Genomic DNA, 57,671 nt, shown 5'->3' on the forward strand with positions numbered 1-57,671 from the left:
CTTTTATAGTTTCTTATGAGCCTACTCAATTTAAAGGTGGATATATTACTAGGCATATGAAAAGATAGTATTTGTATATTCCGATTTTTACAGTTGATATTTTGATAATTTGTTATAATTTATAATAATTATATATAAATTCATTTCCACTTAATATATAATATTTATAAATTTATAAAAAGGGGCTGGGGCTATATGAAATATAAAATACTAAAAGTAAACATGATAAACTATAAACTATACTATGATGGAAAAGAAATTGATTCATACATTGACTTAATTAATATTCATTCAAAAGACGGATATTCTTTATCTCAAATTCTATCATTACCTAGTGAAGATACTTCTACTCAATTAACATTAGATATTATTTTGCAAAAATATGATAATGTATCTTCATATAATCAAGGATTCCCGTATTAATTATAAAAGGAAAGCTATGAAACAAATAGCTTTCCTTTTATTTTTCAAAATTATTAACTTTTTAATCACTCTTTTTAATAATTAAACGTTAAAAATTTCTTTATATTATCTATAACTATCCTATTTTGTTCTTCAGTTCCCATTGAAATTCTAACGAACCCGTCCATACCGATTAATTTTCCGTCTTTTACTATTATTCCATTCCTTTTTAGGAAATCTACTAACTCAGTTGCTTTTTCTCCTAATTTGAACATAATAAAAGATGCATATGATTTAATATATTCTATGTTAAGTTCTTTAAAGGTAGTTTCGTACATATCAAGAGCTTCTTTATTTTTAATCCTTACTTGTTCTACATACTCTTTTTCCTTTATAACTCTAACTGCTAAACTTTGTGCATATGAATTTAAGTCAAAAGGTCCAATAACAAACTTAAATTCATCAATTATGCTTGGTCTAGCAATTCCATATCCTACTCTCACTCCTGCTAACCCGTAGGCTTTGGAGAAGGTTCTTAATATTATCACATTAGAAAACTCTTTATAAATCTTTAAAGAATCTAATGGATCCTTTTCTAAGAATTCTATATATGCCTCATCTAAGACTACTTTAACATATGAAGGAACCTTCTGTAAAAATGATACTATTTCTTCGTCACTTAAAAGTGTTCCAGTTGGATTATGAGGATTAGATATCCAAATCAATCTTGTATTTTCATTTATTTCTTCTAAAGTAGTATTTAAATCAATACCATAGTTTTTTAATGGAACTTTAATATATTTACACTCTTTAATTTTAGCAGCAATCTCATATGTCGGAAATGCTATATCTGGCATTATTACTTCATGATTTCCCCTTACTAACCCAAAAGTCAAAGCTTTGATTAAATAATCTGAACCATGAGAACAGAATACTTCATCCTTTGTTACTCCAAAGTACTTAGCAATTTCTTCCTTGACTAAGTTATTTGTAACATCCGGATATAATTTAGGATCTATTTCTTTTATGATATTTACTATATCAAATAAATGTTTTATTTGGTTTTCATTTGAATCTAGCTTAATTATGTCATAGTTCAATTTCATCACCTATGCTAGTTTGTTTTTACAATCATTTTTTGTTTCAAAATCATATAGATTTTCTAATGTATATTCAACCATATTAGCTACAGCTTCATCTGTATAGAATCCATAGTGTGGAGTTACTATAACATTTGGAAATGATTTTAAAGTTAATAATGTTTCATCACTAATTACATTATTTTGGTGGTTACTATGGAAAATTCCATATTCATATTCATATACATCTGTTGCAACTCCACCAATTTTACCACTCTTTACACCTTCGATTAATGCCTTAGCATCCATTAATTGTCCTCTAGATGTATTTATTAAAATTACTCCATCCTTCATTTTAGCAATTGATTCATCATTTATTAAATGATAGTTATCAGTAGTTAATGGGCAATGAAGTGATATTATATCAGCTTGTTCAAACACTTCATCTAATGTTTTATATTCTATATATTTTGCTGCATTTTCATTTGGATATAAATCATATCCTATCATCTTACAACCAAAACCTGAAAATGCTTTAATAGCAATTTGTCCAATTCTTCCTGTTCCAATAAAACCTATTGTTTTGTTTCTTAATTCAAATCCTATTAATCCATCTAATGAGAAATCCTGAGATTCTACTCTCTTAAATGCTTTCTTAAAGTTTCTTGCTAAACATAAAGTAACTCCTACTGCAAATTCTCCTACTGAATTTGGTGAATATGCGGGTACATTTGCTACATTTACTCCAAATTCCTTTGCAGCTTCTAAATCAATATTGTTATATCCAGCTGAACGAGTTGCTAAATATTTAATGCCTAACTTTGAAATTATTTCTATTGCTTCTCTATTTGCAGTACAATTTCCTAATATACTTACAGCATCGTATCCTTCTGCTAAATTTGCATTTGAAGGTCCAAAAGATTCCTTTACAATTGTAACCTCATGGTTATACTTATTTGAAAATTTTTCAAAACTACTCATTTCATCTGGTCTTACACAATACGCTAATACTTTCATAACTATACTCCTTTTATTTATCTTTTTGTAAATTTATTAGATAAATATAGTAGGAGTTTCCTCCTACGTATATCCATTTCTATTCAAATGTTAATTTATAATCTTCTTCTGAAACTATTTTTACAATTTTAATGAATATGTAATTAAATAATATTCCTAATGCTATTGGAGCAACTACAAATATTATAGTAACAATTATTACATTCATTGCTGTATATCCACCCATTAAATTTAAAGCATTAATTGGTCCTATTAAACCTGATATACCAAATCCAGCACTCATAGGAGTTCCTTGAATATTAAATATTCCAGCTAATGCTCCTAATACAGCAGCATTACAAAGAATTGGTACCATCATTATAGGCTTCTTTACTAAATTCACCATTTGCATCTTAGGAGATCCTAAGAAATGTGCTATTGAAGTACCAAATGAATTTACTTTCCATCCACAAATAGCTAAACCAAAACCAGCTGCTACAACCCCTAAGTTTGCAGCTCCTGAGCCTATTCCTCCAAGAGCAATTGCTGTTGCAACTGCAACAGTAGAAAATGGTGATACTATTAAGAATGCAAAACATAAAGATATTAATATTCCCATTAATATAGGTTGTAAAGTTGTAAAGTTATTGATTATATCACCAACAAACAATGTTATTCCTTTAACATATGGTAGTATAAAAATACCAATTCCACCTGCAACTATTACTACTATTGCTGGAACTAGTAATATTGTATATGCCTTTAGCTTATTACCTAAAAGCATTACAATTCCAACTGCTATAGCTGCTGTAATTGCAACATTAATTACATCTCCTGTTCCTGCAAAGATAAATGCACCATTATCTCCAACACTTGCTACACCGGATCCAACTACCGCTGCCATCCCTACTGCTGTAATTTGAATTGGAGTTAACTTAAATTGCATTGCAATACAAACACCTATTACTACTGGTGAAAGTCTCATTGCAAGTAAAGTTATATCAAAAATTGTTTGCGCTGGGGCAAAGTGAGGAATTATTACTTTTAATAACTCGCCTAATAATGCATTGGGTATAAGAGCTACTACTATACCAACGCTTAACCCTGCTAACAGTTTGTCCATAAACTGTTTAGCTGTCATCTTTCCGTTACTCATAATTATACTCTCCTTTGATTTATATTATTTAAAAAAATCCATTTCTAATATACATTATTCCTTTTTACTTGTCAAATTTTAGTCACATTTTATATTTTTCACTTTTAATTCCATATAATTGAATAAAATGGTAATTAATAATAAAAATTTGTATTTTATATAGTTTTTTTGTAAAGTTTCCCATTGTATATTACGATATTTAAATATGGATAATAGGAGGGGAAATTAAAAAAATGAATAAAATAAAAAACTTAAACAAATCAATAAAAACAAAAATAATATTACTTTTTTCAACATTGTTAATAGCTTCACTTTTACTTCTTACTACTATGACAATGATATCTGTAAACAAACAAGTAAAAGATGATTCACTAAAAATGATGGCTGAATTAACAAAAAGAAGTGCCAGCGAATTAAATGAATATATAAATAAATATATTATGCTATCTGAAACAATAGCATCAACTGTATCAATGTCTTCATATGCGGATATACAAAAGATTTTAGAATCCCTTAATGGATATGTATCCCAATATAATTTAGACAGAATATTAATTGCAGATAAATCTGGAAATGGCTTAAATAGTGAAGGTCAAACTGTTAATATTTCTGATAGAGATTATTTTAAAACAGCTATCTCTGGTACTTCAACAGTTAGTAGCCCATTAACTGATAAAACTACTGGAAAAACAATAATGGTTTATTCTGCTCCAATAAAAAATAATAATCAAATAGTAGGGGTATTATCCTTTGCTAGAGATGCTAAAGAAGTATCTGATAAAATAAGTACTATAACATTTAGAAATACAGGAAAAACATGTTTAATAGATAGTACTGGTTCAACTATAGGGCATTATGAATATCAAAGAGTCCAAGATGGAGAAAAAATTATTGAAAACGCTAAAACTAACACTTCATTAGCTGAGCTTGCTAAAAGTATTGAAAAGATGAAATCTGGAGAAAGTGGTTTTGATGAATATAACTTTAATGGAACTAGAAGAGTGATTTCATATCAAAGTATTCCTGAGCTTAATTGGTCAGTGGGACTTATGGTTGATAATACTGATTTATTTACAGTCGTTTATACAATCTTAAAAATAGTTTTTTATGTTGGAATTATATCCCTAATTGTTTCAATGATAATAGCATATAGATTCTCCGATGTAATTAGCAAAAGATTAAAATTAGTTTCTAACATAGTTTCAAATTTTGCAAAAGGAGATTTTTCTCAAGTTTTACCTAATAAAGAATTAAAGAAAACAGATGAAATAGGTATAATACTTTCTTCAATCGATAAATCTCAAGATTCTTTAAAGGATATGATTTCTTCTATAAAAGATTCATCAAATACCTTACAAGAAGAATCATTAAATCTAAACAATATGTCTGATGATTATTTAACTTCATGTAAAAATATTATTGCTGCTACAAAGGAAAGTTCGCAAGGAACATATAGTCAAGCTAATCAACTATCTAATATTACAGCTGATATGGATACATTTGATAATAATTTAACTTCTATAATTTCATCTATTTCTAATATTAATACTATGATAACAAATATTAATAATAAATCTACTTCATCTAATGAAGATATAGGTGAACTAGTATTAACTATGAGATCCTTAGAAAAGAACTTCAAAACATTTAGTGATACTATTTCAAGCATGAAGGAAAATATAAATAGCATTACATCAATAACTGACGTAATAAACTCTCTTTCTGAACAAACTAACCTTCTTGCTTTAAATGCTGCTATTGAAGCTTCTAGAGCTGGGGAGGCTGGGAAAGGATTTGCTGTTGTTGCTGACGAAATAAGAAAACTAGCTGAAGAAAGTAAGACTTCATCAAGGGAAATTACTTCAATAGTACAAAATGTACTTACCCAAACTTCAGTTATTGTAAAAGAAAATGATACAATAAGTTCCTTATTCCAAAATCAAATAACTGAAACAACAAAAACTATGCTTAGTTTTGATGAAATTATATCTTTAGTTCTTGACGTATCTAAAGAAATAAACTCTTTAGATACTAATTCTGAAAGTATTTCTAAACGAAAGCAAAATATAATAGAAAATATAACTAATTCTTCTGCTATTTCTGAAGAGTTAAGTGCTGCTACAGAGGAAATATATGCATCATCAAGTGAACTATCTAATTCAAGTGAAAGAGTTTCTGATTCTGCTGAAAATTTAAGTATTCTAACTGAATCAATATTAGATAAACTTGGTAAATTTAAAATAGATTAATAAAAATTCCTTTTTGAATTTAGCAATAGATTAAAAATTTATTGCTAAATAAAAAGAGTCGTAATATTGAAGTGCATTCAAAATGTTAGATACAAATATCTACATTTGGTGTGCAAATCATATTTACGACTCCTTTTGATATTATAACTCTAAATTATCTCTACTTATAGCAGTTGCAATAAAAATTAATAAACTAGATAAAAATGATTTCCAAGCTCTAATTACAGCTCTTTTATCTTTCGTTTCTCTACTTGCTATTCTTGCATCCTCTAAGCCCTTGTAGTTAATATTTAAAAATACTCCTGTAGAATAAAGAAACATAGCATTAGTTATTCTCGGAAAATTCTTTGTATCAATAAAATTTTCAGATTCATTTGTATCAAATAATTGATCTGAAATTTCCGCTCTTAAACTATATAAATAATAAAGATTTAAAAATGTAGCTAATATTATAATATATAATGTATCTATAGATAAATTCAATGTACTTAATTGAGAAAATAATTCATCTCTATTAGGTACATTTGCATTATTGAGAGAATCGTTACTTTCTTCTTCATTATTATTCTTTACTTCTGCTTCTGTATTATTTTTAATTTCTTCTGCTCTTTCATCGGTATCTTTAGAACGTATTTTTTTATTACCTAATCTATCTTTAATGGTATGCTTATTAGGAATACCTTGTTTATTTTTATTTATTTTACTTCTTTTATTTCCTACTTCATAACTCTTTTTTGATTCTGAAGAATACTCTCTTTCAAAACCACTTCTCTCTCTCGAAGCGGAATACTGATTTTTATTCTTTTTACTATTGTAGGTCTTTTTAGATTTCAATATCCCACTCCTAAAGACATAATTATTTATAATATAAAATATGCACTTATTTATTATACGATACTAATAATTTCAAGTTATTAATTAGATGTTTCTTTATCTGCAAATTGACTGTTATATAATTTTTCATAGAAACCACCTTTTTTCATTAATTCATCATGTGTTCCTTGTTCAATTATGTTACCGTCATTTATTACTAATATTAAATCAGCACTTCTTATTGTTGATAATCTATGAGCTATTACAAAGCTAGTTCTTCCCTTCATTATATTTCTCATAGCTTTTTGAAGTAATAATTCTAACCTTGTATCTACAGAACTTGTTGCTTCATCTAGGATTAATATAGCTGGATCTTTAAGTATTGCTCTAGCTATTGTTAAAAGCTGCTTTTCTCCCTGTGAGATATTAGAAGCTTCTTCATTTAAGAACATATTATATCCATCAGGAAGAGTTTTTATAAAATGATGAACATTAGCTATCTTAGCTGCTTCTACTATTTCTTCTTTTGTTGCACCAAATCTTCCATATTCTATGTTATCATATATAGTACCGTTAAATAGCCAAGTATCTTGAAGTACCATTCCAAATATTGAACGTAAATCTTCACGTTTCATATCTCTTATATCTACACCATCTATTTTTATTGATCCACCTTTAATTTCATAGAACCTCATTAAAAGATTAATTAATGTAGTTTTACCAGCACCTGTTGGACCAACTATTGCAACCATTTGACCACTTTTAACTTCTGCACTTAAATCTTCAATTAGAATCTTATCGTCATTATATCCAAATCTTACATGATCAAAAGTTACATTTCCTTTTGGATTTTCAAGTTTCACAGTTTTTTCTATATCCTTTATTTCTTCTTCTTCATCTAAAAATTCAAATACTCTATGAGCTGCTGCTACTGCTGATTGAATTGCTGAAGATAATTGAGTTACTTGTGATAAAGGTTGATTTATTTGCCATATATAACGTATGAAAGCTTGAAGGTTACCTACTGTTATTCCTCCTGCTATTGCTGTTATAGCTCCTACAACTCCAACTGCTGCAATCCCTAAATAACTAACAAGTCCAACTAAAGGTGACATTATACTTGATATAAATTGTGCTTTAAATCCAGTAGCCCTAAGTTCTTCATTTACCTCCATAAACTCTTTTATGGCATCATCTTGCTTTCCATATAACTTAATTTCATTAAATCCAGTATACATCTCTTGTACTTTCCCATTAAGCTTTCCTAAAGCTCTTTGTTGTTTATTAAATAAGTTCTGTGATTTATTTACTATAATCTTTGTAATTAAAATACTTAATGGAATTATAATAGTTGCTAAAAGTGCAAGTTTTACATTTATTGAATACATCATTATAAGTGCTAAGCTTAAGGATAAAAATGCATTAACTACTTGAACAAAACTTTGTTGCAAAGCATTAGAAATAGTGTCTACATCATTTGTAATACGACTTAACACATCCCCATAACTATTACCATCAAAATACTTTATAGGTAGCTTACTTATTTTCTTTTGTACCGTATTTCTTATATCCTTCATTGTATTTTGGATTGCATTAGTTAATAAGAAGCTAGCTATAAATGTAGATCCTGCGCTACCTATATAAACAAGGAATAACAAAATTAAAATTTTTATAATATAGTTAAAATTTACTGAAGCTCCTTGAACTCCTTTAATAATATCTTCAAAATCCTTAGTTAATTGTGTAATAATTAAACCTTCTGTCCTTGGAGCTAATGCTGTAAATACTGCTGCTGACACTATAAATAATATAGATCCAAGGAATGACCATTTATATTTATTTACAAAAGGAGTAATTTTCTTTACTACTGCTTTAAATCTATTCATTATGCAAGTTCCTCCTCTGTAAGTTGTGATGATGCTATTTCATGATAAATTTCACAAGTCTTAAGCAATTCTCTATGAGTTCCAATACCTACTACTTCTCCTTCATTTAATACCACTATTTTATCAGCATCCATTATTGAACCTATTCTTTGTGCTACTATTAACACTACTGAATCCTTAGTTTCAGATTTAAGTCTCTTTCTTAAAATAGCATCTGTTTTGAAGTCTAAAGCTGAAAAACTATCATCAAATATATATATTTCTGGTTTTCTAACTATTGCTCTAGCTATTGAAAGCCTTTGTTTTTGTCCTCCTGATACGTTTGATCCACCTTCACTTATTACTTCATCAAACTTTTTAGGTTTGCGTGAAATAAAGTCATAAGCTTGCGCAACCTTTGCAGAATATTCAACTTCTCCAGTATCTGCATTTTTCTTACCAAATTTTATATTACTTGCTATACTACCAGTAAATAAGAGTGTCTTTTGAGGTATAAATCCAATCTTTTTACGTAATGCCTTTAAATCATAATCTCTTACATCCACTCCATCTATTTTAATACTACCTTTTGTGACATCATAAAACCTTGGAATAAGATTTATTAATGTACTTTTTCCGCTACCTGTACTTCCTATAAACGCAATTGTTTCACCCTTTTTAGCAGTAAAAGAAATATCTTTAAGTACTGCTTCTTCACTATGTGGATATACAAATGATACATTATCAAATTCTACTAATCCTTTAATTTCTGTATCTTTAACTCCATTTTGTGGACTCTTTATTATAGGCTCTTCATCTAATATTTCCTTAATTCTATTAGCTGAAACTTGTGCTTTAGGATACATTATAAATACCATTGAAAATAACATAATAGAAAACATAGCATGGAATAAATATTCTATAAAGGCAACTAATTGTCCAACTTGAAGCGTTCCTACATTTATCATTTTGCTTGATATCCAAAATATTGCTATGATAGCCAAATTTAATAGAAAGAAGAACATTGGCTGAGATATCGCCATAAGTTTATGAAGCTTTTTAGAAACTTGTGCATATAGCTCATTAGTTTCATCAAATCTTCTCCCTTCATAATTATCATTTCCAAATGCTCTTATAACTCTTATCCCTGTTAAGTTTTCTCTTGATATTCTATTTAGCTTATCTAGTCTCTTTTGCTGAGTTTCTGATAGTGGCTCAGATACCTTTGCTATAACTATAACTCCCAGCACTATGAATGGAATAGTTATAGCTAGTACTACGGATAATGAAGGACTTGTTCTAAGAATCATTATTAAACTTACTATAAACATTACTGGCGTTAATAATGCTGTTCTTAAAAGTGTATTGGTGAACTGTAAAAGGACAAATGCATCATTTGTAGTTCTCGTTATCATTGATGATACTCCAAATTTATCATATTCTGTATGTGAAAATTCTTGTGACTTTTTAAAAATGTCATTTCTAATATCTCTTGTTATCCCTGTGGAAATTCTTGATGAACAGAATCCTAAGAGTATCGTTCCAAGAACTCCAATAATTGAAATAATTGAAATAATTATCCCCATTCTTTTTACATAATTAATATCGCTATTTACTATTCCTTTATCTATAACTTTTGCCATTATAGTTGGTATTCCAAGTTCAACTAATGCAAAACCAAAAACAGATATAATATTTAGTATAAGAAGCGTCTTATAATTTTTTAAATACTTTAATAGTAATTTCATTGCTGCGTACTCACTCCTTTTTAATTCTTTTTAAATAAATAAAAATGAAATAATTAGACTACTACTATTATTTCATTCATTTAATACCCATATGCAATTTTTTTCAATATATTGTAACATATCTTATAATAAAAATCTACAGAAATTTCCACTAAATCATTAATTAATCCTAAAAAAAGCACAACAAATATTTTAATAGCTGTACTTTTTTAACTTTTTATATTATAGAATTAATGTTCTAACTACATTCTCAACTGTTTTTTCAAGATTAATCTCTCCATTTTTAAGGGCATCATCTAAAGAGCATACACCTCTCATAATTCCAAATATTGAATTTATTCCTACATTATAAAGATTTTCTGCTCCTTCCTCAACCTTACCAGCAAATGCAATTGTTTTTACTCCATTTTTTTTAGCTATAGCTGCTACTCCCATAGGTGTTTTCCCAAATATAGTTTGACTATCTATTGCACCCTCTCCAGTAAATACAATATCTGCTCCTTTAATTTTATTTTCTAAGTCAGTATGTTCTATAATTAAATCTATCCCTCTTTTAAGTTTTCCATTAAAAAATGCAAGTAAAGCTGCCCCAAGTCCTCCTGCTGCTCCAGCACCTTCAACATTGGCCACATCAATTCTAAAGTCTCTTTTGATTACTTCTGCATAATTAGTTAATGCCTTATCTAATTCTATAATCATTTCTTCTGTTGCACCCTTTTGAGGACCAAATATCCTTGAAGCACCATTTTCTCCTATAAGAGGATTATTTACATCGCAGGCAACCTCAAATGTAACATCATTTAGCCTACTATCAAAATTAGTTAAATCTATAGCATTTAATTTAATTAATTCACTACCACCAAAATTTAACTCATTACCTTCTTTATCTAATAAATGTCCACCTAATGCTTGAATCATTCCAGCACCACCATCATTAGTAGCGCTACCTCCAATACCAATTATTATATGCTTTACGCCTCTATTTATAGCATCTAATACTAACTCACCAGTACCATATGTAGTTGTAATTAATGGATTTCTCCTTTCTCTTTCAACAAGGTGAATTCCACTTGCACTTGCCATTTCAATAATTGCTTTTTCACCATTTCCCAATATTCCATACATAGCATTTACTTTTTTATATCCAAGCGGATCTGTAACTAATGTATTTACAATTCTTCCTCCTGTTGACTCAACTAAAGCTTCAACAGTTCCTTCTCCTCCATCTGCCATTGGGACCTTTATACATATAGCATCTTTAATTACTTTTTTAATCCCTCTTTCCATAGCATTACATGCATCTTTTGATGTCATACTTTCTTTAAATGAATCTGGTGCTAATATAAACTTCATGTAATTCATCTCCATCCAACTATCATTATAATATTATATCAAATATTACTGAAGAAATTAAAGTTATTATTAGTACAATTATTGATTCATATTGTATAGTTCCTACATCATTAACAATATTCTATAAGCAAATAAACTATTATTAATTCAAATCATCTAATATTAATTTATTAATAGCCTTAGCAACCCCACTATTATTATTATCATCTGTAATATAATCTGCTATAGCTTTTACCTCATCCATTCCATTTTTCATTACTACTGACACTCCCCCTCTCTTTAACATTTCTATATCATTTCCTCCATCACCAATACAAATAACACTTTTAATATCTATCCCTAATTCCTTTGCTAATTCCTCCACAGCCTTTCCTTTAGAAATGCCCTTACTATTTATTTCACAATACTGATTCTCTGCACTAGATACTTCAAATTCTTCTGTTTCTTCCAGAATTGTTCTCACTCTCTTTACTTCATCTAAATTCTCCTTATTTATGCAAATTGCCTTAACTATTTTATATTTATTATCTACAATTAAATTTTCAAAGGGATAATTTTCAATTATATCCACTTTATACTTATTTTCTAAACTGTCATTTATTTTTTTATAACTATATTCATTTGGTATGCTTTTTTCTGAAATTATTTCATTTTCAGTATTTAAATATATATCTACATCATAGTTTTTTACTAATTCTTTCAACTTTAAAATTTCATCGTAGCTTAATGTATTTAATTTCAACTTTCCATCCTCTGTTAAAATTATGCCTCCATTTGAAGCTATTACCTTAGTAGTAACCCCTAAGGCATCTTTTATATGATCTACAAACTTATAAATTCTTCCTGTAGCTATACATATATTTACTCCACTATTAATAGCTTTCTTTATTGCTTCTATATTTTCATTTGTAATTTTCTTATCATCTGTTAACAGAGTTCCATCTAAATCTATACATACAAGTTTATAATCACTTTTCTTCATTCCTATCTCTCCCTTATTTTTTTATATAAATAAAATGATCTGTATGATTTAAAAGTTTCATACAGATCATTTACTATTATTTTACCATTCAGCTATTGTTCCATCGTAGTTTTTCCAACTAGGATTTGTCCAGTATAATCCTTCTGCAGAAACTTTTTCTACAAGTTCTTCATCTATTTCTATACCTAAACCTGGCTTTGTTGGCAATTCTAAATATCCATCTTTATATTGGAATATTTCTTTATTTTTAACAAAGTCAAGTAAATCAAATCCTTTATTATAATGAATTCCTAAACTTTGCTCTTGTATAAATACGTTTGGTGTACAAACATCCAATTGTAGTGTTGCTGCTAAAGCAATTGGTCCATACGGTGCATGAGGCGCAACTGCAACATCAAATGCTTCTGCCATAGCTGCAATTTTTCTAGTTTCTAATATTCCACCACAAAGAGCTATATCTGGTTGAATTATATCAATAGCGCCTTCTTTTAATATATTCTTAAAATCCCATCTACTATATAATCTTTCTCCAGTTGCAAGTGGTGTAGTAGTATGATTAGCAACTTCTCTGAATGCTTCTTCATTTTCTGGAAGTACAACTTCTTCTAAAAACATTAATTTATATGGTTCTAATTCTTTTGCTAAAACTTTAGCCATTCCCTTATGAACACGTCCATGGAAGTCTACTCCTATACTTAAATCGAACCCAACAGCATCTCTTATAGATTTAACTCTATCAACTACAGCTTGGATCTTTTCAAATGAATCTATATAATGAAGTTCTTCTGTAGCATTCATTTTTATTGCTTTAAAGCCTCTATCTCTTCTATCTATAGCTTCCTTTGCAACATCATCTGGTCTATCTCCGCCTATCCATGAATAAACCATTATTCTATCTCTTGCTGCTCCACCTAATAATTCATATATAGGTACATTTAATGCTTTACCTTTAATATCCCATAAAGCCATTTCTATTCCTGAAATTATTGTTCCATTAATTGGACCACCTCTAAAGAATGATCTGTGCAGTTCTTGCCAAATTCTCTCTATTTCAAATGGATTTCTTCCTATTATTCTTTTTCCTAGTTCATAAGCACCTGCTACTACTGTATCTGTTTTAGTTCCAGATATCATTTCACCCCAACCTTCAATTCCTTCATCAGTTGAGATTTTTATGAATATCCATCTTGGCTTTACAGTATAAACTTTAATTTCTGTTATTTTCATTACAAAGTCTCCTTCTACTACTATATTTTAATTAAGCACTTTGCCTACTTCATTATTTTCTGGATTTTTCTTTGCATCTTTCTTAGGTTTAATAACATCCATGTAGTACCAAATCACTGCAAATCCTATTATTAATAATGGAATATTTATTATTGGATTACCTACAGTAAATGCCATGAATATTATAAAACTTTGAGTTAAGCTTGTTGCTGCAAATGATGATATTAATGCACCAGCTGCTAAGCTTAAATCAATTCCAACACTTGACGCTAAATCTGTTAAAACTGGAGCAGTAACTGTACCTGCTAATAATATAGCTGCTGTAGTAAATAATCCAATTACTACATTTTTAAATAAGTTACCTCTAGTTAATGCAACTACAAGAGCAACTCTAAAAGGTACTACTGCTAAATCTGCAAAAGGTAACATTCTGTTTCCTGGGAGTATTACTGCTAGTAATATTGTTAATGGTATTACTATTAATGAAGTTGTTATAACATCTGGATTACCTGAAACTACTGCTGCATCTAATCCTATAAATAAATCTCTTCCTTTGAATCTCTTCTTTGCAAACTTCTTTGCTCCTTCTGATATTGGCATTAAACCTTCCATAAATAATGCTGTCATCTTAGGTATAAGAACTAAAACAGCTGCCATATTTACTGCAACACTTGCTATGTTAGTAAAGTCATATCCTGCTAATGCACCAATAACTCCACCTAAAATTAATCCCATTATCATTGGTTCTCCAAAGAATCCTAAATATTTTTTAGCATCTTTTAATGAGAAGTTTATTTTATTTACTCCTGGTACCTTATCCAATAACCAGTTAAGTGGAACTGCTACTATTAATGAAGATAATGCTGAAACTGTTGGTAATGACACTCCTGGTAACCCAAAGTAATCTTCTACCATGCCTGCAGACCAGTCAGATAGCTTAAATGTTACTATTGCCATTGCTATACTTGCTCCAACACCAAAGAATATATTTCCAGTTACGAAATAAGTCATAACTCCAACTATAGCCATATGGTGATAGTTCCATATATCAACATCTAAAGTATTCGTTTTCTTAAGAATTAACATTATAATATTTATAGCTAAAATTGCGAATATTAAAATAGGTATGATAGGTGATGCCCAAGTTACCGCTGCTATTGTTCCCCAGCCTACATCTAGTACATCTAAACTGAATCCCCATCTTTCAACCATTGCTTTAGCGGCTGGTCCAAGGCTTCCAGATAAAAGGTTAATTACAAGTTTAATACCTGCAAATCCTATACCAACTGTTAACCCTGATCTAAACGCCTTAGCTGGTTTAACACCAAAAATAAGTCCTACTCCTAATATTATTAATGGTAAAAGTACAGTTGGACCTGCATTTAAAAATGTCTGGAATACGTTATAAATAAATTCCATAGTTAATCCTCCTCAATTATAAGTCACTCTTACTAATTATTTATTTTTTAGCATAGTTTACTATTTCTTCTAAAGTTTCTTCTTCGCCAATTCCTGTTAGTAAAGACATTGCTGATACTACTGGTATATTTGCACCATCTCCACCATATTTTCCTGTTGTAACTAATATATCAAAATCCTCTACTTTACTATCTATTTCTAATAGTTTACATTGAGTTACTGATACCGCAACTCCATTTTCTTCACATATTTCCCTAATTTTTGTTGCTACTACTGTTGATGTTGCAATTCCATTTCCACACGCTACTAATATTCTTTTCATTTTTTATTCCTCCAATTTTACTATAATTTCTTTTTTATTTAATTATTTTATTTATCTAGTCTAAATACTTTTTAATTACTTCTATTACATTATTATCACTATCAGCTTCTATAATTTTCTTTAAGTCTTCTGAATTTTGAATTAAACTAATTATTTTTTGTAGCATTTCAATATGACCATGAGGCTCATTTAATGCTAACATAATTACTATTTGAACATCCAATGTTACACTTGGATCATCCATTGCTTGAAAATCTACAGGATTATTAAGTATTCCCATTGCTATGGCAGATTCATTTACTAAAGTATGATCACAATGTGGTATTGCTATTTTTATAGTAGCCGGTAATCCTGTTGGATATTCTACTTCACGTTTTAATATAGCTTCTTTATACCCATCCTTAGCAAATCCTTCATCTTTTAACTTATCTGCTAAAAAACCTAAAATTTCACTACTACTATTAAACTCTAAATTTCTGTAAATTAAAGTACTGTGACTCATATTATTTCCTCCTACTGTATCTCTCTCTCTAATTCCTTTAATGTCTTTACTAATGCCTCAATATTTTTTGAGTTCACATCATCTTTATTAAAAAGACTTGATCCTATACCTAAATAGTCAGCTCCATTTTTCAAGAATTCTTTAGCATTTTCTGCAGATACTCCGCCAACAGCCATTACTTTTATATTTCCTAAAGGAGCCTTGATATCTTTTATATAGCTACTTCCACATGCTTTTGCTGGAAATACTTTTACTATATCTGCTCCATTTTCATAACACCACCAAATTTCTGTTGGGGTCATTGCACCTATTATTGATTTAACATTGTTTCTCTTACACTCATCAATAACTTCTTTTTCAACTACTATTGGCGTTAATATAAATTGCGCACCTGCTTTTATTGCATTTTTTGCATCTTCTATATTTTTTACTGTACCTGCACCTACGCTAACTCTATCTCCATATTCTTCTGATATCTTTTCAATAGTTTCAAGTGCACCTTCAGTGTTTAATGTTATTTCTACTGCTCTAATATTTGATTGAACTAAAGCCTCCATAACGGTTTTTGTTTGTTCATAGCTGTAACCTCTTAAGATAACAGTCACTTTAGAAAAATCCTTCACCTTTTTCCCCCCTTTAGTTTTCTTGCAATATATTAAAGCAATAGTCATGCCAAATTATTATGGCTAGTTTTGTATTTTGAGTTTTATAATAAAATTTCTAGTATTTCTTCCGTACTAGTGCTTGATTTTATCTTATTTAGAACACTTTCTTCCATAATTATCTTATATAATTGTTCAAAATATTTTTTTGAATCATCTTTTAAGGCTATAAGGAAAATTAAATCTACTTCATAATTTTCACTCCATACTATCTTATTGGCTAATTTAGTAATTAATATGGTTGGTTTTGTAACAAATTCTGAAGCCCCATGTGGAATTGCTATTCCTCCTTTTAAATACGTATCTCCAAGCATTTCTCTTTTAAATACACTTAATAAGAATTCTTCTTTTACATATCCACCATCAATAAGCTTTCTAACCATATCATCTAATGCTTCATCTTTATATTTATAATTTTCATTAACAAAAATAACATTTTTATCTATAATTTCAGATAGCTTATTTTCTTCCTTATTTGATATTATATTATTTAGCTTTTTAACTCCTGATCCCTTCATTAATTCCTCTAATGATATAAAAGGTATATTTCCAAATTCCGGATTTATCGTTCCTACTATAGCTTCTATATTTTTATTTTTAGCTATCCTAGATAAAGAAGAATTTATATCTTCATCCATAAATCCTATAGATATAATTTCTGTATCTTTTCCCTTTAAATCAATTTTGTTTTCCACATACTCTTTTATTTTTAGAGCTGAGCCTTTTCCTGTAATACATAATGTAACTATAACTTTTGATAAATTATTATTTTCAGCGTTATATTGACTTGATCCGAAACCCTTAGACTCACTTTCAAGATCATTCATTATTTCTTCCAATGATTGATCTGTTAATGCTGACTTTCTTACAGCTTCTAGTACCATTAAAGTATCAACTCTTCCAATTACTCTAGTTTCAATTCCAGTTTTAGCAGTTATTATATCTCCAAATGTAACCAGTGAACCCATATCAACTAAAATAATACAACCTTTCCCTTGATTATTTTCTTTAACTAATCTTATAGCTTTTTCAAGCATTATATCAGGAGAATCTCTAAAATCCATATCAAGTCCAACTGCATGATCAACACCTAAAAACTTATTAGCTACTTCAGCCATTGCTGATGCTACTCTTCCATGAGTCATTACTATAACAGCTACTTTTCCTTCTTCATTTTTTAAGTATCTCCTATAATTTTTAAGATACATTGTAATGAATCCTATTTCATCTTCAGGAACATCTATATTTAATCTTTCTCTTACTATTTCACACATTTTCTTAGCAACATTATATTCCTTTTCATACCTTGACTTTATGATACTTAATTTTGGATTAATTATCTCCTTTCCATTACGTATTCTTTCATATGTTGAATTTAGATGAACAGCCAAAGGATAAATTATATCTGACTGTAATCCTGTAAGTTCTTTTTTTGCAAGCTTTATCATAATTTTTACTGTTTCAAGACTCTTGACACCAACTAGATTCATAAGCTCATCTGTATTTACAACATTGTAATTAATAGCCTTAGCGCCCCTAATTAATTCAAGTTCAACTTGTTGACTTAATATTTTTGATATTTCTTCATCGCTATAACCAACAAATTTGAGTTCTGACTGTCTTTTTTCTATAAATTTATATATATGTGTATTTTTCTTATTTCCTGTTATCTCTTCTTCTGTTCTCTTTTCACCCTTATGAGATATATAAATATCTTCTATAATAAACTTTTCTATATTAGAATCTTCAATATTAATCCTTCTACTTTGTTCTTTTATATAATCCGGTAGGTGTCTTTCGTCTATATATAATCTTTTATCTTCTTTAAGCTTATGTTCTAAAAAGCTTATGGCACATGCTACTTGTATATCACTTTTAAGCTGTCCTATATTCCCCTGGCACTCATATCTCATAAGTTCTCTTATAACATTTTTAGATATTAGCATGTCCTTTTTTATTCTATGACTTTCTTCAAAAAAGGCTTTATTTATTAACTCAAATCTCTCTTCAAAAGGCCTATCCTTAATTGCAGGTATTTCTATAACCATTGGTATTCTTCTTCTAAAAGTCAATAAAAGTGAACTTTCAACGTTTTCAGTAGTTGCCGCAATTATCATTACATTGCTTTTCCTTACAGTCTCACTTTCTCCAAGCCTCCTGAATATTCCCTTATCTAATATACTAAATAGTATTTCTTGCCCCTCTGCAGGTAATCTATGAATCTCATCTAAAAATAAAATACCTCCATCGCATGCCTCAACAATTCCCATCTTATTTTCAGTAGCTCCTGTGTAAGCGCCTTTGATACTACCAAATAATTGCGATAATAAAAGTTGTGGATTATCTGCATAATCTGCACAGTTAAATATTATATATTTGGCATCTTCCGAAAAATTACTTGTACTCTTTGCAAATTCATACATGGCATCAGCTAAATAACTTTTACCAACTCCTGATGGCCCTAGAATCAATACATGTAATCCATGAGGTGGATAACTAATAGCTGCTTTTGCTTGTTCAACTTGAACTCTTAAACTCCCATTATATCCAACCACTTCTTTGAAAAAGTCCTTTTGTTCATGAGATTCCTTAGTATCTTCTGTATTTTTATCTTTTATCTCATCTATATATTCATCTTCTTTTATATTAGAAATTAACTCTTTCTTTATATTAGAAGCTGCATATCTTTCAACTTTATAACCCTTTTCCTTTAAAGCTTCTGCTAAAGCTCTGTCTGATATCTTTTTATCTTTCTTTAAAATTTCTAAGGCATCCTTTTTTACATATTCTAATCGTCTATTTCGTGAATTAGCTATATTATTTTTTTTTCTATATTCAGTTACTATCTCTCTTAATATATTTAATTTTTTTGCTATCTCTTCATCAGTTAAAGGATTTTTCTTATTTTCTTCCTCTAAAATCTCTGCTATCATATTTTCTGTATTCATACTAATCTATCCCCTTATTTGCATTTTATAATTACCATTATAATACATATAATATACTATTTTAATGTTATTTTGAATTTATTACCAACCAATTCAACTTAGTTGAACTTGATATATTTATAAAATATTCTAAATACAATAATTCTCATAATCTATATTACTAAAATTTAAATGTATAAATGTAAATGAGAAGACTATTATATGATCAATAATAACCTTCTCATTTAAACTTATTTTTTAAAGTTCTTTCTCAAAAGCAATTCTTTTATTACCATCTAATAAATAAATGACACCGCAGTATTTAAATCTATTCTTTTCTAACAACTTTTTCATAGTTAAATTATCTTCATGTGTATCAATCTTTATATTTTTTATTTTTTTTGATATGCAAATTTCCTCTAATCTTTTAATTATTTCTGTTCCAATTCCTTTTCTATTACTATTATTAGAAACAGCTATTCTATGGATAACAGCATATTTCCCATTTGAAATCCATTCTCCTTCATAAATAGTATTATAAGTTTCTTCAACATCAAAGGATAATGATGATGTTCCTATAATTTCATAATTATCTTCTAACACATAGCTTATATTATTCCTTATATCTTTTAAAATAACTTCCTCATTTGGATATCCATTCTGCCACTGATCAACTTTATTATTTTTTAAAAACGACTTTGCTTCATTAATAATTTTCATTATGTCTATTAAATCTTTTTCTGTAGCATTTCTTAATTTCATTTTTCTTCTCCTAAAGCATAAAATTTATTAATTAGTATTATACAACATCTACTTATAATTTCTATAATAATATCTATAATTAATTTAAAAATTAATACCTTATCAATTATTTTCAGGAAAATATTATAACAACTCTCTATGATTTAATTACTTTTTAAGTAGGATAATTAGCCTTTTAAATTCCTATTATAATTTGCTTAAATCTATACTTTTTATACATTTAAAATCTAATATATAATATATAAAATAAAAATCCACAGTACTTATTTACTATGGATTTTATTTTACATATTCAATTTCATAATTATATTTATTTTTGCATAATTTAAAGGCTGTTTCTCATTACCTCGCTATTTTACCCACTCCATAGCTTACTAGACTTTCCACTTCCTCATTTGTTACTAGGTTTGCATCCCCATAAATTGTATGTTTTAAAACAGATGCTGCAACAGCAAATTCACAAGCATATTCAGGAGTCTTATTATTTATAATGCTATATAGTATTCCTGCAGTTAAGGCATCTCCCCCACCAACTCTATCCACTATATCATCTATTATATGAGTTTTCGAAGAAAACAATATACCATTATTATAATAATTACATTGCAGAGTATTTACTGTTGATGATTTTATTTCTCTAAATGATGAAAAAATATGCTTTATATTAGGATACTTCTTTGAAATTTCATCATAATAATATTTTAATTTCTCATATCTATCCTCTAAGTCACATCTCATATTCAATATATTTTCTGCATCTAATATACCAGCTGAAAAAATATTTACATATGGTAATAATTCTTTGGTAACTTCACTTGCCTCTTCCAAACTCCACATCTTTGCCCTGTAGTTTGAATCATAACTGACTAAAATATTATTTTCCTTACAGTATTTTAATATTTTAAAAGTTAACTCTCTTGTTTTTTCTGAGATAGCTAAAGTTATACCCGAAACATGGAATATATCTATTCCATTTAATGCTTCTCTTATATTTATATCTTCCTCTAAAATAGATCCAAAAGCTGAATCCAATCTATCATAAATTACTTTTGATCCCCTATTTCCGCTTCCAGTCTCTAAAAAATAGATTGGAGTTCTCTTATCGCCTCTAACTATAAATCTAGTATCTACAGATTTTGATTTTAAATAGCTAAGCATTGCATCTCCTAAGGTATCATTGGAAATCTTAGTAAGCATTCTAGTACTTATTCCAAAATTCGCTAGTGAAATTAATACATTAGCTTCCCCGCCACCATAATTTACATTAAATTCATTTGAATTTAATAATAATGCTCCTTTTTTAGTCGATAATCTTAATAATATTTCCCCTAATCCAGCGACTTTCATATTAAATACCTCTTGCATTATTGAACTTTTCTATATACTTCTTACAAGTAGATTCTATTTCATCAAATTTTCCTACTTCTCCAAGCTTATTTAGTTCTCCACCTATTCCAACTAAATCTACTCCTGCTTTTGCCCAAGTATCTATATTCTCTAAATTCACTCCACCTGTTACCATAATATTTGCATGTGGTAGTGGTGCCTTTACTGAACTTACATATCCTTGTCCAAAAGCATTCCCTGGGAATAGCTTAACTACATCTACTCCACTTTCATAAGCAGTCACTATTTCATTTATAGTCATTACTCCTGGTATATATGGTACGTTATATCTATTACAAAGTGTTGCTGTATCTTTATTAAAAGATGGTGAAACTATATACTGTGCTCCTGCTAATATCGCCATCCTTGCTGTTTCAGAATCTAATACTGTTCCAGCTCCAATTACAACATCATCATCTTTAGAATACTTTTCTGAAAGTTCTTTTATTATTTCATTTGCAAATTTATTTGTATATGTTACTTCTATAGCTTTAACATTTCCTCTAATGCAACTTTCTGATATCTTAACTCCAATTTCTTTTGTAGTTCCACGGACCACAGCTACTACACCACATTCCTTTAAGGCATTTAAAACTTTTATTCTAAACATAATAAAATCTCCTATAAATCTTATATAATATTTTCACTTATAATTTTTATCTGTCTTCCTATACTTTTAACTGAAAATTAATCCTTAAGAATTATGAATTATAACAAATTTTTATAATAATACTCTCTTCTATAAGTTTTGCTGAGCAAAACCTCTTTATTTATCAATTGTCAGTTATCCATTATTAATTATTCCATATATCCACCTTTCATTGGTGAAACTGCTTTATCTGAGAATATCTTTAATATTCCAGACTCATATTTATTTGATCTTGGTTTCCAAGATTCTTTACGCTTAGCAAGTATTTTATCAATTTCATCTAAATCTACTCGTTCTCCATTAATACCAACTATTTGTAATATTCTCTTTTCTATATCTATTTCAATTAAGTCATTTTCTTCCACTAATGCTATTGGTCCTCCAACTGCAGCTTCCGGTGAAACATGCCCTATAGCTGGTCCTCTTGATGCTCCTGAAAATCTTCCATCTGTAATAAGAGCAATACTTGCAGATAATTCTTTATCTGATGAAATTGCTTCTGTTGTATAGAACATCTCTGGCATTCCACTTCCCTTTGGTCCTTCATACCTAATAAATACTGCATCACCTGGTTTAATCTTTTTAGATAATACTGCTTCAATTGCCTCTTCTTCACTATCAAATGGTCTTGCTTTTAAAATAGCTTTATGCATTTCCTTTGGTACTGCAGAATGTTTAACAACAGCTCCTTCTGGTGCTATATTGCCTTTCAATATAGCAATAGCTCCATTTTTACCTATTGGGTTTGTATATGGCTTAATAATATCTTCCTTCTTTAAACCAGTTTCTTTTAAATATTCATTACACTTTTCATAGAATCCATTTTTCTTTAAATCTTCTAAGTTTTCACCTAAAGTTTTTCCCGTAACTGTCATTACATCTAAATGTAATAAATCCTTAACTTCTTCCATAATTGCTGGAACTCCACCTGCATAATAAAAATATTCTGCTGGCCATTTACCTGTTGGACGTATATTTAATAAATATGGTGCATATCTGTGTATTCTATCAAAACTTTCTGCATCTATATCTACTCCAAATTCATGAGCTATTGCTGGAATATGAAGCAATGAATTCGTTGATCCTGAAATAGCTGCATGAATTATAATTGCATTTTCAAAAGATTTTGCTGTAACTATATCCCTTGCTTTTAAATTTCTCTTAGCTAATTCAACAATTTTCTTTCCTGCTTCTATTGCTACACTTTCTAAGTCCTCACATGTTGCAGGCATAACTGCACTTCCAGGTAACATTAACCCTAATGCCTCTGCCATAATTTGCATAGTTGCGGCAGTACCCATAAATGAACATGAACCAGCTGATGGACATGCATTATTTTTATAATAAGTTAACTCATCTTCAGTAATTTCTCCACGCTTTTCCATAGCGCTATAAGTTCCTATTTGTTCTAATGTTAAAAGATTTGGACCTGCTTTCATTACCCCACCAGTAACAACAATCGCTGGTATATTAATTCTTCCTATAGCCATTAAATGTGCCGGTACTCCTTTATCACAACTCGTTATAAACACACCGCCATCAAAAGGTGTTGCATTAGCATGAATTTCTATAAGTGATGCTATTGTATCTCTAGATGCTAAAGAATAGTTTATTCCATCATGACCTTGTGCCATTCCATCACATATATCTGTTGCAAAGAATCTAGAAGCCCTTCCCCCTTTTTCTGATACGCCCATAGCTGCATTATTTGCAAATTTAAGTAAGTGAATACTTCCTGGATGACTATCTCCAAAAGTACTTTCCACTATTATTTGTGGTTTAGATAAATCCTCTGAAGTATATCCCATTCCTCTGCGAAGTGGATCCATTTCTGGAGCAATTTTTCTAATATCTTGACTAATCATTCTTATTCTCCTTAATCAATAATCTATTATTTAAACATAGCTCGGATAATGGATAATCCATTGTCCGAGCCTGTATCTGTTCTTTTATACTTTATTATTTAAGTTCTGGCCAGTAACCTTTATTAGCTTCAATTAAATCATCTAATATTTCTTTTGCCACTTTTGCACTAGGTACTGTTTTAGATAAAGTAAGTGCTTGCCATAACTTTTGATAGCTTCCTTCTATCCAACCTTCAACAACTAATTTTTCTACTGCTACTTGTTGTTCCATAAGACCTTTTTCAAATCTTGGAATAGTTCCTTGAACTAAAGCTTCTGGTCCATTGCTTCCTACGATACATGGAACTTCAACCATTGCTGTTGGATCAAAGTTTTCAATAGCCCCCTTGTTTTCTACAATACATAACATTCTTTCATGTGTGTTGTATGCAATTGCTCTTGCTAAGTCAACTATGAATGATGCATGGGCATCTATATGGAATTCTCCACCTTTTGCTGTTCCAGCCTTAACTATTTCTCTTGCTGCACTAAATACATTCTTTTCTCTTCCATTCATTACTTCATTTGCTCTTGTAAATTCTGCATTAGAATGTTCTACAACATAATCTGGATATAGATAGTATTTTAAATAAGTATTTGGTAAGAAGTTTGGATCTAATGCTATTAGGTCTTTTGCTTTCTTATGAGTTTCTTGCCAACTTGGTTCTGTATGTTGAGTATCTACTTCAACTTGATTTAAATAACCATTTTCAGCAACATATTCTCTTAATTTTGGCATTAAATCATTTCCTTGTTTATCTCTAACACTTGTCCACCACCCAAAGTGATTTAATCCAAAGTAATTAACTTCTAAATCTGCTGGAGTTAATCCAACTATTTGAGACATACGACGTAATGTTCCAACTGGCATATCACAAATATTTAATACCTTTGAATTTGGTTTTAACACACGGCAAGCTTCTGCAACTATTGCTGCTGGGTTAGAATAATTTAGCATCCAACAATTTGGAGAATACTTTTCCATAAGGTCGATTAATTCCATCATTCCACCTATTGAACGCATTCCATATGCTATTCCACCAGGTCCACAAGTTTCTTGTCCAACAACTCCATATTTTAGAGGAATCTTCTCATCCTTTTCACGCATTTCATATTTTCCAACTCTTATATGTGCCATACAGAAATCTACATCTGTAAATGCTTCTTCAGGATCTGTTGTGTATGAAAATTCTATTTCAGGTGCACTTTCTTTTAATAATATTTCAAGTGCTTCACCAATTACTTCTTGACGTTCTTTATCATTATCATATAATTTTAATTTACGTAAAGGAAAACGATCTACATTATCTAAAAGCATCATTACGATACCTGGTGTAAATGTGCTTCCTCCTCCTGCTATTACTATAGAAAACTTTTTGTTTGTATCCATAAAATTAGCCACCTTTCCTATTACAACTTATTAAACTTTAATTATTTCATTTATTTTAATTTTGTCTTTTTTCTTACTTACAAGCTCATTATAGACCAGTAAAATGTAATGGTAAACAGTTTCTGAGGCCAAAGAAACATGTTACCCTATGTTGTAACATGTTCTCAAAAATTACTACTCTACATTAACATGATTATTTAAAGCTTCTTTATTTGAAAAATTATCTCTCTTACTTATTAAAAGACATATCCAATCTAAAACTATATGAACAGCTTGATCAAATAAAGAACTTAATAATTGTATTGATCCTCCTTCACCGTCACCCTTAACCTTTCCAGGTACTTCTAAAATAATATCTGCTATTTCACCTAAAGAAGAATTTCTCTTACTTGTTACTGCAACAACTTTTAACCCTAAATCTTTTGCTGACCTTGCATTACTTAAAGTATTCTTAGTAGATCCTGAACCAGATATAGCTATATAAATATCATGCTTTTTTAATGCAGGGGTAATAGTTTCCCCCATAACGTACGATTTATATCCTATGTGCATTAACCTCATAGCAAAACCTTTTGCCTGAAAGCCACTTCTTCCTTCTCCATCAACAAAAATTGAATTACTTTTATCAATAATATTTATAACTTCGTCTACTTCTTTTTCATTAACATTTAATACTACATCATTTACTTCTTTTAATATTTGATCTATTAACTTCATAAAAGTTCCTCCTTAATTTCATTTAAAGCCTTAATGGGATCTTTTGATGCTGTTATTGAAGATCCTATTACCACTATGCTTATATCCTCATTTTTCAATCTTTTAATAATTTCTAAGTTTATACCTCCAGCTATAGCAATATTTCTTATGCTTGGAAACTTAAGTTTAAAATCTCTTAACTCTCCTATAATATTATTTTTACTTTTTTTATCTACAGATGTATGTAAACAGTAAATTGCTTCATCAAACCTTGATATTTCTTCTATTTTTTCATATGAGCATTCAAGCAAGTCAATCATCATTTTTTTATTATACTCTTTAGAAACACTATAACACTTTTGTAGTGTTTCTAAAGAAGAGCTTCCCATGACTGTTAAAATGTCAAACCCTTGATTATATCCCATAGTAAACTCATAAGCCCCTTCATCATTAGTCTTTATGTCTCCTAATATTAATGATTTAGGTGCCTTTAAAGTTAAGTCTTTTAAATTTAAAAGCCCATAGTCTTTTATTAAAGAGGTTCCAATTTCAATTATATCGGCTAATCCATTTAACTTTACAACTAACTCTATTGCCTTATCTAAATCTACTCTATCAATAGCAACTTGTACTTTCATTTCTACCTCCTAATTTATATTTCAATCAGCAATTTATATAATTAATGCTAATACTATATTAAATAATTATCATATTACTTAAGTAAAATGAAGAATTGAAACTAATTTATTATTTAATTTCTAATAAATTTAAAACTTTATTAGAAATAGGAGTGACTAATTTTAGCCACTCCTAAATATAAATATAGTTTAATTTGCCTCTATTCCAAGATATTCATCTACACTTTTTCTTACTCCAGTAACTTTTAAACCATAAATTACTTGTACGTTTTCACCTTTTATTACAACTCCATTAGCTGCAGTTTCATTTTTTAATAAAGCTTCATTAACTAGTGATGAATCTTTTAATATTAATCTTAATCTTGTAAAGCAGTTGTCAACTTTTACTATATTCTCTACTCCACCAAGACCTTCTACTATTATAGGTGCTAATCCTGCATTTTCAGCATCCTTATTGTCAGCACCATTAACTGAGTTACCTTTAGTTGCATTTTTTTCTTTATAATCACTCTTTGTATAAAGCTTTGTATCTCCATCTTCTTCTCTACCTGGCGTTTTTAACTTAAATTTACTTATTACAAATCTGAATATTACATAGTAAACTACGAATTGTCCTAAACCAATTAATATATACATTGGCCAACCTGTTTTTTCTATTCCAAGTGGAAGATTATATAATAAGAAATCTATTAAGCCATTTGGTCCTATCGCTGTTACTCCTAAAATGTTTAACACAACCATTCCTAGTCCACTTAATGCTGCATGAATTACGAATAATACTGGTGCAGCAAACATAAATGAGAATTCTATTGGTTCAGTAACACCTGCTAGAATTGATGTAACAGCTGCAGGGATTAATATTGCTTTTATCTTAGTTTTATTCTTTGGTAATGCTGTATGATACATAGCTAAACATGCACCTACTAAACCAAACATCTTTGAAAGTCCTCTTGCATCCCAAATTACTGATGCTGAAAGCTTAGCTATAGTTGGATCAGCCATTTCTGCAAAATATATATTTCTAGCTCCTTCAAAAACTTGTCCGCCGATTTCAGCAACTCCACCTAATGAACTATATAAGAATGGAGTATAAACTAAGTGATGTAATCCTGTTGGAATTAATAATCTTTCTAAAGTTCCATATGTGAATATACCAAAGTTTCCTGAACCTTGTATAAACTCACCAAGATTATTAATAACATTTTGTACTGGTGGCCAAACATAACTAAATAATATTGCTAAACCAACTGTTACTGGTATTAATATAATGAATACTAATCTTGATCCACCATATATTTGAAATGCTCCATCAAATTCTTTTTCACAGAATTTATTATGGATATATGCAACAACTACTCCTAATATAATTCCTAAGAAAACTCCCATATCCAATATTTGCACACCTAATACAGTTGTTTGTCCACTTCCTCTTAACGCATCTGCTGGTGCTAATTTTTCAGTTAATGTTAAAAATATATTCATTGCATTTATAAATACTAAAAATACTAATAATGATGTAAAACCTGCTTCTGCTTTTTTCTTCTTAGCAAGTCCTACCGCTAAACCTACACAAAATATAATACCTAAGTTAGTTAATATTGAAACTAAAGATCCTGATAGCATTTTTCCAAGTCCATACACAACATCATTTTTTAAAAATGGCAAGTACTCCGCTAACTTTGCATTTGTTAATATATTTCCTATTGCAATAATTATACCTGCTATAGGTAATATTAAAACAGGTACAAACATTCCTTTAGAAAAGTCCTGTAACTTATTCATTATCTTTTCTTTCATTTTTTTACCTCCATTTAATGTTTTTCAGAAATCATTTACATTTTTATTATAATAAGTGTCAATTTATCTGTATATAGATTTCACCTTCAAAAAAACGTGTTACCCAATTAGATAACACGTTACTTAGAATTATTACTTTTTCGTTTATAATATTCATATATTAACAACTCAACCATAACCAAAACCTTTGGAAAGAATGTATTTGGCATTAAATTTCTGTCATCCAGCTTATTTGCGTCATCAATTTTAAAACTTATATCTGCAAGTTTACTTATGCTATTTTCTCTTTCATTTGTAAATGCTATCACATTAATTCCATGTTCCTTTGCCGTTTTTACCTTGTTTAAAACCATTGGAGTTTCTCCTGATTTTGAAATAACTATAATTGAACTTATGTAATCTAAGTTATTTTCAAATACTCCTATTGAATCTGTACCATTGGATAATATACATCTTTTTCCCATAACTAAAAGCTTCTTATTAATATATTCTGCTACAATTCCTGAAAATCCATTCGCATATATGAAAATAAATTTATTATTATCATTGAATAAAATGTCTACAAATCTATTAATGCAATTACTAGAATTTTCCTTCAAAAGATTATCCATATCTAAGCTATCAACAAAATCTCTTTCATTCAAATTATCTCCTAGTTCATTTCCTTTTAAAGATACTAAATTATATTGCATTTCTAAAAAACCAGAATAACCAAGTTTTTTAGAAAGCCTCATTATTGTTGATGTTGAAGTATAGTTATTTTTTGCAATTCCTCTAACACCTAATTTATTTACATCATCTATATTATCTACTATATAGTTTAAAACTTTTATTTCAATCTCAGTAAGCCCTTTATTCTCGATAAGCTTAGATAAATCCATTATAAATCCCTCCATTAATCATAATCAATTATAAATTATTTTAATAATTTTTTCATTATATCTCATTTTTTTTATATTCTAATACATTTTAGGGATTATAATTTTATTTTGTTTGCTAACTTTTCTATTGCTTCTTCCATTCTTTTCACTTTAGTTTCTTCCTTTTTAGCTGAAGTTATCCATTGAAAATACTTTCTTTGTTGTGAATAAGATAAGCTTTCATAAAATTTATATGCATCATTATTTTCCATAAGCTTTTCTTTAAACTCTTCTGGTAACTCTATAATTCTTTCTTCTTCATCTTTTTGTAATTCTACATTTATAATATCGCCATAGGTTTTACCTATCTTATTTCTTATCTCCTTAGTTATTCCTATCATATAACAAGGTAAGCCCATTTTTACTATTGATCCTCTATAATCCACACCATCAAATTTTACTTTAACCTTTACTCTCTTAGCTCCAAATTCTTTTTCAACATCTATAGGAACTTCTATATAGGTGGCATCTTTTCCTTCATGCTTTATTATTTCTGCTTCAAATTTATAATTCTTCATATTTATCTCCTACTTTTGTATTAAATTGTTTATTTTGAAATTAAAATAAAATTATAATGTTTATTAAATTTATAATTAATATATAATAGGACGTTATATAATTAAGAATTCAAATTTAAATGTCACTTTTATACAGCGTACTATTAAGTATATTATAACCTTAAACACTTTTTATATTATATCTGATATAATGTATAAACAACAATATAATAGTAGGAGATTTTATGAATAAGTTACAAGAAAATATTTCACTCACTAAACTTGGTGGGCTAAACAATTCAAACTATTTAGTAACATTACAGAATTCAAAATATGTTTTGCGAATTCCAAGTAAAGATAACACCAATAATTTTTATAATGAAAATGAAATTTTAAATATAATTAGGCCACATAATATTTCTCCCAATATACTTTATCATAATAAATATAATGGAGTCTTATTAAGTGAATTTAAAGAATCTACTAAAATTAATATAGAATTTTATAACTCACTACTTTTCATTAATAGCTTAATTTCTACATTAAAAAAACTACATAGTTTAAAATGTAATAATTACTTTAATCCTTTTGAGATAATTAATAAAAATATTAACATCTTAATTGACTTAAGCTTTGATTTTAATCACGATATAAATCTATTAGTAGAAAAATTAACCTCATTAGAACATAAATTAACTAAAGAATTTCATTATGGATTATGTCATAATGATTTAAATATCTCTAACATTTTATATACTAAGGACTCTATTTATCTTATTGACTTTGAATTTACTGCTATGGGAGATATATTTTTTGACCTAGCTACTTTATCTTGGTTTTTAAATGACGATATGAGAAATGAATTGATTAAAAGATATTTTGGTTACTCTTCACAAGATCTAAAAGAAAAATTAGAAGGTTATCTCTTTGTAGTTAAACTTTGGAATGCAACTTGGAGTTTTATAAAATCCATAAATAGTACTTCTAACTATGATTATAGACTTGGAGGTAACATGATATTAGACGATTTAATAACTTCTTTATAAATCGTCTAATATCTTTAGTTATTATTTAATTTAACTTTCATACCTCGAATGATATTCTTCTCTTCTTTAGAAACCTTTAGCGATTCACAAATTTTTTGTAATGATTTATTGTATGTAAAATAATCTAAGTTATTTTCTTTTAGATAATTCAAAGTTGTTTCACTAAACTTTACATAGCAAATAGAAATTGCCCAAGCAACAGCCATTTTAACATAATATCCATCATGTTTTATTTTATCTAAATTGCTTAAAACGAGCTCAACATAGTCTTCTTCAACATAAAAGTTTAATAACATTACTACTGCAAACCTTACTTCAAATTCATAATTTGATGAAAGATACTCTTCTATGAACTTCCACATTTTTTCTTTATTTTTATTAGTAATTTTTAGCCCATTACAAAAGCTATCACAAACTGACCAATTATTTATCTTTGGTACATATTTTCTAATAAGACTTATAATTTCATCTATATCAACATTATTAATATATCCAATTACCATCCCCTGTAGCATTACTTCTTCAAAATAATCATCTCTTGCATTATCCAAGTAATTTTTCCAATCTTTCTTAGCAATACTTTTTGCAATTTTTCTTAATGCTGGTAGTCTAACTCCAAGTATGTTATCAATTCCTGGCAAAAGCTTCGAAGAAAAATCCCTGTAATCTTCTTCTGACAAATTTATAAGTTCTTCCCTTATTTTTAAGGCTACATTTTCATCAATATTAAAATCCAAAATGCTCTCCCCCTATCTATTACCTATTAATTTATTACTACCCTAAAATGAATTTCTATGTTCTATTTGTAGTAGCTTTTCTTTCATTTCTAGGCCTCCAGCATATCCAACTAAGCTTTTATTTTTACCTACAACTCTATGACATGGTATAATTATTAATATTGGATTTTTATTATTTGCCATTCCAATAGCACGAGCTGCTTTAGAGTTTCCTATTTTTTCTGCTATTTCCTTATATGTTCTTGTTTCTCCATAAGGTATCTTAATTAGCTCATTCCATACTTTACGTTGAAATTCTGTTCCTTCTGGATTTAATGAAATACTAAAATCTATTCGATCTCCTGAAAAATGCTCATTAAGTTGATTTGCCGCCTCTTTAATTAATTTAGTTTCTCTTATTTCCATATCTTTTTCAATCTTTAATTTATTCTTTATACAAATATTGGTAATACCCTTTCCATTATCAGCTATTCCAATTTCTCCAATTATAGTCTCATAATAAAAAATACTTTTCATATAACTCCTTCACATCTATTTTATAAGCAGATTCTTAATTATTTTATACGATAACTCATAGGACTCATCCCTTCAACTTTCTTAAAATTATCATAAAAAGTTGATAAACTCTTATATCCACAATCATAAGAAATTTCAGTAATTGATTTGTCACTAACTTTCAAAAGTTCCTTAGCTTTATTAATTCTAATTTTAGAAATATATGCTTTAGGTGTTAATCTAAAAGTTTTATTGAAAACTCTTATTAAATGACTTTTAGCTATATGAAGATCTCTTATCTTAATATTCATAAGCTCTTCATCAAAATAATATTTATCATAAATCTCCTTCATACTATTAGCAATATTAGTAATCGGATTGTATTCTATCAAATCAGGTCTACATCTTTTACAAGGCCTAAATCCACTTTTAATTGCACTTTCAGTGGTAGAAAAGAATTTCACATTTTCTTTAACTGGATTTTTAGATTTACAGGATGGACGACAAAATATTTTTGTTGTTTTAACTCCATAAAAAAAATCCCCATCATATCTTGAATCATTTTCTATGATAACTTTCCATTTTTCCTCCTTATTCATATATCTACCTCCATTAATAATTTACCATAATACTTAAAATATTTCTTACGGATTTTTATCTTCTAATTTAAATATCAATCATAATATTTATTTTGTATAAATACTATTATAATTTATATAAAATAAAAAAGTACTGATTAACAAGAATCAATACTTTTTTAGCAGAATTAATAACTATATATTGTTATAATTTTTAAGGCTATCTACTTTATTATAAAATTAAAGAAATCTATGGTTTAAATAACCTTAGGCAGCAGATTTAATGAAAGACTTCATACTGATATGATATTCAATTTCTCTTTCAAGCTCTTTAGCTTGCTCAAACCCTAGACCCTTAAAAAGATTTTGTGATCTTTTATTAATCTTTTTAATTTTAGCTACAACATATTCAGCTCTCATTTCAAAAAAAGCTACTTTTAAAGCTTCTAGTACAGCATTATGACCTATTCCCTTTCCCCATAAATCCTTTTCACCTACTGCAATAACGATTTCTACAAACTCACCTTTTGGAACTAATCGTAAAAATCCTATTGCACCATATAGATTTTTTATAATAAAAAATCTACAATTATTGTTAAAAAGATGAGTTAATATAGGCATATTTACTCTATTTATAACGTTAATTAAATTTCTTTTCACATTATTATCTTCATTTAAATAACTTGTTATTTCCTCATCACTAAGCCAGTTACATATCTTCTCTGCATCTGATATATATACTTCTTGGCTTAGATTAACACTATTTACTTCCACAAAGTACAACTCCTTAGTTATATTTGATACAGCTTGCAAACTTCATGAATTAATTATTACTAGCAATACTCATATCTTACTCTCTTTATTAGTTTAAGTAAAAAGTGTTATTCTTTATTGCTTAAGTTTAACTCATCTTTCTTATTCTTTTCTTATTTTTCTAGCATTTTTCCACAATGTTTATATTTTCCATTAATAGTATTTAATTACCATTTAAAGTTATTAAAAGTATTTTTCTGGGACTTCACTATACTTAATAGCATCTATTTATAAATTCTTTAAATAGATTAAACTGCTCATCATAATCTTTATATAAATGTTCTGGATGCCACTGCACCCCTAATACAAATCTCCTATCCTTTATATAAATACTCTCTATGATTTCATCTTCACTTATTGCAGCATCACTCACCTTAGTGGAAATCTTCTTTATAGCTTGATGATGCATACTATTTACCATTATTTCTTCTTTTTTCATAATATCGAATAATAAAGAATTCTTTTTAATTTTTACTTTATGGCTTGGTTTATTATACGGCTTTTCTTGTCTATGAATACTCTCTTTATTATTATTTTTATCTATTTCTATATCTTGATATAAAGAACCACCTAAATAAGAATTTAGAAGTTGAAAGCCCCTGCATATTGCAAGTATAGGCTTATCTATATTCAATATTTCACTTAATAAGGCTTTTTCCATTTTATCTCTAGCATCATTTATATATCCACAATGAGCTAGCTTTCTCTCATTATATATTTTAGGATTTATATCTTGCCCACCAGCCAATAAAAATCCATCAAAATTATTTACCAAAGCCTTTATATCTTCTTCTCTATCTATAATAGGCAATATAACTGGAATTCCTCCTGAATCAGTAATTGCATCTAAATATGATGGTAACATCCAAATACTATCTTTATCATCATCAAAAAGTGCTGTAACTCCAATAATAGGTTTTCTCATGCTTTCCTCTCCTTCCTATCAACTATTTTATTTATTAACTATATTAACACTTTTCTTATACTTATATGTTATAAAAATAAAAAACTATACAAATTTGCATAGTTTATATTTCAAACTCACTAGATAATATTTCAATATTTCTTCTTTTTATTTGATCTAAACTCTCAATAAAGTCTAGTAATTTTTTATGCAACCTCTATCCATCTTACATTTATTGCATAAAAAATATTTTTCTTATGTAATATAAAATATCTCTTTTTATATAAATTACTTAATTTAGCTAAAAATTCTTTGTATTTGTCTAAAAAATATTATCTAAATATAAATAAAATATTCTAAATATTATCCTATAAACATGCAAATAATAAATATGTATCTTACCTAATTATATAGTGGAACGATTTAATTATAATTTGCAATTTATTACTTTTTAGATAATAACTTTTATAATTTTTTACTTTAATAATTCAAATTTTAAAATATATATTTATAAATTAAAAGCTGAATTCAATACTTTAATACAAAGGAGAGTACATATGCTAAGCGAAAATCTTTTAAATAACCTTAATGAACAAGTTAACTTTGAGTTTTATTCATCTTATACATATTTAGCTATGGCAGCTTATGCAGAATCAATAGATTTAAGCGGATTTGCAAATTTCTTTAGAGTTCAAGCTCAAGAAGAATTAGCTCATGCCATAAAATTATATGATTACATATTTCAAAAAAATGGTGTAGTAAGACTACAAGAAATTCCTAAACCTTCTTCAAATTATAATAATATAATTGACTTATTTGAAAAGGGCTATGAACACGAGCAATTAGTTACTAGCAAAATTTATAAAATAGCTGATATTGCTCTTGAAGAAAAAGAACATTCTACCATTAGCTTATTAAAATGGTTTATAGATGAACAAGTTGAAGAAGAAAATAATTTCAACTCATTTTTAAAGAAAGTAAGAAGATCAGATGGAAACCCTGCTGCTTTATATATGCTTGATGAAGAGCTTGCTAAAAGAGTTTATACACCATCAGCAGCTAATAATTAAATGAAAGTCCACATGGAGTAGCTTCCTAGAACTTTATTAATAATAAATTAATATTATATTATATTATTTTTCATTTATATTAATTTATATGATAAAAGTGTGTATCCCTATTAATAGGAATACACACTTAAACAATAGACTATTTATTTTTTCCTTCTCTTTTTAAATAATACTGTACCTGCTGCTATCGCTGCTACACCCAAGTAACCTAATATGCTTTCTTGCCCTGTTATAGGTAACTTAATTCCAGTATTATTTTCACTTTCTGAACTATTTTCATTCTCTGAATTGCTGCCATTTCCAGAGTTATTTTCTGTTCCTGAATTGTTTCCGTTTCCTGAATTACTTCCATCTTCTGAATTGTTTTCGTCTCCAGGATTTTCTGCTAATTTTAATAACTCCTCTAATTCAGTTTTTAACTCACTAAAATTGTCTAAGCTATTTTCTAATCTTAGTTCTATATATGCTTCATCAGAAGTTATAAATAATTCTGATTTTTTATTAACTTTTATTTTATATACTGTAAAGTTTCCATCTTCATATTTTTTCTCTAAAGTAGGATTTAGTTCTCTTAAATTCTCTAAGAAACTATTGAATTCTTCTACAGTTACATTTTGAACTTCCATTTCTAATGGAGAATTAATATCGCCTGTTCCAATTAAAGGAGTTACTATATTAGTATCTATCATATCTTTTATAAATGATGGTACTTCATCATCATTTTCTAAGTTAATTATATCTATAATAACACTGTCTGATTTATTACTTCCATCAGTAGTTGATGCAGTTATAGTTACTTTTCCTTCTGACTTAGCAATTACTTTAACACTATTCCCAACTAATTCTATAGATGCTATATTTTCATCACTTGTTGTCCATTCTATTTCCTTTATATCAGCAGCTTCATTTATAGTTGCAGTTAAAATTTTGCTGCCTCCTACATATAGCTTATTAAATTTATTATTTATAGCTATACTCTCTGCTAATATAACATTCTTTTTAACTATTACTTTTATTGTCTTAGTTACTGTAGCGCCTTGACTATCTTGCACTGTATACTTAACTATGTATTCCCCTTCAGAATTTACATCTACATTACTTTCATATTTTATTTCTTTTGTTAAATCTTTATCTTCCTTATCTGTCGCAGTTACTCCTTTTAACGGATCAAAAGTTTCTCCAAGTTTTATAACTTTATCTTCAGCATTTATTACTGGAACACTATTAATCTCTTCCATCCTAGGCACCACAGTTACAGTTATTTCCTTTTCAAACTTAATACCCTTATCATTTATTACGCTGTAAGTAACTTTATACTCTCCAGGTTTACTTGTATCTACTGAAGTAGCACCTGAAACTTCGCCTTTGCCTTCTACTTTAACATCTATATTAGTATCTGTTATCACATTACCATCTTCATCTTTTACAGCTACACCATCTAATATATCAAACTTATCTCCTACTGTTATAACTTTATTCTCAGCTTCTATTGTTAGTGATTTATTTTCAGCTATAAATATTTGAACAGTTATAGTTTCAGATCTATCACCATAATTATCTATAGCTGTACAACTTAGTTCATATACTCCTGCTGTATCAGAAAGGAATTCTGTTATTTCAACACCATCTTTTTTAACCTCTAACCTTACTTCTTTACCCTCTGGATCTTCCATTGTTATACCTAGGTTTTTAGCAGTTAACTCTAGTTTTTCTCCTTTAGCTAGTTCTATATATGTATCTCCTGACTTTATAGTTGGAGACATATTAAGTGATATACTTTCATTATCATGATCTACAGTCTTGCTAATATACTCTCTATTAGTATTACTTACATACTTATATTCATAGTTATTGCTTGGAACTATTTTATACGTAGGTAAATCATTTTTAGCAAGCATATTTGATGATTCAGGTTTTACATCTAGTTCAAAAATCTCTATTTTATTACTTATTTTAGGGATTGCATTTTCAGATGTTATTAAAACATCAATAGTATTAGCATTTTCATTATAAGTATAATCTACTAACACATCATTTGAGTTAGTTGAATATGCATTACTTTTCAATCTTGCTTCAGATTCTTTCTTTATTAAATCTTTTATACTATTTGCTCCATCTTTTAAAATTGCTCCCTGTAATTGAATACTAAATTGAAGGGATTTAGGTATCTCTTGAACATTATCTAAAGCAACTTTAACAGTATCACCATCGACTTTTTCTACAGCTAGTTTTAATTTATTTTCTCTCTCAATACTTTTACTTTCAAGGATTTTAGGAGTTGCATAAGCAATTGCAGCTGTTGATGTTACTACTAACGTTGATGCTAATGCAATTTTTATTGACGCTTTCATCTTTCTCATAAGCCTGTTCCTTTCTCTTTATTATAGAGACTATCTCAAAAAGATAGTCTCTTTTTAGATTTATTATCTATTCTCAAATACTTTTTTCATAGTGCTACTATCTATTTCTACAACTTTATTATAAGGTTTTAATGCTCTTTTAGTTGTTCCACCAGTTAAATCTATTTCTGGTAATTTATCTAAATCCCCTACAGTTACTAAGAAAGTATCACTTACTAATCTTTCTCCAACTGGAGCATTATTGTCATCTAATTTGTTGTATCTATATAATTCAGCCTTTATAGAAGATCCTTTTATATTCTCTTCTCCATCTATAATCTTATCTTGTTGCTCTGGAGTTATCCAATATACCCAGTTACCTTCTGCTACTTCCCCAAGCTCTGCATCTTCTGGTAACTCAGCTAATAATATAGCTTGAGATTCTATTGCAAAGTTCTCACCATCTTCATTTAATACTAAAGGCACATTAAATGCTGGATCTCCTTTATATTCACCAGTTACTATTATAGATCCTGCTGGAATTGATTTTCCTGGAGCATATTCATAATCTGATTTTAATTTACCTATACCATTTTTATAAATCTTATCATTATTATCTACTCCAATTTCTATGTTATCACCTGTAGGTCCTAATATATCAAGTTCTGCTATAGAAATAGTTTGAGCTCCCTTAGCAACTAACTTCACATATTTAGCGTTATATGTCCATAATTGTGTATTAGTACTATTTCCAGCTTCGTTGAAGTAAATTGTATTTTCTTTAGTAGTATCAAATGTTCCTGAATGAGCTTTTATCCAGTTTACTCCATCTTCACTTACTAAAACTTCATACTTACTTATTGGGTCATATTTAACTTCAGTATCTTTCTTAAAGAAATTCTTTAAAGAAAACTTCTTAGTTGTAGTTGTTTCACCTGGAGTATATTTAAGTCCTACAACTTGTTTAGTATCACCCATATCAACTGTTACATATGGATCTCCACCTAAAACTTGTCCGTTTTGGTTTGTAGCTTTTGATGCTTTATATACAGTATCTTTATTATTATCTTTTATGTTGTTAATTGCTCCATTTGCTACTTGTCCATGACCTGTGTTTTCATCTACAACATCATCAACACTTCTTGTATTTGTATCAAATGTCCAGTTAGCCTTAGCTATACTTCCATCATGATTTACTTTTATAGTTCCAATATTAGTTTCGCTAGTTGCATTTAAATTATAATCATATGCTTTCACTTTATATTCAAAAACTCTATTATTTGCTGTATCTATAACATCTACATATTCAGTTACTAGATTTGTAGTATCTCTTTCAACAAATCCAACTGGAACTTCTTTAAATCCTGTTGCTGTTGCTTCTTTTCTTATTATTTCATATCCAAGTATTTTATTATCATCCTTATCTACACTCAATCTAAGTGGAACTTCTTTTTGATTTATATACTTATTATCCTTTATGCTGTCTTCAAAAACTCCAATTACTTTAGTGTCATCGGCCATATCTTGAACTTTATTTAGTCTTTGTCTTCTTGCTTCATCATTTAAGTAGTAAATTGCCTTGTCTTCTTTAGGATAATTCTTAGAATTTAGGTATTCATTAGTCTTAGGACTAGCAACTAATCCCCATTTTGCAAAGAATTCTCTTAAATCTTTTTTAACTGCATCTGATGATCTCATTATAAATGTTTGAGCTGTTTGATCATGCCCTGCTTCTTTTTGTGCTATTCCATTTTCTCTTGTTGCTCTATATAACTTAGCATAGAAAGTATCATTTTCTAAACTATTATCTGTGTTGACATCTAACATCTTATAAGTATTAGTATCATCATAAGCCAAATGTAATTGCCAGAACATTGCAAGTCTAGTAAATCCATCACTTGCAAGACCTTCACTTCCAGAAGTTACTTTATCATATACTTTTTCATAATTGCCTTCTATTCTAGATTTATTAACATCATTAAATGTTTGACTTATTAAGGCTAAAATATTATTAGTTGTCTCTACATAAGTTAAACCTTGTCTATCATGAACATGTCCAACTTCATGGTTTATACCCCACCCAAATAATTGTCCATCTTCGCTATTTACTAAGTTTCCATTTTCATCAAACTTGAATGGTACACCAGTCATCATCCCCGGCACTGATCCATATCCTATCCCCACATGATGTCCTGACGCATACATAAATGCACCTGTAAACATTCTTTGGTATTTAATATTTATACGATTTAAAGGTGCTCTATTATCATTAAAGAATTTTTGTTCACCTTTCCCTCCAAGTTCATCTTGTGGTGTATTATCTATCTTTCCATCTTCATTAAAATCTATTGCTTCCTCAAGTAAACCTTGTTGTGTATATGATACTTTCATTAATTGTTCCCATGCAAGTAATGTATCATAAACTCTTTCTACTTGAGCATTTTCATCATCTTTTATACCATCTTCTATACCTTTAAGAACTTGATCTGCAGCTAGTGAAAGTGTAATTCTATCACCTTCTATTTCAGTACTATTTAAAATAGAAGTCTCTGCATCATATGTATAAATATTATTTGCTCTATCCTCCGGAGTTACGCTATCTGGATATTTACTCTCTACTTCACTTACATAAGTTTTTAACTCATTAATATAAGTTCTTATTTTATCTTTTACTTCAGATTGTTTAGACTCATCATCCATCATATTATTAAGATTTAAATGAGGTATATCTGTTCCACCACTTACACGTACTTGTACATTTTGCTTTTCATTATAGTTCGAATCAAAGTTTATATATAAATTTCCACCCTTTTCATAATCCATATTAAATGGTGATTCTGGAATTGTTATTTCATTCTTACCAACTTTTAATTTTTCATGATAAGTCTTTATATAACTTCCTGATTCTCCATAATGCTGAGTTATTGCAAGGTTAAATTTAGTATCTTGTCTATCTGAACCAATATAAATATTAACTTTATCACCCGGTTTTACTGCAACACCTAATGCTTGCCAGTTGTTACCTTGTCCAATTGTATTTCCTTGATTTCTTATCATTGGATCAAGAGTTAAAATCTTATCTTTTATATTAGAATCTTCAATTAAATCTTTAGCTCTTTGTATATTTTTTAATATATTTTCTCTATTTGGATGATACTCATCAGCAATTGGATCTTTAGTATTAGCACGATTTTCAAGATTATTTATTATATCTTCAGTAACCCATTCATTAAGCTCTATCATTAAATTATCTTTAAATAACGCATCTACATCATCTTCTAAGCTATCATATTCATAGAATTTAAGTTCTGATATACTGGAAACATAATTTGCCCATGAAGGAGCATCTACTTTTACTGAAATCCTTGTAGCCTTTATAGGCTCCTTTAATTTTAATTGTGCATATGATACACCATTTGCAGATTTTATATGTTGTATGCTTATATCTGATATAGGAACTTCTTGTATCCTTTTTCCATTTTCATCATAAGTCTCTACTCTAGCATTGTTAGGTAAAGGATACTTACCTGGATCTTCTATCTTACTTGAAAGTCTTATAGTATCAATTGTATACTCCTTATCGAAAGTAACTATTGGCACTACTCTATCATAATTAGCTCCACCACACCAGTCTTGTGCAACAAAAGCTGTACTATAATCATTATCAACAATATATTCTGGATTTGCTTGTCCATTAGAAATATCAACACTTATTATATTATCAGTAAGATCTCCATTTCCTGGCCTATTAATAAGATTATAATTTGGCATTTCTGGTGCTACTAATTTAGCTGTAGACCCTATGTAAGTTTCTGATAAGCCACCAGTACCATGATGGTTAGTTGCTGTCATTTTTATTTCATATGTAGCCTGATCTTCTAATCCTGTTATAGTGTATTTTGTATCTCTTATTAATTCATCATGATCTGTCTTTTGATCTGGAGTTAAATCAGTTACTCCATCTGGTATATCATTTGTAAGATCACTATCTACATACTTTGGCTCCCTTGGATCATTTGCTTTTTTCCATTCGGCAGTTCCAATTTTTCTGTAGTATAAATCATAGTCTTTAGCTTTTTTATGACTCTTCCAGCTAACCTTAAGAGATTTATATGCCCCTTCAATTTGTATTCCTTCTGGTCCTTCTGGTGCAGTTTCTGGTATAACTTGGAGCTCTATTAACGAATCTGCTCCAAAGTTGCTTCCGTTACCACCTTCCGCATTCGGGCTTAATTTCCCTGATATAGAATCCCATGCTTGTGGGTTATAGTTTGTATCTGCATTATCTGGAATTCCATCCTTATCATTTGAATTATTAGCTAAATTAGTTGCTCCAGTTGCAGATGCATCATAATCATCTTGCTCATCTTTATAGCCACTCTTCCACTCATCTCCGCTTAATGATTGAATACTTACTCTATATGTAGCATAACCATCCACTTTTTCAATCTTTAGAGTGTTTTCACTAGTTTTATATGTACTCGTTGACTCAACCTTTCCATTGCTTCCTAATTTTTCAACTTTAAGTTCATATCCAGTTACATTTACTTCATGATTCCATCCTAAAGTCATAGCCTCATTACCTACGGCTGTTGAACTTGTAAAGTTATTTATAACTGGAATATTCATCTTAGGCTTTGGAATTTCTTTATAAACATTATTTAAGAAATTAACTTTTGATATTTCTGCAAGTTTCTTATTGCCTCTACCACCAGTAACTTTTATAGTAATTTCACTAACTGCAACTTGTTTACCTAAATCTATCTCTATTACATCAACAGATTCTCCATTTCTAGCTGTTGTTGCTATTGTTCTTGTATTTGATTCATCGAATTTAAATTCTCCAGCACCTGGAATTTTTATACTTCCTTTGCTTGGTGCAGTTGCTTTTGGTGCTTCTATAGTTATCTTTTCAACATTAGTTGTTGTTCTTGTTTTACCCGTTAAGTTTATAGGTACTTCTATTGGATTATTTTCGCTTATTTCAGTATCGCCTTTAGGTGATAATTGCACTCCTAATCCATTATCCTTTAATATATCCTTTATATCTCCACTTACAATTTCTGCATTTTCATTAACTTTTACATCTATATTTTCTGGGTTTAAAATAATATCCGTATCTACTATATCTACATTACTCTTAATTTTACCCATATTTTGATGAACATAAGTTAAATCTGTTATATCTACTTTTCCATCTCTGTTTAAGTCAAACTTAGAATTATAAGATTTATTCTTTATTTCATTTTTTAAAGCCTCATAATCAACTTTATCTACTACTGAATCTGAATTAACATCTCCTGCTAATAATACTCCTGGATAATATTCTGTAATATCATCTGATTTATCATCTGTACCTTTATCATCTAAAACTATTGTTTTCTCACTAGTTCCTAATAAAACTCTTTTAGATGTATTTTGTATTTCTATATCTCCCGTATTTACAGTTTCATATCCTGCACCTACTATTTGAAGAGAATATGTTCCTAATGGAAGACTTTCAAAAGTTAAATGATAGAAATCTACCTCTTTTGCATTATCTTTTAACTGACTCCTCTTAGAATCTAAAGTTTCTAAGTTATAAGATATACCAGTTTCCCCTATTTTTCCGCCTGTATTATCTGATCCTAATTCAATAGTTCCAATAACAACATTTTCTTGTTTCAAGGTTACAGATATATTAGTATTATCTGAACTTGCAACTTTTATAGGAGTAGAAAAATTTATATCTAATTCTAATTTTCCTTTTACCTCATATATGTCAGAATAAGTTTTCTCTATTTTTTCTTCAAGCTTTTCACTTTTTTCATCTTCTTTTACTTCTTCAACTGATTCTGTTTCTTCATTAATATCAGCTTCTCCAACTACTTCTGTTTCTTCGTTAGCTTCAACTTCTTCAACTATTTCCGACTCTTTACTAGTATCAGTCTCTTCAATCTCTTTTCCCTCTTCTTGAATCTCATCTTCTGTTATTTCTTCAAAAACTGTATCTTTATCAATATTATCTACTGTTTGTGATATACTTCCATTTACATCATCCGATCTGTTAGCTATAGTTTCTGCAAATGCAACATTCTGGATTTGACTTGTAATCACGGCTACAGCTAATGTAGTTGATATTTTTCGTTTCATATTTTCTTCCTCCTTTTAGCATTTTTCTTCATAAAATATACCATATTCACCATCTATTTTTCAACATTTTTTTCACACTATAAATACATTTTTATTTGTATTTTTATACAGATTAATTTTTTTATTTAATTTATATTTACCAATCTCAAAAATACCATCTACTTTTACTCTTTTTTTAATACTATATATTATCTATTTTTGTAAAAGTATAATTTTCTATAAACCACTCTAATTTATTTCTTAATAATAAAAAGGCTATATATAATTTATAAGTAGCCTTTACATTAATAATTTATAAAGTTATAAGTTTATTATAAATAAGTACTTATATGCGTATTTTAGCATATTCTAATATGAACTTTGTTATTGAGGTATCTAAAATGCATGAATAATAATTTATTTGATGATATTGAAGAATTTATAAGAAATTTGGATATAAACCTTGCCGAGCTCGAACGAACAGGTGCAACATTCATTTCAGTAGGATATGCTTTTTTTGCTTATGCTGCAAATGTTGATATACATGATTTATTAACCAATAATAATACAGATGTAGCTTCTGCTGAAATTACACTAAATGGACAACAACTTGTATTATTAGGCTATATTTTCTTATGGGTCGTAGCTACAAAAAGAGTTTATTCTAGAAATTTAAGAAACACTCATATGGAAGAAATTATTAACGTATCTCCTTATATAAAGCTAGCTAATGCATATCTATTAAGTACTTTTGCAAATGCATTAAGACTTGATGCTTTTACAGAAATAGCAAATTATGAAGAAGGAGAATAAACTCTCGAATAATTAGGTCAATTATTCTAACATAACCTTCAATAGCTTTAATTGACCTAATAATATACATATAATGGACTTAGTCATTATTGTTATTTATTTCTTTTAATTCATTCCATCTATTATTCATTTTATTTCTTAAGCTTTCTACATCATCACTTATAATATAATCTTGTACAAAAGAATAATCTAATTCTGATAATCTTCTTAAAGTATCATACTTCTCATGAATCTTCACATCTTCTTCTGTTTGATTTTTTATAGTTTCTCCATGTATATCTATTGGAATACTATATGATTCTAATTCCTTTATTAAATCTTTATTCTTTGAATTTTCTTTCAAAGGAGATAGTATATTTACTGCATTTGCATAACGATCTTCTTCAAATAAGAATTTTAAAAATGCTTTTGATACTTCTGGAAATTTTGTATTCTTAGAAACTCCGATTTTATAATCTCCATAAATCTTTAAATATTTACTTTCTGGTAACGGAAACATTCCTATATCGTTTATATTCATTCCCATATCTTCTAATTGATATTTAAAGTTTGAATCCCAAAATATCATAGCTACTTTCCCATTAATAATATCTAATTTACTTTGTTCCCACTCATAATTTAACAAATTATCTTCACAATAATTATTTATATATATATTCCTTGCAAAATTTAAAGCTTTAAAAATCCCACTATTATCACTTAAAATATCCTGATTATTAACTATTATATTTTGCTCTAATTTATCATCATACAAATATGCTGCTATATCAAGCCATGTCCCCATAGTCCAAGCTTGTTTATAATTAAATGCTATTGGAGTTATTCCTTTATCTTTTATAACACTACATAAATTTAAAAACTCATCCTGAGTCTTTGGAATTTCATTTATACCTGCTTCTTTAAATACATTTTTATTATATATAATTCCATTCCATGAAATTGAAGTATTTAAGTTGTAAAGCTTCCCCTCATTACTAATTCCAGTATTATAATTATATATATTATCTTCTGTAAAGCCCAAATCATCTAAAGGTAAAAAATATTTATCATATTCACTTACCTTTATAGCACTAGGTACTAAAGTCACATCTGGAAGTTCTTGAACCATAGCTCTTCTTTGAAGAATTTCTTCTGCATCCCCTATTAATTCTAAATTTACTCTAACCTTTGGATGCATTCCCTCAAATTCTGATATTAAAATTTTTAGTTCTTCTTTTTTATCAGTTCTATTACTAACAAATGTTATTTCTCCCTCTAACTCTTCACCTCTATTATTTGTAATACTTTCTTCAATTTTATTTCCCATAATAATTTTAACGCAAATAAATGTAACTATAATAGCCATGAATACCATAATAGAAATCTTTATTTTTTTACTTTTCATTGACCTAACCTCTTTCATAAAATAATGGATTCTAATTATTTCTAAAACTATTTGGGGTATATCCTGTTACTTTCTTAAAAGCTCTTCCAAAAGTTATTGCATCATTATATCCTACTTTTGTTGCGATTTCATAAACCTTTAAATTTGTTGTAATTAATAGTTCTTTTGCTACTTTTATTCTATACTCTGTCAAAAAATCATAAAATCCTTCTCCAACTTCTTTTTTAAATAATTCAGATAAATAATTTTGACTTAGGAACACCTCATCAGCTACTTCTTTAAGAGATATATTCTTATTAAAATTATTTATTATATATTGCTTAGCAAGTTTTATAACAGTTAAATTTGTATTAATATTACTTTCTTCTTCTAAAACTTTCTTTTCATCTGATACTTTTAAAAAATATTTTTTGGCTTTACCTTCATCATATATTGTATTTTTTATTTTTCTAAATTTCACCGATTGTTCTTTTAATTTATACAATTCATTCGTACACTCCATTATGTAGACATTGATATTATTCTCTAAAAACAAGCTTGTCTTATCCTCTATGTATTTATTTAATTCTTTATCACAAACTCCATTACTTATATCTGAATACAGTACAACATATGAATTTCCTTCAAAATTAAACAATATATATTCTACATTAACATATCTATTAATAATATTTTTTATATAATCTTTTATTAATTCTTTTTCATCTTTTCCCTTTTCAATTACAATAAGTTTGTATATATAATTTTCATTAAGCTGTATATCTTCTAAAAATGATTTATCGGTTTTATAATTTGATTCAGCATTAGAAAATAATATATGTCTAAAAAAATCTTTCTTTAATATCTCAATTGACTTGTTAAGAATATTATCTTGCTTTTTATTTTCCTTAATTTTAATTTTAGCTTCACAAATTACCTTTTTTAGTTCATCTTGCTTAATAGGCTTTAGCAAATAATTAAATGCTCCAAATTTCATAGTATCTCTTACATAAGTAAATTCATCATATCCGCTTAACACAATAAATATAGGTGAATCTTCCATTTCCTTTACTGATTTCTCTATTAGTTCACTACCAGTCATTATAGGCATTTTTATATCTGTTATAACTAAATCTATTTTATTATTTTTTAAATACTCAAATGCCACTAATCCATTTTGAAATTCTGCTATAACTTCATATTGAGGAAAAAGCCTATTAATAATTTTTTTCAATCCTAATCTTATAATCTTATCATCATCTACTATTAATATCTTCATACTTTACACCTACTGTTGAATATTTTTTAAGTTCATTATATATTTATTATATATTAAATGTTTACATTTTAGAAGAATTATACTTTAATAAAATAAAATATATACTTTTTAGGGGATTAGATGCTTATGCTTTCTTATAAAAATTTATCAATAAAAAAATTAACTTTAATTATTTTTACATGTCTTTATTTAATTTTCTTGATTTTTACTACATTTAATTTATATTCTTATTCAAAATATGAATCTAATAAAACAGAAAATTTAATAAAGAACTTTAATATTAGCTTTAGTAATCAAATAGAAGAAAAAATTAATAATATCTCAGATGTCTCTAAATATCCTTTATTAATACCTGAAATAAATACATTGCATGAAATATTAAGAGATAATGAAACTTTTAAAATAACAAATTATAACTATTTAAAATATATTTGTGAAATGATGCTAATTCAAAATAGTTCTATAAGTGGAGCTTATATTTATGATTTAAAAGGTAGAGGAGCCTTTGCAAGCAGGAACAGCTCACATTATAAACTTATAAATCCACTTAATGAAAATTGGTTTCAAGAAAGTTTAATTTCTTCTTCTGCTACATCAATTTTTACCAATATTAATTCAAGTAATATTTTTGATATAGACTCCGCAGATGGTGAAAATCTTATACTGCTTACAAGAAAAGTAATAGATATTAATACAAATCAAATTACAGGAATGCTTTTAGTTACTTTATCTGCAGAAGAATTTAATAATATTTTAAAATATGATTTACCATTTAATAATGAAGTTATATCAATTTATAACTCTACAGGAGATTTAATTTTATCTACAAACGAAGAAGAAACAAAAATTAATTATTTTGACAAAGTGAATTTTAATAATTCTGATCCTTCAATAAATTATGTATATGAAGATGCATCTTATGTCATTTGCTCTAATCCCATTAATACTCCAAATTGGATAATAATTAATAAAATACCAAAGAAGGATGCCTTTAAATTAGATACGTTATATATTATTTTTTTCATTACTAATATTCTATTTTTTTTAATTTCATCAATTATATTGTATATATTCTTTACTAAAAGAATCTTTAATCCAATACAATATCTTATTAATAATATGTCTTCTAATTCTATAGAAAAAAATCTAAAGAAAGATTTTCAATATGATAAAGATGATGAGATTGGACAACTAGTTAATTCATATAATGACATGAAAGGTCGTATTAATACTTTAATAAATATTAATTATAAAAATCAGATTGAACAAAAGGAATTAGAGCTTCGCCAACTTCAAAATCAAATTAATCCCCATTTTATATATAATACTTTAGAATCAATTCATATGATGGCTGAAATTAATGATGATTTAGAAACATCAACAATGGCAGAATACTTTGGTTCAATTATAAGGTATAGTATGAATAGAAAGATTAATACAGTAAAGCTAAAACAAGAAATGGAAATAATAGATAATTATATTTACTTACAAAAAATAAGATTTGATCAGCTTTTTACAATAGAAAATATTATCCCAGAAGAATTGCTCAATTGTGAAATAATAAAGATGATAATTCAACCACTAATTGAAAATGCTATCTACCATGGACTAAGCGAATGTGATAGTAATGGAAAAATAATAATTCAAGGACATCATATAGATAATAATTTACTTATAACAATTTCTGATAATGGTGTAGGTATTGATGATGACAAGTTAAAAGATTTAAATGATTATATTAATGATAAAAATAATAAATTCAATAGTATAGCATTGAGAAATATAAATCGCAGATTAAAACTTAACTATGGGGAAGCCTTTGGTCTTGAAATATTTAGCGTATATGGCAAAGGCACCTCGACCGTACTAACACTACCTTATATAATTAGATAAATAAAATTTCCACAGTATATAATATTATTTTAATACTGTGGAATTTAATTCATTATGATTAATTTTTATATTAAGAATTTATCAACTATATATCTAAAGATCTAAGCTTATGAATTATCTCTATCTGATTGCTATACATATCTTCTCTTTCATTTATATATATTCTTTTAAGTTCCTCATCTTTTTCATCATTTATCTTATCATCCATATCCTTTATTAGTTCTCCAAGCTTATATAAATGCAGTGCAAGTTCTAATGCATTAGTTTCACTTCTCATAATTTTCCCACTTACAGTTATTTAATTATCTAAGTTTAGGTAAATTTTCTAAGTTAATAACATATGGATTATTATAAAACTTCATTAATTCTTCATCTGAATTCCATTGAATGTCTTTAATTAAATTATTCCAAGTCATAAACCATAACCATGGAGTATCAGATTCAATAATTTTATCTGGATCTGGTATTGGCCCATTTTCTCCTAATGCAAGTAGCTTTTCTCCGTTAGTAACTTTATTAGCTTCAATGTATTTTTCCGATAATGGTTCATGATTCCCAATATCAACATAACAATCTATAGAATTTATATCTACAACATCATCACCTGGATACCAATCTTGTCTAGGCGCATTATATACCCAAATCAAATTGTTAAGCTCATGATAATTTACATATCTATGATACATTAATCTATATAACTTTTTATAGATTTTACTTCCTTTAGCCCCCCACCAAAACCAGCCACCATCAGCTTCATGTAGTGGTCTCCAAAGCACAGGTATATTTTCATTCTTAAACTTTTTAAGCTCCTGTGCAATAATATCTAAATCTTCTATTAGCGCTTTATTTTCTTCTGTTCCTTCTATTAAAGCTAACTCACAATCAAAATCTGTATTTTCTGTATAAAAACTCTTCCCTCTCCCATACATTGGCGAAAACCAATGCCAACAAAATGTAATTATTGCATTACTATTTTTAGCATAGTATAGTGCTGCTTCTACTGTTCCCTTATTATTAGCCAGCTCATCAATACATTCAAAATCGCTATCTTTAGTTTCTATGCCCTTTGAATAACTCAATAAATCAAAGCCTAATATCGCAGGTATCTTTCCTGTCACTCTTCTTATATGTTCAATATCTGGCATAGTAGATTTATTACAATGTTGCCCACTTAATATTCCTTTTCCATGAATCTCATAGAAATAATCCATAAGTCTTATTGCTTCCATAGATGCATTTTTATTGGATAAATTAAAGTTAGGTGTTTTCATCTTATTTTCATCTTTAATACCATTTAAATTAATACCTATTTTCAACACCCTCTTTCCTTATTTAATTATTAGTACTTTTTTGGGTTAAATATTTAATGGGGAATCTTCCTAATATAATAACAACTAAACTTATTACTATAACCATCGTATATAATACCTTAGCTGATGGATTATTTAAAGTAAAAATTAAACCTATTATAGATATTCCAAGCATTCCACAAAATATAGCTTGTATAAGCTTAATAAAAGTAATTATGGAAGTAAGTTCTATATTACTTTGCTTTCTAACCTTTTTCTTTCTACTTCTTTCACATGATGACATGCTACATATCCTCCTTTATATTCAAGTAATTGTGGTTCTTCCTTCTCACATATTTCTGTATAATAAGGACATCTTGTATGGAACCTACATCCAGTTGGAGGATTAGTTATACTTGGCATATCTAACGTTCTTAAAGGTAATTGTTTAGATGAACCATTTTCCCTTTTTCCTGCCTTCTCAGGTACTGCTGCAAGCAAAGCATGAAAATATGGATGTTTAGGATTATCTATTGCATCATATATATTATTAAGTTCTATTATTTTTCCTAAATACATTACAACTAATCTACCGTTTTTAGCTACATATCTCGCTGTAGCTAAATCATGTGTAATATATACAAAAGATATATTGTATTTCTTATTCATCTTAGTCATCAGATCTATAAGTGCAATTCTTAATGATACATCAACCATTGAAACTGGTTCATCTGCAACTATAAGCTTTGGCTTAACAGATAATGCCCTAGCAAGTAATATTCTTTGTCTTTGCCCACCACTTAACTGATGGGGATATTTATATAAGAATTGCTCTTGTGGAACTAATCCAACTTCTGCAAAATATTCTTTTAAAATTTCTTCTGCTTCTTCTTTATTTTTTGCAATTTTGTGTTGTAATAATGGAAGAGATAATGATTGAAATATAGTTCTATTAGGATTTAAAGCTGCAAATGAATCTTGATGAACCATTTGAACTCCAAGTCTATAATCTTTGAACTCCGCTCTTTTTAGCTTTCCTATATTTTTACCTTTATAATATATATCACCCTTACTTGGTTTATGAATTCCTACAATAAGTTTTCCTAAAGTTGTTTTCCCACAACCACTTTCACCAACTACTGCAACTATCTCGCCTTCATTTACTTCCAAATTTATATCAGATAATACTGTTACCTTTTGATTTTTATTTGTCTTATTATCGAATTCAATACTAAGCTTATCTATCTTTAATAAACTCATCTTCCATCGCCCCCTTCTTCTCACTATCTAAGTTTTCTACAAATGTATAACATCTTGTATATTTTGTTTCATTAACAAAATACATTTTCTTAGTTTTTTCTCTATTAGCTTCACATTTGCCTTCTAAGAAAACACTACATCTTGGTGAAAACTTACACTCTCTAAAATCTTGAGTAAGATTGGGCGGATTTCCTGGTATAGCTTTTCTTTTAGTTACATCATCACTTAAAGTTGGTATTGCATTTAATAATCCTTTTGTATATGGATGTGATGGATCTTCAAACACATCGTCAACTTCTCCATATTCAACTAATTCTCCAGCATACATTACTGCTATTCTATCTATTACACCTGATATTACTGATATATCATGAGTTAAGAATATTAATGTCACTCCCAAGCGCTTATGAATATCCTGCAAAATATCTAAAATATACCATTGAGTTATTACATCTAAAGCAGTTGTTGGCTCATCCAATAATATAACTTTAGGTTCTAATATAAGGCTTAATGCTATTAAAACTCTTTGCTTCATACCACCACTCAATTGATGAGGATAATATTCTAATACATTTACATCTAGCCTTACATGTTTTAATACTTCTTCTGCCTTCTTTATAATTTTCTCTTCTTTTGCATTAGAATCATGAGCTAAAACTGTTTCAATAAAATGCTCTTTAACCTTCAAAACTGGATTTAAAGCATTTTGTGCTGCTTGAAACACAGTAGCTATTTCCTTCCATCTATATTCATTAAATTCATTAACACTTAAGTCTAATAAATTTATTTTCTTATCATTATCATCATAATAATAAACCTCTCCAGATGTTATCTTACCTGGAGCTTGTACAAGATTTAATATTCCTGATGCAAGTGTTGATTTTCCACTTCCACTTTCTCCTATAATACCAACAACTTCATTTTTATAAATTGTAAATGTTATATTATCACAAGCTTTTAAATTTCCATTTTTCAAAAAGAATTCTATTGTTAAATTTTTTACTTCTATTAATGGTTTCATAACTTCTCCCCCTATTGTTTACGTAATCTTGGATTCATTGCTTCATCTAATCCATTTGCAAAGAAATAACATCCTAATTGGAATAATACAATTCCCATAATTGGAGTTAAGAAGTAAACTATAGGTCCAATTCCACCATAAAGTACAGCCGACTGAGACATTGCCATTTGTATCATCATTCCCCAATGACTTCCTTGGAATGGAACTAATCCTAAAACCATTAACGAAACTGAAGTCATTATAGCTCCTTTCATTATTGAAATGAAGTTAATTGCTATAAATGAAATTATATTAGGAACTACATCCTTAATTATTATATTAAAAGTACTTATTCCCATTACCTTACTAGCCTCTATAAAGTCTTTATTTCTAATTACAAGTACTTGAGATCTTATTGCTTTTGCAAGTCCTGCCCAAGACCAAAGACTAAGTACTAATCCAAATAATATATTATTACTTACATTTATAACCATTGATAATACCATTGTTACTGGCAAAGTCGGCATAGTTAATACTATATCTGTAATTAACATTAATATATTATCTATTTTCCCACCTAATAATCCTGCTGTTATACCTATCCCACAAGCAAATATAATTGAAAATACTGCTGCATAAAATGCAACTAATAAAACTGATCTTGAACCAAAGATAAATAGAGATAAGATATCTCTTCCAGCATAATCTGTGCCAAGCCAATGATTTGCAGATGGTGCTTTTAATCTTGCTAAATAATCTGATTTTGGCTCTGAGACTAACATTGGCCCAAAAATAGCCATTAACAAAAATATTACTAAAATAATAAATCCTGTTCTAGCCATTTTATTATTCCAAATAACCTCCAAAAACTCTTTTAGAGAATTTAAAAATGAGCCTTCTTTATTTATAGTTTTATTTTTTTGTTTTACTGCTACCGTATTACTCATATTTTTATTTCTCCCTTAACCTTGGATTTAACTTAGTATTTAAAAATTCTGCAAATACCCCTGATAATAAAACCATAACTATTATCATTAAGAACATACCTTGCATTAGTGGGTAATCCCTTCTAGAAATAGCTGTAGTTAAATAATATCCAACTCCTGGATATACAAAAAGATTTTCAATTAATGGTGATCCTCCAAACATCATACCAAATGATATTGCAACACTTGTAACCATTGGTAACATTGCATTTCTTCCCAAATAACTAAATACTATTCGTTTATCTGATATTCCTCTAGCTTTTGCATAGTTAATATAATCTTCTCCTAATACAGACATACAATTAGCCTTCATTCCCATTACCCATCCTGCTAGTGTTGTTAAAAAGTATGCTAGTATAGGAAGTGCAGCATGTTTTAAAACATTTGATATAAATCCTACATTAAACCCTGGAGTTACTGATGAACTATATGCCCCTTTTGATGGTAAAAGTCCAAGTGTTAACGAAAATAATAAAACAAGTAAATATGCTACTATATAATCTGGAATAGAACCTAATATTGCTTGGTATCCTGTTAAAACTCCATCTAAAATCTTACTTCTCTTCCAAGCTACATAAATTCCAAGTATTACTCCTACAGTAAAAGATAAAAATAGGGATATTGAACATACAAGAAGCGTCCATGGTAATGCTCCTAAAACTATTGTTGTTACTGATTCTTTAAATGACATTGATTGACCTAGATTTCCTGATAATATTCCTTTTACATATGAAACAAATCTTTCAACTACAGGGATATCTGGATCATAATTTAGTGCTAATTTTGCTTTATTATATGCTTGATCATATGGCAATTGGCTTGTTCTTATGTATTCTTGAGCAAGCGTATCTACTGGATCTCCAGGCATAGCCTGTATAACAAAAAATATTAATAGTAGTGAAACTAACATTGTTATTAAGCTAGTTACTAACTTCTTCATTCTAAAATCCCCCTTTAATTTTAAAGGTAGGGCTGTTTTAATTAACAACCCTACACATACTTTTAATTTACTTATTTAACATAGTATAATTCACCTGATCTAAGTGATTTTCCTAATATAGCACTTGTTGTACCAGACCAATAGAAATCACTTAATTGCTCTCCTGTTTTTGCTTCAGGCATTGAAAGCTTTGGATTATGAAGTCTAAATACATAATATTTTTCTGTTACAGGAATATACCATGCATTATCATTAAAGAATTGAGCAAACTCTTCTGTTACCTTTGTTATATCTTCTGGCGTAGATGCATTAAATAATTCTAATTGCTTTTCTGAATATTTAAAGTCCCCTCCAGTTTCATCATTCTTAAATACTAATCCGCCTTTTTCTGGGAACTTAAGATTCATCCCTCTTTTACCATACCACCATATTCCATCATATGCCTCATATGGATGTTGAGTATTAGTTGCACTTCCAAATCCATCTATAATCATATGTCCTTGTCCAGAAGTAGCATAATCATTGTATGCAGCTGCTTCTTTTGGAGTAAATACAGCATTTAATCCAAAATCTTTCATCATATTTGCTGCTGCTTCACCAATTACAACATATGCTGGATATTCTCCAACCCCTGCAACTATAATTTCTGGACTTTCTCCATTAGCATCAACCCATTGATTTCCCTTTTTACTCCAACCAGCTTTTTCTAAATATTCTTCTGCTTTTTCTAAATTAACATCGTAATTTTCTAATGAATTTAAGAAATCTTTACTTAAATATTTATCCCTTACTGATGGTGGTAATGCTACTGCATATTCATCACCTTTTACCATTCCAGGCTCTGATACTGGTGCAATTTGAGCTTTATCAATTATATAAGCAATTGCCTTTCTTACATTAACATCATTAGTTGGATACTTTTGTGTATTCATACAGAATCCTAATGAACTAAATTCTGGAACTACCATTTGTCTTATTGTTTCTTTATTATTTTCAGCAACTTTTTGTGCCATATCTGGTGATAATCCCATTCCTTCTGCATCATAATCTCCATTTGAAATTGCAAGTGCAGTTGATTCTGTACTAGTAGGTCTTATCCCTCTAATTTTTTCTATGTTCAAAGGAACTCTATAATGTGGATTTTGCTCAAAAATTATTTCAGCTGATGTCATGGTCTTTGGAACATATGCTCCTGACACTTTTATACTCATTAAATCTGGTAAATAATTATTTAAAGCTGTAGTTGTTTCTGCAACCTTAGTATCACCTTCAGCATTAAATTTAAAGTTCTTATTTTCATCTAATTCTCTATTTTTTTCAAATTGTTCTTGATATGCTTTTGCAAATTCTCCATAATTAGATTCTGGATACTTTAATGATGTTTTTAATATATAATCTAATAATAAAGTTGCATCTCTATTGTATTTAACTTCTACTGTTAAATCATCAATTTTCTTTACTGACTCAGCATAGTAAGCTATTTTATTTACTGTCATATCTATAAATAAATTACTCATCAAATCATCTGCTGTGATTGCTGATCCATCACTCCATTTAAGATCTGCTTTTAATTTTAAAGTCAATACTTTATCCTTAAAATCATAACTTTCTAGTAATGATGGCTTAAATGTTTTTTCTGGTTGAGAACTATAATCACATAAATAATCATATATGATTGGTTCCATTGACCAGTCAGGTCCTCCATTCACTGAAGGATTACCATGTCCTGCTGGAGCTGGAGTGAAGGATACCATTGTACTTATTTCAGTTCCTTTAGAATCTGCTTTTTCTCCCTCAACCTTTGCATTTTTCATGGTTGTCTCAACACTTATTACTGAATCCATAATAGAATCAGTATTTGTATTGTTAGGTTCATTACTTTTACATCCAATAAATACAGATGCACTTAAAGTTAATGCCATAGTAAATGCTATAAGTTTTTTTAACTTATTTTTTTTCATAATCTTCCCCCTACTTTCATAGTAAAAATATCTTACTGTTTACATTTAAAGTATATTAAACGATATACTTCTAGTAAACGTTTTAAAAGGAATAACATAAGTAAGGTTTATAAATAATAAAATTTGTATATATTTAAAAAATAGAATAGTCTATTAGTATTTTTTAAATCCTTAATTAATAAATATGTATAAGAAGTCTTTGAACTATGAAGATTTAAAATCATAATTTAATATAAAATTCGCTTTAATAAAATATAGGGTTGTCTTATTTAAGGCAACCCTACAATTTTTTATTCTTGTTATAATTTTTATTTAATGTAATATAACTCTTCTGATCTTATAGATTTACCTAAAATAGCACTTGGTGTACCTGACCAATAAAAATTATTTGTTTCTACTCCTGTCTCTGCTTCTGGCATTGAAAGCTTTGGATTATGAATCCTAAATATATAG

The 57,671-nt window shown here is 28.4% G+C and carries 48 protein-coding genes (1 of these 48 running past the window's edge); 6 read left to right on the plus strand and 42 right to left on the minus strand.

The window, feature by feature from the left end:
- Positions 1 to 195: 195 nt before the first annotated feature.
- Positions 196 to 423: a hypothetical protein gene (locus tag J7M87_RS02040; protein WP_291648182.1), complete on the plus strand. Its 228-nt coding sequence runs from the start codon at positions 196 to 198 to the stop codon at positions 421 to 423.
- Between the two features lie 74 nt (positions 424 to 497).
- Here J7M87_RS02040 and hisC read toward each other — a convergent pair whose 3' ends face one another.
- From hisC to J7M87_RS02055, 3 genes are all read right to left on the minus strand, one after another.
- Positions 498 to 1,502, minus strand: coding sequence for a histidinol-phosphate transaminase (gene hisC / locus J7M87_RS02045; RefSeq protein WP_291648183.1), 1,005 nt, complete (start codon positions 1,500 to 1,502; stop codon positions 498 to 500).
- Between the two features lie 9 nt (positions 1,503 to 1,511).
- The gene (locus J7M87_RS02050) at positions 1,512 to 2,498 is read right to left on the minus strand and encodes a D-isomer specific 2-hydroxyacid dehydrogenase family protein (RefSeq protein WP_291648184.1); all 987 of its coding nucleotides are present in this window, start codon (positions 2,496 to 2,498) and stop codon (positions 1,512 to 1,514) included.
- A gap of 79 nt (positions 2,499 to 2,577) precedes the next feature.
- Entirely contained in the window at positions 2,578 to 3,633 is a 1,056-nt protein-coding gene (locus J7M87_RS02055) for a PTS sugar transporter subunit IIC (protein WP_291648185.1), read from the minus strand.
- A 233-nt stretch (positions 3,634 to 3,866) separates the two neighbouring features.
- On the opposite strand from J7M87_RS02055, the gene J7M87_RS02060 reads away from it, so the two are divergent.
- Positions 3,867 to 5,882: a methyl-accepting chemotaxis protein gene (locus tag J7M87_RS02060; RefSeq protein ID WP_291648187.1), complete on the plus strand. Its 2,016-nt coding sequence runs from the start codon at positions 3,867 to 3,869 to the stop codon at positions 5,880 to 5,882.
- Between the two features lie 141 nt (positions 5,883 to 6,023).
- On the opposite strand, the gene J7M87_RS02065 is transcribed toward J7M87_RS02060, so the two are convergent.
- From J7M87_RS02065 to J7M87_RS02165, 21 genes are all read right to left on the minus strand, one after another.
- Positions 6,024 to 6,716 (minus strand): hypothetical protein, encoded by a 693-nt coding sequence (locus tag J7M87_RS02065; RefSeq protein ID WP_291648190.1) that lies wholly within the window; start codon positions 6,714 to 6,716, stop codon positions 6,024 to 6,026.
- Positions 6,717 to 6,796: 80 nt separating this feature from the next.
- The gene (locus J7M87_RS02070; RefSeq protein WP_291648192.1) at positions 6,797 to 8,581 is read right to left on the minus strand and encodes an ABC transporter ATP-binding protein; all 1,785 of its coding nucleotides are present in this window, start codon (positions 8,579 to 8,581) and stop codon (positions 6,797 to 6,799) included.
- Entirely contained in the window at positions 8,581 to 10,308 is a 1,728-nt protein-coding gene (locus tag J7M87_RS02075) for an ABC transporter ATP-binding protein (RefSeq protein ID WP_291648195.1), read from the minus strand. The genes J7M87_RS02070 and J7M87_RS02075 overlap by 1 nt, the downstream gene beginning before the upstream one ends.
- 222 nt (positions 10,309 to 10,530) lie before the next feature.
- A complete protein-coding gene (locus J7M87_RS02080; RefSeq protein ID WP_291648197.1) occupies positions 10,531 to 11,661 on the minus strand; it encodes a glycerate kinase in 1,131 nt (376 codons plus the stop codon).
- Between the two features lie 142 nt (positions 11,662 to 11,803).
- A complete protein-coding gene (locus J7M87_RS02085) occupies positions 11,804 to 12,643 on the minus strand; it encodes a Cof-type HAD-IIB family hydrolase (protein ID WP_291648199.1) in 840 nt (279 codons plus the stop codon).
- A gap of 81 nt (positions 12,644 to 12,724) precedes the next feature.
- Entirely contained in the window at positions 12,725 to 13,870 is a 1,146-nt protein-coding gene (dgoD, locus tag J7M87_RS02090) for a galactonate dehydratase (RefSeq protein WP_291648201.1), read from the minus strand.
- 27 nt (positions 13,871 to 13,897) lie between these two features.
- Positions 13,898 to 15,289, minus strand: a complete 1,392-nt coding sequence (locus J7M87_RS02095) for a PTS transporter subunit IIC (RefSeq protein WP_291648203.1) — start codon at positions 15,287 to 15,289, stop codon at positions 13,898 to 13,900.
- A gap of 40 nt (positions 15,290 to 15,329) precedes the next feature.
- The gene (locus J7M87_RS02100) at positions 15,330 to 15,611 is read right to left on the minus strand and encodes a PTS sugar transporter subunit IIB (RefSeq protein ID WP_291648205.1); all 282 of its coding nucleotides are present in this window, start codon (positions 15,609 to 15,611) and stop codon (positions 15,330 to 15,332) included.
- A gap of 55 nt (positions 15,612 to 15,666) precedes the next feature.
- Positions 15,667 to 16,113 carry a PTS sugar transporter subunit IIA gene (locus J7M87_RS02105; RefSeq protein ID WP_291648207.1) on the minus strand — a complete coding sequence of 149 codons (447 nt, stop codon included), beginning with the start codon at positions 16,111 to 16,113 and terminating at the stop codon, positions 15,667 to 15,669.
- A gap of 11 nt (positions 16,114 to 16,124) precedes the next feature.
- A complete protein-coding gene (locus tag J7M87_RS02110; protein WP_291648209.1) occupies positions 16,125 to 16,736 on the minus strand; it encodes a bifunctional 4-hydroxy-2-oxoglutarate aldolase/2-dehydro-3-deoxy-phosphogluconate aldolase in 612 nt (203 codons plus the stop codon).
- An 83-nt stretch (positions 16,737 to 16,819) separates the two neighbouring features.
- Positions 16,820 to 19,723: a sigma 54-interacting transcriptional regulator gene (locus tag J7M87_RS02115; protein WP_291648211.1), complete on the minus strand. Its 2,904-nt coding sequence runs from the start codon at positions 19,721 to 19,723 to the stop codon at positions 16,820 to 16,822.
- A gap of 237 nt (positions 19,724 to 19,960) precedes the next feature.
- Positions 19,961 to 20,464, minus strand: a complete 504-nt coding sequence (locus J7M87_RS02120; RefSeq protein WP_291648212.1) for a GNAT family N-acetyltransferase — start codon at positions 20,462 to 20,464, stop codon at positions 19,961 to 19,963.
- A gap of 342 nt (positions 20,465 to 20,806) precedes the next feature.
- Positions 20,807 to 21,811 (minus strand): sugar kinase, encoded by a 1,005-nt coding sequence (locus J7M87_RS02125; RefSeq protein WP_291648213.1) that lies wholly within the window; start codon positions 21,809 to 21,811, stop codon positions 20,807 to 20,809.
- 1 nt (position 21,812) lies between these two features.
- Positions 21,813 to 22,460 (minus strand): bifunctional 4-hydroxy-2-oxoglutarate aldolase/2-dehydro-3-deoxy-phosphogluconate aldolase, encoded by a 648-nt coding sequence (locus J7M87_RS02130; protein ID WP_291648215.1) that lies wholly within the window; start codon positions 22,458 to 22,460, stop codon positions 21,813 to 21,815.
- Between the two features lie 188 nt (positions 22,461 to 22,648).
- On the minus strand, positions 22,649 to 24,364 hold the full coding sequence (gene ilvD / locus J7M87_RS02135) for a dihydroxy-acid dehydratase (protein WP_291648218.1): 1,716 nt from the start codon (positions 24,362 to 24,364) through the stop codon (positions 22,649 to 22,651).
- A 94-nt stretch (positions 24,365 to 24,458) separates the two neighbouring features.
- A complete protein-coding gene (locus tag J7M87_RS02140) occupies positions 24,459 to 25,793 on the minus strand; it encodes a 6-phospho-alpha-glucosidase (RefSeq protein WP_291648220.1) in 1,335 nt (444 codons plus the stop codon).
- Positions 25,794 to 25,967: 174 nt separating this feature from the next.
- Complete coding sequence (gene hxlB, locus J7M87_RS02145) at positions 25,968 to 26,510, minus strand: 6-phospho-3-hexuloisomerase (protein ID WP_291648222.1); 543 nt, start codon at positions 26,508 to 26,510, stop codon at positions 25,968 to 25,970.
- Positions 26,507 to 27,127 carry an orotidine 5'-phosphate decarboxylase / HUMPS family protein gene (locus J7M87_RS02150; protein WP_291648224.1) on the minus strand — a complete coding sequence of 207 codons (621 nt, stop codon included), beginning with the start codon at positions 27,125 to 27,127 and terminating at the stop codon, positions 26,507 to 26,509. The genes hxlB and J7M87_RS02150 overlap by 4 nt, the downstream gene beginning before the upstream one ends.
- Before the next feature lie 189 nt (positions 27,128 to 27,316).
- Positions 27,317 to 28,924 carry a PTS transporter subunit EIIC gene (locus J7M87_RS02155; RefSeq protein ID WP_291648226.1) on the minus strand — a complete coding sequence of 536 codons (1,608 nt, stop codon included), beginning with the start codon at positions 28,922 to 28,924 and terminating at the stop codon, positions 27,317 to 27,319.
- A 119-nt stretch (positions 28,925 to 29,043) separates the two neighbouring features.
- Complete coding sequence (locus J7M87_RS02160; RefSeq protein WP_291648228.1) at positions 29,044 to 29,805, minus strand: MurR/RpiR family transcriptional regulator; 762 nt, start codon at positions 29,803 to 29,805, stop codon at positions 29,044 to 29,046.
- 95 nt (positions 29,806 to 29,900) lie between these two features.
- A complete protein-coding gene (locus J7M87_RS02165) occupies positions 29,901 to 30,362 on the minus strand; it encodes a YdeI/OmpD-associated family protein (RefSeq protein WP_291648230.1) in 462 nt (153 codons plus the stop codon).
- 224 nt (positions 30,363 to 30,586) lie between these two features.
- On the opposite strand from J7M87_RS02165, the gene J7M87_RS02170 reads away from it, so the two are divergent.
- Complete coding sequence (locus J7M87_RS02170; protein ID WP_291648231.1) at positions 30,587 to 31,387, plus strand: phosphotransferase; 801 nt, start codon at positions 30,587 to 30,589, stop codon at positions 31,385 to 31,387.
- A 14-nt stretch (positions 31,388 to 31,401) separates the two neighbouring features.
- On the opposite strand, the gene J7M87_RS02175 is transcribed toward J7M87_RS02170, so the two are convergent.
- The 5 genes from J7M87_RS02175 to J7M87_RS02195 all read right to left on the minus strand — a co-directional run bounded on the left by J7M87_RS02175 (position 31,402) and on the right by J7M87_RS02195 (position 34,935).
- Positions 31,402 to 32,124, minus strand: coding sequence for a DNA alkylation repair protein (locus J7M87_RS02175; RefSeq protein ID WP_291648233.1), 723 nt, complete (start codon positions 32,122 to 32,124; stop codon positions 31,402 to 31,404).
- Positions 32,125 to 32,166: 42 nt separating this feature from the next.
- Entirely contained in the window at positions 32,167 to 32,640 is a 474-nt protein-coding gene (locus J7M87_RS02180; protein ID WP_291648235.1) for a methylated-DNA--[protein]-cysteine S-methyltransferase, read from the minus strand.
- A gap of 38 nt (positions 32,641 to 32,678) precedes the next feature.
- Positions 32,679 to 33,218, minus strand: a complete 540-nt coding sequence (locus J7M87_RS02185; RefSeq protein ID WP_291648237.1) for an Ada metal-binding domain-containing protein — start codon at positions 33,216 to 33,218, stop codon at positions 32,679 to 32,681.
- A gap of 246 nt (positions 33,219 to 33,464) precedes the next feature.
- Positions 33,465 to 33,971 carry a GNAT family N-acetyltransferase gene (locus J7M87_RS02190; protein WP_291648240.1) on the minus strand — a complete coding sequence of 169 codons (507 nt, stop codon included), beginning with the start codon at positions 33,969 to 33,971 and terminating at the stop codon, positions 33,465 to 33,467.
- A 253-nt stretch (positions 33,972 to 34,224) separates the two neighbouring features.
- Entirely contained in the window at positions 34,225 to 34,935 is a 711-nt protein-coding gene (locus tag J7M87_RS02195) for a gamma-glutamyl-gamma-aminobutyrate hydrolase family protein (RefSeq protein ID WP_291648242.1), read from the minus strand.
- A gap of 536 nt (positions 34,936 to 35,471) precedes the next feature.
- Between J7M87_RS02195 and J7M87_RS02200 the strand changes: the two genes are divergently transcribed.
- On the plus strand, positions 35,472 to 35,984 hold the full coding sequence (locus J7M87_RS02200) for a ferritin (RefSeq protein WP_291648243.1): 513 nt from the start codon (positions 35,472 to 35,474) through the stop codon (positions 35,982 to 35,984).
- 143 nt (positions 35,985 to 36,127) lie between these two features.
- Here J7M87_RS02200 and J7M87_RS02205 read toward each other — a convergent pair whose 3' ends face one another.
- A complete protein-coding gene (locus J7M87_RS02205) occupies positions 36,128 to 38,344 on the minus strand; it encodes an immunoglobulin-like domain-containing protein (RefSeq protein WP_291648245.1) in 2,217 nt (738 codons plus the stop codon).
- Positions 38,345 to 38,407: 63 nt separating this feature from the next.
- Entirely contained in the window at positions 38,408 to 44,455 is a 6,048-nt protein-coding gene (locus tag J7M87_RS02210; RefSeq protein WP_291648247.1) for a M60 family metallopeptidase, read from the minus strand.
- Between the two features lie 384 nt (positions 44,456 to 44,839).
- On the opposite strand from J7M87_RS02210, the gene J7M87_RS02215 reads away from it, so the two are divergent.
- The gene (locus J7M87_RS02215; protein ID WP_291648249.1) at positions 44,840 to 45,247 is read left to right on the plus strand and encodes a hypothetical protein; all 408 of its coding nucleotides are present in this window, start codon (positions 44,840 to 44,842) and stop codon (positions 45,245 to 45,247) included.
- Between the two features lie 79 nt (positions 45,248 to 45,326).
- Here J7M87_RS02215 and J7M87_RS02220 read toward each other — a convergent pair whose 3' ends face one another.
- Both J7M87_RS02220 and J7M87_RS02225 read right to left on the minus strand, forming a co-directional pair.
- Positions 45,327 to 46,631 (minus strand): extracellular solute-binding protein, encoded by a 1,305-nt coding sequence (locus tag J7M87_RS02220; RefSeq protein ID WP_291648250.1) that lies wholly within the window; start codon positions 46,629 to 46,631, stop codon positions 45,327 to 45,329.
- 31 nt (positions 46,632 to 46,662) lie between these two features.
- A complete protein-coding gene (locus tag J7M87_RS02225; RefSeq protein WP_291648251.1) occupies positions 46,663 to 47,889 on the minus strand; it encodes a response regulator in 1,227 nt (408 codons plus the stop codon).
- Between the two features lie 126 nt (positions 47,890 to 48,015).
- Here J7M87_RS02225 and J7M87_RS02230 point away from each other — a divergent pair, with 126 nt between their 5' ends.
- Positions 48,016 to 49,782 (plus strand): histidine kinase, encoded by a 1,767-nt coding sequence (locus J7M87_RS02230; protein WP_291648253.1) that lies wholly within the window; start codon positions 48,016 to 48,018, stop codon positions 49,780 to 49,782.
- Positions 49,783 to 49,867: 85 nt separating this feature from the next.
- Here the strand turns inward: J7M87_RS02230 and J7M87_RS02235 are convergent, their stop codons facing one another.
- From J7M87_RS02235 to J7M87_RS02275, 9 genes are all read right to left on the minus strand, one after another.
- Positions 49,868 to 50,059 (minus strand): hypothetical protein, encoded by a 192-nt coding sequence (locus J7M87_RS02235; protein ID WP_291648255.1) that lies wholly within the window; start codon positions 50,057 to 50,059, stop codon positions 49,868 to 49,870.
- Between the two features lie 25 nt (positions 50,060 to 50,084).
- The gene (locus J7M87_RS02240) at positions 50,085 to 51,098 is read right to left on the minus strand and encodes a glycosyl hydrolase (protein WP_291648257.1); all 1,014 of its coding nucleotides are present in this window, start codon (positions 51,096 to 51,098) and stop codon (positions 50,085 to 50,087) included.
- Between the two features lie 16 nt (positions 51,099 to 51,114).
- Positions 51,115 to 51,375: a hypothetical protein gene (locus J7M87_RS02245; RefSeq protein WP_291648259.1), complete on the minus strand. Its 261-nt coding sequence runs from the start codon at positions 51,373 to 51,375 to the stop codon at positions 51,115 to 51,117.
- Positions 51,321 to 52,331: an ABC transporter ATP-binding protein gene (locus J7M87_RS02250; RefSeq protein ID WP_291648261.1), complete on the minus strand. Its 1,011-nt coding sequence runs from the start codon at positions 52,329 to 52,331 to the stop codon at positions 51,321 to 51,323. The genes J7M87_RS02245 and J7M87_RS02250 overlap by 55 nt, the downstream gene beginning before the upstream one ends.
- A complete protein-coding gene (locus J7M87_RS02255) occupies positions 52,309 to 53,352 on the minus strand; it encodes an ABC transporter ATP-binding protein (RefSeq protein ID WP_291648263.1) in 1,044 nt (347 codons plus the stop codon). The genes J7M87_RS02250 and J7M87_RS02255 overlap by 23 nt, the downstream gene beginning before the upstream one ends.
- A gap of 11 nt (positions 53,353 to 53,363) precedes the next feature.
- A complete protein-coding gene (locus tag J7M87_RS02260) occupies positions 53,364 to 54,278 on the minus strand; it encodes an ABC transporter permease (protein WP_291648265.1) in 915 nt (304 codons plus the stop codon).
- A gap of 4 nt (positions 54,279 to 54,282) precedes the next feature.
- A complete protein-coding gene (locus J7M87_RS02265; protein ID WP_291648266.1) occupies positions 54,283 to 55,257 on the minus strand; it encodes an ABC transporter permease in 975 nt (324 codons plus the stop codon).
- A 71-nt stretch (positions 55,258 to 55,328) separates the two neighbouring features.
- Positions 55,329 to 57,218, minus strand: coding sequence for an ABC transporter substrate-binding protein (locus J7M87_RS02270; protein WP_291648268.1), 1,890 nt, complete (start codon positions 57,216 to 57,218; stop codon positions 55,329 to 55,331).
- Positions 57,219 to 57,526: 308 nt separating this feature from the next.
- On the minus strand, positions 57,527 to 57,671 hold the end of the coding sequence (locus tag J7M87_RS02275; protein WP_291648271.1) for an ABC transporter substrate-binding protein. It continues 1,745 nt past the right edge of the window; only the last 145 of its 1,890 coding nucleotides appear in the window; the start codon falls outside the window, past its right edge; the stop codon is at positions 57,527 to 57,529.

The organism is Clostridium sp. (assembly GCF_017888565.1).
Classification (GTDB): domain Bacteria; phylum Bacillota; class Clostridia; order Clostridiales; family Clostridiaceae; genus Clostridium.

Excerpts from the sequence above, each read along its gene's own strand:
- J7M87_RS02195 (WP_291648242.1), bottom strand. The coding sequence starts at position 34,935 with ATGAGAAAACCTATTATTGGAGTTACAGCACTTTTTGATGATGATAAA.
- J7M87_RS02150 (WP_291648224.1), bottom strand. The coding sequence starts at position 27,127 with ATGAAAGTACAAGTTGCTATTGATAGAGTAGATTTAGATAAGGCAATA.
- J7M87_RS02130 (WP_291648215.1), bottom strand. The coding sequence starts at position 22,460 with ATGTTTAGAATAAAAGTTTTAAATGCCTTAAAGGAATGTGGTGTAGTA.
- J7M87_RS02205 (WP_291648245.1), bottom strand. The coding sequence starts at position 38,344 with ATGAGAAAGATGAAAGCGTCAATAAAAATTGCATTAGCATCAACGTTA.
- J7M87_RS02080 (WP_291648197.1), bottom strand. The coding sequence starts at position 11,661 with ATGAAGTTTATATTAGCACCAGATTCATTTAAAGAAAGTATGACATCA.
- J7M87_RS02185 (WP_291648237.1), bottom strand. The coding sequence starts at position 33,218 with ATGAATAAGGAGGAAAAATGGAAAGTTATCATAGAAAATGATTCAAGA.
- J7M87_RS02115 (WP_291648211.1), bottom strand. The coding sequence starts at position 19,723 with ATGAATACAGAAAATATGATAGCAGAGATTTTAGAGGAAGAAAATAAG.
- J7M87_RS02085 (WP_291648199.1), bottom strand. The coding sequence starts at position 12,643 with ATGAAGAAAAGTGATTATAAACTTGTATGTATAGATTTAGATGGAACT.
- J7M87_RS02075 (WP_291648195.1), bottom strand. The coding sequence starts at position 10,308 with ATGAAATTACTATTAAAGTATTTAAAAAATTATAAGACGCTTCTTATA.
- J7M87_RS02140 (WP_291648220.1), bottom strand. The coding sequence starts at position 25,793 with ATGGATACAAACAAAAAGTTTTCTATAGTAATAGCAGGAGGAGGAAGC.
- J7M87_RS02155 (WP_291648226.1), bottom strand. The coding sequence starts at position 28,924 with ATGAAAGAAAAGATAATGAATAAGTTACAGGACTTTTCTAAAGGAATG.
- J7M87_RS02235 (WP_291648255.1), bottom strand. The coding sequence starts at position 50,059 with ATGAGAAGTGAAACTAATGCATTAGAACTTGCACTGCATTTATATAAG.
- J7M87_RS02095 (WP_291648203.1), bottom strand. The coding sequence starts at position 15,289 with ATGGAATTTATTTATAACGTATTCCAGACATTTTTAAATGCAGGTCCA.
- J7M87_RS02265 (WP_291648266.1), bottom strand. The coding sequence starts at position 55,257 with ATGAAGAAGTTAGTAACTAGCTTAATAACAATGTTAGTTTCACTACTA.
- J7M87_RS02260 (WP_291648265.1), bottom strand. The coding sequence starts at position 54,278 with ATGAGTAATACGGTAGCAGTAAAACAAAAAAATAAAACTATAAATAAA.
- J7M87_RS02180 (WP_291648235.1), bottom strand. The coding sequence starts at position 32,640 with ATGAAAAGTATTTTTTATTATGAGACTATAATTGGAGAAATTGGAATA.
- J7M87_RS02165 (WP_291648230.1), bottom strand. The coding sequence starts at position 30,362 with ATGAAGAATTATAAATTTGAAGCAGAAATAATAAAGCATGAAGGAAAA.
- J7M87_RS02060 (WP_291648187.1), top strand. The coding sequence starts at position 3,867 with ATGAATAAAATAAAAAACTTAAACAAATCAATAAAAACAAAAATAATA.
- J7M87_RS02120 (WP_291648212.1), bottom strand. The coding sequence starts at position 20,464 with ATGAAATTAAGAAATGCTACAGAAAAAGATTTAATAGACATAATGAAA.
- J7M87_RS02200 (WP_291648243.1), top strand. The coding sequence starts at position 35,472 with ATGCTAAGCGAAAATCTTTTAAATAACCTTAATGAACAAGTTAACTTT.
- J7M87_RS02105 (WP_291648207.1), bottom strand. The coding sequence starts at position 16,113 with ATGAGTCACAGTACTTTAATTTACAGAAATTTAGAGTTTAATAGTAGT.
- hxlB (WP_291648222.1), bottom strand. The coding sequence starts at position 26,510 with ATGAAGTTAATAGATCAAATATTAAAAGAAGTAAATGATGTAGTATTA.
- J7M87_RS02215 (WP_291648249.1), top strand. The coding sequence starts at position 44,840 with ATGAATAATAATTTATTTGATGATATTGAAGAATTTATAAGAAATTTG.
- ilvD (WP_291648218.1), bottom strand. The coding sequence starts at position 24,364 with ATGATTAGTCAAGATATTAGAAAAATTGCTCCAGAAATGGATCCACTT.
- dgoD (WP_291648201.1), bottom strand. The coding sequence starts at position 13,870 with ATGAAAATAACAGAAATTAAAGTTTATACTGTAAAGCCAAGATGGATA.
- J7M87_RS02100 (WP_291648205.1), bottom strand. The coding sequence starts at position 15,611 with ATGAAAAGAATATTAGTAGCGTGTGGAAATGGAATTGCAACATCAACA.
- J7M87_RS02255 (WP_291648263.1), bottom strand. The coding sequence starts at position 53,352 with ATGAAACCATTAATAGAAGTAAAAAATTTAACAATAGAATTCTTTTTG.
- J7M87_RS02040 (WP_291648182.1), top strand. The coding sequence starts at position 196 with ATGAAATATAAAATACTAAAAGTAAACATGATAAACTATAAACTATAC.
- J7M87_RS02250 (WP_291648261.1), bottom strand. The coding sequence starts at position 52,331 with ATGAGTTTATTAAAGATAGATAAGCTTAGTATTGAATTCGATAATAAG.
- J7M87_RS02245 (WP_291648259.1), bottom strand. The coding sequence starts at position 51,375 with ATGTCATCATGTGAAAGAAGTAGAAAGAAAAAGGTTAGAAAGCAAAGT.
- J7M87_RS02210 (WP_291648247.1), bottom strand. The coding sequence starts at position 44,455 with ATGAAACGAAAAATATCAACTACATTAGCTGTAGCCGTGATTACAAGT.
- J7M87_RS02055 (WP_291648185.1), bottom strand. The coding sequence starts at position 3,633 with ATGAGTAACGGAAAGATGACAGCTAAACAGTTTATGGACAAACTGTTA.
- J7M87_RS02225 (WP_291648251.1), bottom strand. The coding sequence starts at position 47,889 with ATGAAGATATTAATAGTAGATGATGATAAGATTATAAGATTAGGATTG.
- J7M87_RS02170 (WP_291648231.1), top strand. The coding sequence starts at position 30,587 with ATGAATAAGTTACAAGAAAATATTTCACTCACTAAACTTGGTGGGCTA.
- J7M87_RS02230 (WP_291648253.1), top strand. The coding sequence starts at position 48,016 with ATGCTTTCTTATAAAAATTTATCAATAAAAAAATTAACTTTAATTATT.
- J7M87_RS02125 (WP_291648213.1), bottom strand. The coding sequence starts at position 21,811 with ATGAAAGTCGCTGGATTAGGGGAAATATTATTAAGATTATCGACTAAA.
- J7M87_RS02220 (WP_291648250.1), bottom strand. The coding sequence starts at position 46,631 with ATGAAAAGTAAAAAAATAAAGATTTCTATTATGGTATTCATGGCTATT.
- J7M87_RS02050 (WP_291648184.1), bottom strand. The coding sequence starts at position 2,498 with ATGAAAGTATTAGCGTATTGTGTAAGACCAGATGAAATGAGTAGTTTT.
- J7M87_RS02270 (WP_291648268.1), bottom strand. The coding sequence starts at position 57,218 with ATGAAAAAAAATAAGTTAAAAAAACTTATAGCATTTACTATGGCATTA.
- J7M87_RS02160 (WP_291648228.1), bottom strand. The coding sequence starts at position 29,805 with ATGGATTTATCTAAGCTTATCGAGAATAAAGGGCTTACTGAGATTGAA.
- J7M87_RS02070 (WP_291648192.1), bottom strand. The coding sequence starts at position 8,581 with ATGAATAGATTTAAAGCAGTAGTAAAGAAAATTACTCCTTTTGTAAAT.